53 protein-coding genes (1 of these 53 only partly in view) are annotated in these 57,201 nt (G+C 68.5%); 27 read left to right on the top strand and 26 right to left on the bottom strand.

Annotated features, from left to right (window positions below; all coding sequences use genetic code 11):
- Positions 1-167: 167 nt before the first annotated feature.
- The 5 genes from dxs (at position 168) to AB0L70_RS31890 (ending at position 7,818) form a co-directional block, all read left to right on the top strand.
- On the top strand, positions 168-2,057 hold the full coding sequence (gene dxs, locus AB0L70_RS31870; protein ID WP_363690605.1) for a 1-deoxy-D-xylulose-5-phosphate synthase: 1,890 nt from the start codon (positions 168-170) through the stop codon (positions 2,055-2,057).
- A gap of 31 nt (positions 2,058-2,088) precedes the next feature.
- Positions 2,089-3,438, top strand: a complete 1,350-nt coding sequence (locus AB0L70_RS31875) for a hypothetical protein (RefSeq protein WP_363690480.1) — start codon at positions 2,089-2,091, stop codon at positions 3,436-3,438.
- Between the two features lie 154 nt (positions 3,439-3,592).
- On the top strand, positions 3,593-4,873 hold the full coding sequence (locus tag AB0L70_RS31880; RefSeq protein ID WP_363690481.1) for a hypothetical protein: 1,281 nt from the start codon (positions 3,593-3,595) through the stop codon (positions 4,871-4,873).
- Between the two features lie 117 nt (positions 4,874-4,990).
- Positions 4,991-6,472, top strand: coding sequence for an amino acid permease (locus AB0L70_RS31885; RefSeq protein WP_363690482.1), 1,482 nt, complete (start codon positions 4,991-4,993; stop codon positions 6,470-6,472).
- Between the two features lie 59 nt (positions 6,473-6,531).
- The gene (locus AB0L70_RS31890; protein WP_363690483.1) at positions 6,532-7,818 is read left to right on the top strand and encodes a hypothetical protein; all 1,287 of its coding nucleotides are present in this window, start codon (positions 6,532-6,534) and stop codon (positions 7,816-7,818) included.
- A 25-nt stretch (positions 7,819-7,843) separates the two neighbouring features.
- Here AB0L70_RS31890 and AB0L70_RS31895 read toward each other — a convergent pair whose 3' ends face one another.
- On the bottom strand, positions 7,844-8,374 hold the full coding sequence (locus tag AB0L70_RS31895; protein ID WP_363690484.1) for a cupin domain-containing protein: 531 nt from the start codon (positions 8,372-8,374) through the stop codon (positions 7,844-7,846).
- A gap of 116 nt (positions 8,375-8,490) precedes the next feature.
- On the opposite strand from AB0L70_RS31895, the gene AB0L70_RS31900 reads away from it, so the two are divergent.
- Positions 8,491-9,054 (top strand): TetR/AcrR family transcriptional regulator, encoded by a 564-nt coding sequence (locus tag AB0L70_RS31900; RefSeq protein ID WP_363690485.1) that lies wholly within the window; start codon positions 8,491-8,493, stop codon positions 9,052-9,054.
- A gap of 71 nt (positions 9,055-9,125) precedes the next feature.
- On the opposite strand, the gene AB0L70_RS31905 is transcribed toward AB0L70_RS31900, so the two are convergent.
- A complete protein-coding gene (locus AB0L70_RS31905) occupies positions 9,126-11,237 on the bottom strand; it encodes a 3-hydroxyacyl-CoA dehydrogenase NAD-binding domain-containing protein (RefSeq protein ID WP_363690486.1) in 2,112 nt (703 codons plus the stop codon).
- Positions 11,234-12,436 (bottom strand): acetyl-CoA C-acyltransferase, encoded by a 1,203-nt coding sequence (locus AB0L70_RS31910; protein ID WP_363690487.1) that lies wholly within the window; start codon positions 12,434-12,436, stop codon positions 11,234-11,236. The genes AB0L70_RS31905 and AB0L70_RS31910 overlap by 4 nt, the downstream gene beginning before the upstream one ends.
- Before the next feature lie 184 nt (positions 12,437-12,620).
- Here AB0L70_RS31910 and AB0L70_RS31915 point away from each other — a divergent pair, with 184 nt between their 5' ends.
- The 4 genes from AB0L70_RS31915 (at position 12,621) to AB0L70_RS31930 (ending at position 15,017) form a co-directional block, all read left to right on the top strand.
- The gene (locus AB0L70_RS31915; protein WP_363690488.1) at positions 12,621-13,286 is read left to right on the top strand and encodes a hypothetical protein; all 666 of its coding nucleotides are present in this window, start codon (positions 12,621-12,623) and stop codon (positions 13,284-13,286) included.
- A gap of 21 nt (positions 13,287-13,307) precedes the next feature.
- Complete coding sequence (locus tag AB0L70_RS31920; protein WP_363690489.1) at positions 13,308-13,985, top strand: dienelactone hydrolase family protein; 678 nt, start codon at positions 13,308-13,310, stop codon at positions 13,983-13,985.
- Positions 13,982-14,470 (top strand): glutathione peroxidase, encoded by a 489-nt coding sequence (locus AB0L70_RS31925; RefSeq protein WP_363690490.1) that lies wholly within the window; start codon positions 13,982-13,984, stop codon positions 14,468-14,470. Before AB0L70_RS31920 ends, AB0L70_RS31925 begins: the two co-directional genes overlap by 4 nt.
- Before the next feature lie 64 nt (positions 14,471-14,534).
- Entirely contained in the window at positions 14,535-15,017 is a 483-nt protein-coding gene (locus AB0L70_RS31930; RefSeq protein ID WP_363690491.1) for a VOC family protein, read from the top strand.
- Here AB0L70_RS31930 and AB0L70_RS31935 read toward each other — a convergent pair.
- Positions 15,014-16,279: a ribonuclease D gene (locus tag AB0L70_RS31935; protein ID WP_363690492.1), complete on the bottom strand. Its 1,266-nt coding sequence runs from the start codon at positions 16,277-16,279 to the stop codon at positions 15,014-15,016. The genes AB0L70_RS31930 and AB0L70_RS31935 overlap by 4 nt on opposite strands.
- Positions 16,276-16,878: a DUF3000 domain-containing protein gene (locus tag AB0L70_RS31940; protein ID WP_363690493.1), complete on the bottom strand. Its 603-nt coding sequence runs from the start codon at positions 16,876-16,878 to the stop codon at positions 16,276-16,278. Before AB0L70_RS31940 ends, AB0L70_RS31935 begins: the two co-directional genes overlap by 4 nt.
- Positions 16,879-16,985: 107 nt before the next feature.
- Between AB0L70_RS31940 and hemE the strand changes: the two genes are divergently transcribed.
- From hemE to AB0L70_RS31965, 5 genes are read left to right on the top strand one after another with little or no spacing between them, the layout of a single operon-like run.
- Positions 16,986-18,038: a uroporphyrinogen decarboxylase gene (gene hemE, locus AB0L70_RS31945; protein ID WP_363690494.1), complete on the top strand. Its 1,053-nt coding sequence runs from the start codon at positions 16,986-16,988 to the stop codon at positions 18,036-18,038.
- Positions 18,025-18,531, top strand: coding sequence for a GNAT family N-acetyltransferase (locus AB0L70_RS31950; protein ID WP_363690495.1), 507 nt, complete (start codon positions 18,025-18,027; stop codon positions 18,529-18,531). Before hemE ends, AB0L70_RS31950 begins: the two co-directional genes overlap by 14 nt.
- Positions 18,528-19,937 (top strand): protoporphyrinogen oxidase, encoded by a 1,410-nt coding sequence (gene hemG, locus AB0L70_RS31955; RefSeq protein ID WP_363690496.1) that lies wholly within the window; start codon positions 18,528-18,530, stop codon positions 19,935-19,937. The genes AB0L70_RS31950 and hemG overlap by 4 nt, the downstream gene beginning before the upstream one ends.
- Positions 19,934-20,632, top strand: coding sequence for a hydrogen peroxide-dependent heme synthase (hemQ, locus tag AB0L70_RS31960; protein WP_363690497.1), 699 nt, complete (start codon positions 19,934-19,936; stop codon positions 20,630-20,632). The genes hemG and hemQ overlap by 4 nt, the downstream gene beginning before the upstream one ends.
- Before the next feature lie 4 nt (positions 20,633-20,636).
- Positions 20,637-21,026 carry a VOC family protein gene (locus tag AB0L70_RS31965; RefSeq protein ID WP_363690498.1) on the top strand — a complete coding sequence of 130 codons (390 nt, stop codon included), beginning with the start codon at positions 20,637-20,639 and terminating at the stop codon, positions 21,024-21,026.
- On the opposite strand, the gene AB0L70_RS31970 is transcribed toward AB0L70_RS31965, so the two are convergent.
- From AB0L70_RS31970 to AB0L70_RS31995, 6 genes are all read right to left on the bottom strand, one after another.
- Positions 21,023-23,101 carry an AAA family ATPase gene (locus tag AB0L70_RS31970; RefSeq protein ID WP_363690499.1) on the bottom strand — a complete coding sequence of 693 codons (2,079 nt, stop codon included), beginning with the start codon at positions 23,099-23,101 and terminating at the stop codon, positions 21,023-21,025. The two genes, AB0L70_RS31965 and AB0L70_RS31970, sit on opposite strands and share 4 nt — an antisense overlap.
- 50 nt (positions 23,102-23,151) lie before the next feature.
- Positions 23,152-23,568 carry a peptide-methionine (R)-S-oxide reductase MsrB gene (gene msrB / locus AB0L70_RS31975; RefSeq protein ID WP_363690500.1) on the bottom strand — a complete coding sequence of 139 codons (417 nt, stop codon included), beginning with the start codon at positions 23,566-23,568 and terminating at the stop codon, positions 23,152-23,154.
- A 66-nt stretch (positions 23,569-23,634) separates the two neighbouring features.
- Positions 23,635-26,019 carry a lamin tail domain-containing protein gene (locus AB0L70_RS31980; protein WP_363690501.1) on the bottom strand — a complete coding sequence of 795 codons (2,385 nt, stop codon included), beginning with the start codon at positions 26,017-26,019 and terminating at the stop codon, positions 23,635-23,637.
- Positions 26,020-26,101: 82 nt separating this feature from the next.
- Positions 26,102-27,484 carry an adenylate/guanylate cyclase domain-containing protein gene (locus AB0L70_RS31985; RefSeq protein ID WP_363690502.1) on the bottom strand — a complete coding sequence of 461 codons (1,383 nt, stop codon included), beginning with the start codon at positions 27,482-27,484 and terminating at the stop codon, positions 26,102-26,104.
- On the bottom strand, positions 27,477-29,219 hold the full coding sequence (locus AB0L70_RS31990; protein WP_363690503.1) for an FAD-dependent oxidoreductase: 1,743 nt from the start codon (positions 29,217-29,219) through the stop codon (positions 27,477-27,479). Before AB0L70_RS31990 ends, AB0L70_RS31985 begins: the two co-directional genes overlap by 8 nt.
- 102 nt (positions 29,220-29,321) lie before the next feature.
- The gene (locus AB0L70_RS31995) at positions 29,322-30,917 is read right to left on the bottom strand and encodes a M4 family metallopeptidase (protein WP_363690504.1); all 1,596 of its coding nucleotides are present in this window, start codon (positions 30,915-30,917) and stop codon (positions 29,322-29,324) included.
- Positions 30,918-31,076: 159 nt separating this feature from the next.
- Here AB0L70_RS31995 and AB0L70_RS32000 point away from each other — a divergent pair, with 159 nt between their 5' ends.
- The gene (locus tag AB0L70_RS32000) at positions 31,077-32,168 is read left to right on the top strand and encodes a DNA primase small subunit domain-containing protein (protein ID WP_363690505.1); all 1,092 of its coding nucleotides are present in this window, start codon (positions 31,077-31,079) and stop codon (positions 32,166-32,168) included.
- A 94-nt stretch (positions 32,169-32,262) separates the two neighbouring features.
- Positions 32,263-32,763, top strand: a complete 501-nt coding sequence (locus tag AB0L70_RS32005; RefSeq protein WP_363690506.1) for a carboxymuconolactone decarboxylase family protein — start codon at positions 32,263-32,265, stop codon at positions 32,761-32,763.
- On the opposite strand, the gene AB0L70_RS32010 is transcribed toward AB0L70_RS32005, so the two are convergent.
- From AB0L70_RS32010 to AB0L70_RS32020, 3 genes are all read right to left on the bottom strand, one after another.
- A complete protein-coding gene (locus AB0L70_RS32010) occupies positions 32,760-33,515 on the bottom strand; it encodes an SDR family oxidoreductase (protein WP_363690507.1) in 756 nt (251 codons plus the stop codon). The two genes, AB0L70_RS32005 and AB0L70_RS32010, sit on opposite strands and share 4 nt — an antisense overlap.
- Before the next feature lie 70 nt (positions 33,516-33,585).
- Positions 33,586-35,451 (bottom strand): glycoside hydrolase family 15 protein, encoded by a 1,866-nt coding sequence (locus tag AB0L70_RS32015; protein ID WP_363690508.1) that lies wholly within the window; start codon positions 35,449-35,451, stop codon positions 33,586-33,588.
- The gene (locus AB0L70_RS32020) at positions 35,360-36,157 is read right to left on the bottom strand and encodes an SURF1 family protein (RefSeq protein WP_363690509.1); all 798 of its coding nucleotides are present in this window, start codon (positions 36,155-36,157) and stop codon (positions 35,360-35,362) included. Before AB0L70_RS32020 ends, AB0L70_RS32015 begins: the two co-directional genes overlap by 92 nt.
- A 69-nt stretch (positions 36,158-36,226) precedes the next feature.
- Between AB0L70_RS32020 and moaA the strand changes: the two genes are divergently transcribed.
- Positions 36,227-37,246: a GTP 3',8-cyclase MoaA gene (moaA, locus tag AB0L70_RS32025; protein WP_363690510.1), complete on the top strand. Its 1,020-nt coding sequence runs from the start codon at positions 36,227-36,229 to the stop codon at positions 37,244-37,246.
- 48 nt (positions 37,247-37,294) lie between these two features.
- Here moaA and AB0L70_RS32030 read toward each other — a convergent pair whose 3' ends face one another.
- Both AB0L70_RS32030 and AB0L70_RS32035 read right to left on the bottom strand, forming a co-directional pair.
- Positions 37,295-37,498: a hypothetical protein gene (locus tag AB0L70_RS32030; RefSeq protein WP_363690511.1), complete on the bottom strand. Its 204-nt coding sequence runs from the start codon at positions 37,496-37,498 to the stop codon at positions 37,295-37,297.
- 237 nt (positions 37,499-37,735) lie between these two features.
- Complete coding sequence (locus tag AB0L70_RS32035) at positions 37,736-38,095, bottom strand: DUF3099 domain-containing protein (RefSeq protein WP_363690512.1); 360 nt, start codon at positions 38,093-38,095, stop codon at positions 37,736-37,738.
- 74 nt (positions 38,096-38,169) lie between these two features.
- Here AB0L70_RS32035 and AB0L70_RS32040 point away from each other — a divergent pair, with 74 nt between their 5' ends.
- The 5 genes from AB0L70_RS32040 (at position 38,170) to AB0L70_RS32060 (ending at position 42,556) form a co-directional block, all read left to right on the top strand.
- Positions 38,170-38,382 carry a dodecin gene (locus AB0L70_RS32040; protein ID WP_363690513.1) on the top strand — a complete coding sequence of 71 codons (213 nt, stop codon included), beginning with the start codon at positions 38,170-38,172 and terminating at the stop codon, positions 38,380-38,382.
- Between the two features lie 72 nt (positions 38,383-38,454).
- Complete coding sequence (fabG, locus tag AB0L70_RS32045; protein WP_363690514.1) at positions 38,455-39,159, top strand: 3-oxoacyl-[acyl-carrier-protein] reductase; 705 nt, start codon at positions 38,455-38,457, stop codon at positions 39,157-39,159.
- Between the two features lie 26 nt (positions 39,160-39,185).
- Positions 39,186-39,962, top strand: coding sequence for an enoyl-ACP reductase FabI (fabI, locus tag AB0L70_RS32050; RefSeq protein ID WP_363690515.1), 777 nt, complete (start codon positions 39,186-39,188; stop codon positions 39,960-39,962).
- A gap of 3 nt (positions 39,963-39,965) precedes the next feature.
- A complete protein-coding gene (locus AB0L70_RS32055; RefSeq protein ID WP_363690516.1) occupies positions 39,966-41,651 on the top strand; it encodes a Mur ligase family protein in 1,686 nt (561 codons plus the stop codon).
- A gap of 35 nt (positions 41,652-41,686) precedes the next feature.
- Positions 41,687-42,556: a hypothetical protein gene (locus AB0L70_RS32060; protein ID WP_363690517.1), complete on the top strand. Its 870-nt coding sequence runs from the start codon at positions 41,687-41,689 to the stop codon at positions 42,554-42,556.
- Between the two features lie 9 nt (positions 42,557-42,565).
- On the opposite strand, the gene AB0L70_RS32065 is transcribed toward AB0L70_RS32060, so the two are convergent.
- The 10 genes from AB0L70_RS32065 to AB0L70_RS32110 form a co-directional block, all read right to left on the bottom strand.
- Positions 42,566-43,375: a hypothetical protein gene (locus AB0L70_RS32065; protein WP_363690518.1), complete on the bottom strand. Its 810-nt coding sequence runs from the start codon at positions 43,373-43,375 to the stop codon at positions 42,566-42,568.
- The gene (locus AB0L70_RS32070) at positions 43,372-43,893 is read right to left on the bottom strand and encodes a SigE family RNA polymerase sigma factor (protein WP_363690519.1); all 522 of its coding nucleotides are present in this window, start codon (positions 43,891-43,893) and stop codon (positions 43,372-43,374) included. The genes AB0L70_RS32065 and AB0L70_RS32070 overlap by 4 nt, the downstream gene beginning before the upstream one ends.
- A 66-nt stretch (positions 43,894-43,959) precedes the next feature.
- On the bottom strand, positions 43,960-45,120 hold the full coding sequence (locus AB0L70_RS32075) for a Dyp-type peroxidase (RefSeq protein WP_363690520.1): 1,161 nt from the start codon (positions 45,118-45,120) through the stop codon (positions 43,960-43,962).
- Positions 45,117-45,641, bottom strand: a complete 525-nt coding sequence (locus AB0L70_RS32080) for a copper chaperone PCu(A)C (RefSeq protein WP_363690521.1) — start codon at positions 45,639-45,641, stop codon at positions 45,117-45,119. The genes AB0L70_RS32075 and AB0L70_RS32080 overlap by 4 nt, the downstream gene beginning before the upstream one ends.
- A gap of 30 nt (positions 45,642-45,671) precedes the next feature.
- Positions 45,672-48,470, bottom strand: a complete 2,799-nt coding sequence (gene cphA, locus AB0L70_RS32085) for a cyanophycin synthetase (protein WP_363690522.1) — start codon at positions 48,468-48,470, stop codon at positions 45,672-45,674.
- Positions 48,467-49,537: a cyanophycinase gene (locus AB0L70_RS32090; RefSeq protein ID WP_363690523.1), complete on the bottom strand. Its 1,071-nt coding sequence runs from the start codon at positions 49,535-49,537 to the stop codon at positions 48,467-48,469. Before AB0L70_RS32090 ends, cphA begins: the two co-directional genes overlap by 4 nt.
- Positions 49,538-49,562: 25 nt before the next feature.
- A complete protein-coding gene (locus tag AB0L70_RS32095; RefSeq protein ID WP_363690524.1) occupies positions 49,563-50,936 on the bottom strand; it encodes a glycoside hydrolase family 16 protein in 1,374 nt (457 codons plus the stop codon).
- A gap of 76 nt (positions 50,937-51,012) precedes the next feature.
- Positions 51,013-51,897 (bottom strand): GNAT family N-acetyltransferase, encoded by an 885-nt coding sequence (locus AB0L70_RS32100; RefSeq protein ID WP_363690525.1) that lies wholly within the window; start codon positions 51,895-51,897, stop codon positions 51,013-51,015.
- Between the two features lie 49 nt (positions 51,898-51,946).
- Entirely contained in the window at positions 51,947-53,164 is a 1,218-nt protein-coding gene (gene serB / locus AB0L70_RS32105; RefSeq protein WP_363690526.1) for a phosphoserine phosphatase SerB, read from the bottom strand.
- A gap of 53 nt (positions 53,165-53,217) precedes the next feature.
- Entirely contained in the window at positions 53,218-53,952 is a 735-nt protein-coding gene (locus AB0L70_RS32110; RefSeq protein ID WP_363690527.1) for a hypothetical protein, read from the bottom strand.
- An 87-nt stretch (positions 53,953-54,039) separates the two neighbouring features.
- Here AB0L70_RS32110 and AB0L70_RS32115 point away from each other — a divergent pair, with 87 nt between their 5' ends.
- The 4 genes from AB0L70_RS32115 to AB0L70_RS32130 form a co-directional block, all read left to right on the top strand.
- The gene (locus AB0L70_RS32115; protein ID WP_363690528.1) at positions 54,040-54,822 is read left to right on the top strand and encodes an ABC transporter ATP-binding protein; all 783 of its coding nucleotides are present in this window, start codon (positions 54,040-54,042) and stop codon (positions 54,820-54,822) included.
- A 94-nt stretch (positions 54,823-54,916) separates the two neighbouring features.
- A complete protein-coding gene (locus AB0L70_RS32120) occupies positions 54,917-55,456 on the top strand; it encodes an NfeD family protein (RefSeq protein WP_363690529.1) in 540 nt (179 codons plus the stop codon).
- Between the two features lie 200 nt (positions 55,457-55,656).
- A complete protein-coding gene (locus AB0L70_RS32125; RefSeq protein ID WP_363690530.1) occupies positions 55,657-56,796 on the top strand; it encodes an SPFH domain-containing protein in 1,140 nt (379 codons plus the stop codon).
- Between the two features lie 113 nt (positions 56,797-56,909).
- Positions 56,910-57,201: the 5' end (the start) of a sulfite exporter TauE/SafE family protein gene (locus AB0L70_RS32130; RefSeq protein ID WP_363690531.1), read on the top strand. 455 nt of this gene lie beyond the right edge of the window; the window shows 292 of its 747 coding nt (coding positions 1-292); the start codon lies at positions 56,910-56,912; the stop codon falls past the right edge of the window.

Genomic DNA, 57,201 nt, shown 5'->3' on the forward strand with positions numbered 1-57,201 from the left:
GCCCCGGTCTGGCTCCATACCCCTCACTCTAGAGCCGGTCCCGAACAAATTACGCTCAGTAGGCATCCCAATGTGTGAGATTGCCCTGAGAGCGGTTGCCGGGTTCGGATTCCGGGCGACGGGTGAATAGACTCAAGGCTTCGAGGATGACCTTCGGGAGGAGCTCGATGCGCGTGCTGGAGACGGTCGGAGGGCCGGCGGACCTCAAGAAGCTGACCGGTCAGCAGCTCACCGATCTCGCTGCCGAGATCCGGGACGTGCTGGTCGAGACGGTGTCACGCACCGGCGGCCACCTGGGCCCGAACCTCGGCATGGTCGAGATCACCCTGGCCATGCACCGGGTCTTCGACTCACCACGGGACCGGCTCGTCTTCGACGTCGGCCACCAGGCGTACGTCCACAAGCTCGTCACCGGCCGGGCGCCGAAGTTCGACACGCTCCGTCAGCACGGTGGCCTGTCCGGCTACCCGAGCCAGGCCGAGTCCGAGCACGACATCATCGAGAACAGCCACGCCTCGACGGCCCTCTCGTACGCCGATGGTCTGGCGAAGGCCTACCGGCTACGCGGGGACGACCGGCACGTGGTCGCGCTCATCGGTGACGGCGGCCTGACCGGCGGCATGGCCTGGGAGGCGCTGAACAACATCGCCGCCGCCAAGGACCTCAAGCTGGTCATCATCGTCAACGACAACGGCCGGTCGTACAGCGACACCGTCGGGGGCCTGGCCACCCACCTGACCAGCCTGCGCACCAACCCGCGGTACGAGAAGATCCTCGACCTGATCAAGAAGAACCTCGGCCGTACGCCGTATGTCGGCCCGCCGGCGTACGAGGTCCTGCACGGGGTGAAGAAGGGCCTCAAGGACATGCTCGCCCCCCAGGGCATGTTCGAGGACCTCGGCCTCAAGTACGTAGGTCCCGTCGCCGGTCACGACCGTGAGGCGATGGAGGACGCGCTGCGGAGCGCGAAGGCGTTCGGCGGCCCGGTGATCGTGCACGCGGTGACCCAGAAGGGCTTCGGGTACGCCGCCGCCGAGCAGGACGAGGAGGACAACTTCCACCAGATCCGGCCGGCCAACAAGCCGCGTGGCTGGACGGACGTGTTCGCCGACGAGATGGTGCGGATCGGTGGCGAGCGCCCGGACGTGGTCGCGATCACCGCCGCCATGCTGCACCCGACCGGCCTGGCGCCGTTCGCGGACAAGTTCCCGGACCGGATCTTCGACGTCGGCATCGCCGAGCAGCACGCCGTGACCAGTGCGGCCGGCCTCGCGATGGGCGGTCTGCATCCGGTTGTCTGCCTCTACTCGACGTTCCTGAACCGGGCCTTCGACCAGGTCCTGATGGACGTCGCGCTGCACAAGTGCGGCGTCACGTTCGTGCTCGACCGCGCGGGTGTCACTGGTGAGGACGGCCCGAGCCACAACGGCATGTGGGACATGTCGCTCCTCCAGGTCGTCCCCGGCCTGCGCCTTGCCGCGCCGCGCGACGGGACCCGGTTGGAGGAACTGCTCAACGAAGCGGTCGCGGTGGAGGACGCCCCGACCGTGCTGCGCTTTGCCAAGGGCGAGGTGTTCCCGGACATCGACACGATCGACCGGATCGGCACGATCGACGTGCTGAAGCGCTCGGGCAACGACGTCCTGCTCGTCGGCATCGGTGCGATGGCCGCGACCGCGATGGATGTCGCGCAGCGGCTGGAGGCGCAGGGCTTCGGCGTGACCGTGGTGGACCCGCGCTGGGTCAAGCCGGTCGATCCGAAGCTGGTCGAGCTGGCACCGGACTTCAAGCTTGTGGTGACGATCGAGGACAACGGCCGCGCCGGCGGTTGCGGCTCGATGATCGCGCAGGCCCTCCGGGACGCGGACGTGAGCACGCCGGTTCGCGACTTCGGGATCCCGCAGAAGTTCCTCGAGCACGCCAAGCGTCCCGCCGTACTGCAGGAGATCGGACTGACCGGGCAGGAGCTCGCCCGGGACATCACCGAGCTGATCGCTCGCCGTCAAGGCGACGCGTTCAGCGAGCCGGACCCGGCCGGTGGCCGGGGTAGCGCCTGAGCCGGACCAGGACCGAGCCAGGAGCCGGACCGTGAGTGAGGGTGGGCGCCACTCCGCGCCGCCGCGCAGCCGGCACTCGGCCGCGCGACGGCGTACGCGGATGTGGCCGTTGCTGCTCTCGCTGCTCCTGGTGGCGGGCGCGGTCGGCGGCGGTCTCGCTCTGCACCAGTCCAGTGAACGCGCCGAGGGTGCCGCGACCGCAGGCCCGACCACGCCGGCCATCGACCTGGCCGCCCGGGCCGCGGCGGTGGACAAGGTGCTGAAGCGGCGGGCTCAGGCCGTGCTCGCGGACAACGAGACGGAGTTCCTGGCCGACGTTGACCCGGGCAACAAGAACTTGGTCGCGCGGCAGCGGACCCTGTTCACGAATCTCCGCCAGTTCGGCTTCGCCCGGCTGGCGTACGAGCAGATGTCGCAGCAGTACGACGATGCGATCGCGCAGAAGTACGGCCCGTCGACGTACCTCGTGGCGATCGCGATGAGCTACCAGATCCGGGGCATCGACATGGTCCCGGTCCGGGCGATGCTCGGGTACACGTTCACCGAGAAGGCGCCCGGTGACTGGATGCTGGTCTCCGACACCGACCTGGACAAACGGCTCCCGCGCGGCTCGCACGAGGAGGCCTGGGACACGGGCTCGGTGCTCGTGAAGCGCGCGCCGCGGGTGCTCGTGGTCGTCGAGCAGGGCCAGGTCCAGCTCGCGACGAAGCTGACCAAGATGGCGAGCAGCGCGGTGACGGCGGTGACGAAGAGCTGGCCGGGTGGCTGGAAGGGCGCCGGTGTGGTGATCGCCCTCGACGACAAGATCGTCCGGGGTGCCGACTACACCCAGCCGAAGAACGCCGAGGACGCGCTGGCGATGGCGACGTGGGTCTACCGAACGCTGCCCGGCGAAGCCACCGGCGAGGGGGAGCGGGCCGACTCCTACGTCGTGATCAATCCGCGCAACCGGGACAAGGTCGACGCGCGGACACTGGCGCACGAGTTCACTCACGTTGCGACCGCGCCGTACGGGCCGTATGCGCCGCGGTGGTTGGTCGAGGGCGCGGCGACGTACGTCGAGTTCCTGCCGATGGAGGGCGAGGAGCCGCTGCTGCTCGACCAGTACAAGCTGGACGTGCAGACGAAGTACCTCGCCAAGGCGAAGAGCCTGCCCGTCGACGCGAAGTTCTTCGACCAGGCCGACAGTGCGTACCCGCTGTCCTGGCTCGCCGTCGAGTACCTCTTCAAGCGGTACGGCGGGACCGAGGTCGGCACGCTCTACCAAGAGCTCGCCGCGCTCGGCTCGACCCAGGCCGAACGCGACCGGATCATGGTCGAACACATCAACCTGACCGAAGCCGGACTCTTCCAAGCCCTCAAGACGGCCGCAGCCGCGTAAGGCCACCAGACACGACCAGAGCCGTGTAGGGTAGCCGCTCGACTGACGGGTACTCGGAGGGGAACGGCCCGAAGTGAGTGCGACCATGCCGAGCGCCGGACCGCCGGGTGCTCAGCCCCCGCCTGGAGGACCTCGCCGCTGGCTGGGGTTGCTGGTGGCGGTGGCGCTTGTCTCCGGCGGGGTGGCCTACACCGTTGAAGAGCGGGAACGGGATGCCCGGGACCGTCCGGTCGCGACGCAGACCCCGACCCAGACCGCCACGCCCTCGCGGACCGCCACCGCGGTCGCCGCGCGCCGGGTCGAGGTCGACACGATCCTGCTGCGCCGGGCGCAGGCTGTGCAGACCGGGAACGAGGCGCTGTTCCTCACCGATGTCGACCCGGCGAACAAGAAACTCATCGCCGCGCAGAAGGTGCTGTTCGCGAACCTGGTCGAGATCGGCTTCCAGGAGATCGGCTACAGCCAGGCCGAAGAGCGCTTCAACGCCGCGGTGATGAAGGCCCACGGACGTACGACGTACCTGGTCCGGGTGCTGATGCGCTACCAGATCCCGCAGGTCGACGTCGCGCCCGTGACGACCGAGCTCGGTTACACGTTCATCAATCGGGCCGGTCGCTGGGTGCTGACCGACGACGATGATCTGGACACCGACCTCGGTCCGGGCGCGCACCAGGAGGCCTGGGACCTGGGCCGGATCGAGGTGCTGCGCGGACCGCGCGTCCTGGTCGCCGTTGAGAAGGGCGACACCAAGCGCGGCCGGGCGATCGTGACCGAGGCAACCGAGGGGCTCGCCGAGGTCTCGTCGTACTGGCCGCGCAAGTGGCGTGGTTCGGTGTTCGTGATCGCGCTGGACGAGAGCGAGGTCCGCGATGCCCGGTTCGCCGACGAGGACATCGAGTCGGCCGCGAGTGCGGGCTCGACCTTCTCCTCACTGCCCGGTGCGGACACCGCCGACGGTACGGTCGCCGGCGCGTACATCGTGATCAACCCGAACGAGCGCGACCGGGTCGACGAGATCCTGCTCTCGCACGAGATCACCCACGTGGCCACCGCCGACCTGGGCGGATACGAGCCGCTCTGGCTGGCCGAAGGCGCGGCCGAGTATGTCTCCTGGCGGGGGATCGAGGCGATCAGCGGACCGGGTGAGGTCGGCAAGTGGGAGCAGGAGGTCATCGACGACGCGATGCCGACACTGAGCGCGCTGCCGACCGACGCTGGCTTCTACCAGAACTCCGCCGACGTGTACGGCGTGAGCTGGCTCGCGGTCCGGTACCTGGTCCAGCGGATCGGGCTGGACCACGTCGAGGAGCTGTACGAGGACCTCGCGATGCACGGCACCGACCAGGCGTCGCGGGATCGGATCCTGCTGAGTCGCAGCGGGTTGACCGAGGCAACGTTATGGACATCACTGCAGTCCTATCGGCCGCAACGCTGAGACCCGAAACACGGTTTACGGACCTACTCTGAGTGGCGGATTGACCTCACGTGGTCAGCGAGGCAATCTCGAATGGTTCCGTCCGGTCCTTGAATGGACACAGTCGAGGAGGCGCAGATGAGTCTTGTGCGGAAGAAGACGATCGAGCAGTCGATCGCGGACACCGACGAACCGGAGTACCAGCTCAAGAAACGCCTCACCGCGATCGACCTGACCGTCTTCGGCATCGGCGTCATCATCGGTGCCGGTATCTTCACGCTCACCGGTCGCGCCGCCAAGTTGTACGCCGGGCCTGGTATCGCGTTGTCGTTCGTTTTCGCCGCGATCTGTTGTGCGCTGGCAGCCCTGTGCTACGCCGAGTTCTCGTCCACGGTCCCGGTGTCGGGATCGGCGTACACGTTCTCGTACTTCGGGCTCGGTGAGATCTTTGCCTGGATCATCGGTTGGGACCTGCTGCTCGAGCTGATGCTCGGCGCCAGCGTGGTCTCGCAGGGCTGGTCGACGTACGCCGCTCTGTTCCTCGATCAGATCGGGTTGGGCTGGCCGGAGTCGATAGGCCCGGACAGTCATGTGAACGTGCTGGCGATGCTGCTCGTCCTCGTGCTGGCCACGCTCGCGACGATCGGGATCAAGGAGTCGCTGCGGGTCAACCTGGTGCTGGTCGCGATCAAGCTCTTCGTGGTCCTGTTCGTGATCATCGCCGGCCTGTTCTACATCAAGAGCTCGAACCTGACCCCGTTCATCCCGCCGAGCGTTCCGGCCGAGGGTGGCGGTGTCGAGCTGACCACACCGTTGTTCCAGGCCCTGTTCGGGTTTACCCCGTCGACGTTCGGCGTGATGGGCCTGGTCTCGGGTGCGTCGCTGGTGTTCTTCGCGTTCATCGGGTTCGACGTGGTCGCGACCACGGCCGAAGAGGCGAAGAACCCGCAGCGCGACCTGCCCCGCGGCATCATCGGCTCGCTCGCGATCTGCACGGTGCTCTACGTGCTGGTCTGCATCGTGATCACCGGCATGGTGAAGTACTCCGACATCAACGGTGAGGCCGCGCTGGCCGAGGCGTTCCGGTCGGTCGGCCGTGGTGGGTTCGCGACACTGATCTCGGCGGGTGCCGTGGCAGGCCTGACCACTGTCGTACTGACGCTGATGATCGGTGCCGCGCGGGTGGTGTTCGCGATGAGCCGCGACCACCTGGTGCCGCGTCAACTCGGCAAGACGCACCCGAAGTGGGGTACGCCGTACCGGCTGACCATCGGGATCGGCATCGTGGTCGCGATCGTGGCGGGCGTGACCCCGATCGGGAAGCTCGAGGAGATGGTGAACATCGGCACGCTGGCCGCGTTCACGCTGGTCTCGATCGCCGTACCGGTACTGCGGAAGAGCCGGCCGGACGTCCAGCGCTCGTTCACGGTGCCGGGCAACCCGGTGATCCCGATCCTGGCCGCGGTGATCTGCATCTACCTGATGCTGAACCTGTCGCTGGAGACCTGGCTGCGGTTCGCGATCTGGATGGTGCTGGGCTTCGTCATCTACGCGCTGTACGGCTACCGGCGCAGCCGCGTCGGGATCGAGGAGCGGACAGGCGAGGTCACGAAGGCCTGATCCAGGCTCTCGGGTGGTCGGCTGCCGGGTAGGATCAGCCGACCATCCAAGGGAGACCCATGAACCACCCGAGACGCTTGCTCGCGGCATTGGCCGCGCTGGCGTTGGCCGCTACCGCGGGGGTGGTCGTCATTCGGTCCGAGCGGAGTGGGTCCTCGGGTGCGAGCGCGGTGGCTGCGGCCGCCACGCCCGGGCCGTTGACGGAGGCGGAGAAGGACGCGCGTAAGGCGCAGATCGACGTACTGCTGGCCGGTCGGGCCAACGCCGTACTGAAGGGGGATCTGCGCGGGTTTCTGGCGGCGGTGGATCCGAAGCAGCCGCAGTTGGTGGCTCGGCAGCGAGTGTTGTTCACGAACCTGCGGAAGTTCGGGTTCGCGAAGCTGACGTACTTCGCGGCCGAGGAGCGGCAGGTGCCGGAGCTGACGAAGTACGGCCCGGATACGTTCACGACTCGGGTGATGATGCGGTATCAGCTGGCCGGTCTGGACACGAAGCCGGTGCAGACGGATCTCGGGTACACGTTCGTCCAGCGGGCCGGCATGTGGGTGCTGGTCGAGGACAGCGCGATCGATGCGGAGCTGAGCCGGGACGGGCATCGGCAGCCGTGGGACTACCAGGAGATCGCGGTCGTACGCCGCGGCAAGATCGTCGTCGTGGTCGACAAGCGGGAGGTCGCGCTCGGCGAGAAGATCGCGAAGGTCTCCCAAGGTGCGGTCGATGCGGTACGACGGCATTGGCCGCGACCGTGGAACGGTGCCGTGATGGTCGTCGCGATGGCGGAGCCGCGGGTGATGTCGTTGCTGTGGACATCTGGATCGGGGTCCGGGTGGACGGTCGCGGCGAAGGCGGTCACGCTGTACGACGGTGAGCCGATCGGGCCGAAGACGCGAGCTCCCGTGAGTAGCCGGATCGTGGTGAATCCGGCCGTGCGCAAGGAGCTGACTGAGGATCTACTTGCGCACGAGATGACGCACGTGGCGACGACGCCGGTCGGGAGCTTCACGCCGATCTGGCTGGTCGAGGGGTTGGCCGAGTACGTCCGCTGCGCGTCGATCGAGGACGATCCGCATTGGACGGTTGATCCCTACCGGAAGGTCGTCCGGAGCAAATACCTGCCCGGGATGAAGGTGCTCCCGGGTCCTGCCGAGTTCGACGCCAGCGGGGACAAGGCGTACGGGCAAAGCTGGTGGATCACGTCGTACCTGGAATCCAAGCTGGGGGAGAAGGGCTTGGCGTCCCTCTACACAGACCTGGCCCAGCACCCCTCCACCACAACCATCCTCAAAAACCACACAGGCAAAACCCCCGCAGAACTGGTCGCCGCAGCCAAGAAGTACAAGGGCTGATCCCTCGATCCTCCCGCGCTTGCCCTCAGCAACGATCGGCGCCGACGGCGACCCCGACGATCGTGCAGGGTTCGGTGCCTTGGTTGCGCCACGCGTGCCGGGTGCCGTTCTGGACGACCACGTCGCCTGCCCGCAACACCGTCTGCTCGCCGTCGTCGAGCTCCAGGGTGATCTCGCCGGAGACGACCAGGACGTAGTCGATGCTGTCGGTGGTGTGCATGCCGGGATCGTCCGCCTCCATGGTCGCGATCGCCCCGGGCATCTGCCGCTCCAACTCGACCATCTCGGCGCCCACGTCCAGACCCGGCGGAGCAACCAGTTCGCCCGGCGGGATCAGGTTGATCATGAAGCGCGATCCCGCCGGCGGCGGGTAGTACGCATGCGCGGGCCGTGGCGAACCGTCGTCGGGAAACCTGGGCCGGTCGTCCCGGCCCCACAACCGGTACGCCGCGCAGCCGGGCATGAGCGCGGACCTGATCGGCTCGACGGCGCGATCGTCGACCACCCGGGCCCTCCCGTCGACGTCGTGTCCGGTCACTACTCGGCGTACCTTCATGCGCTCGGCCCGATCCTTCCTCGATGCTGCCGCGTATTGATACGGCACCGTATTGATACGCCACCGTATTCTCGGTCCGCGGGATCGGTCAATACGGTGGCGTATCATTGCCGTCCGTGGCGAACGAGTCGACCCGCCTGACCGCCCGGGACTGGGCGTGGGCCGCGCTGAAGGCGATCGCAGGCGGCGGGCTGGCGGCAGTCGCGGTCGAGCCGCTGGCGCGGACGCTCGGCGTGACCAAAGGCAGTTTCTACGCCCACTATCGCAACCGGGACGAGCTGATCGAGGCGGCCCTCTCGGAATGGGTGCGTACGCACGGCGACGAGGGACTCGCCGAATTCGCCGCGATCGCCGACCCGGAGGCGCGCCTGCGCAACTTGCTCACGGTCGTCGTCCAGGCCGTCCAGCCACTGGCCCCTTCGGCCCACCTGAGCTTGCTTGGTGACCGCAACGACCCCCGGGTCCGAGAGGCCGTCAAGCAGGTGAACCAGGCGCGCCTGAACCTGCTGTCGCACACCTATCGAGAACTCGGTCTCTCCCCGGAACGAGCCGCCTCGCGCGCGCGAGTCGCGTACGCAGCGATCCTAGGGCTGATGCACCTGGCCCAAACCGACCCAGCCACCAGCCCCGACGCCGACGCACTCGCCACCGAAGCGACCAAGGTCTTCCTGACCCCTTGATCAGTCCCGGTGCCGGCCCGTTGCACGCCGCCCGATCCGCTGGGGGCCGGAGCGGCCCCCAGCCGGCAGGCTTAGGCGAGGCTTGCTGCGCCCTTGGGGAGGAAGCGGGAGCTGTTGGTCTTCTCCGAGATGCCGGAGCGGTCCAGGTAGGGGGTGATGCCGCCTAGGTGGAAGGGCCAGCCGGCGCCTAGGAGGAGGCAGAGGTCTATGTCTTGGGCCTCGGCTACTACGCCTTCCTCGAGCATGATGTGGATCTCTTCGGCGAGGGCGCTGAGGACCCGGGTGCGGAGCTCCTCGGGCGTGGACGGCTTGTCGCCGACCGTCACCAGCGCCTCGACCTCCGGGTCCACGACCGGCTTACCCTCGGGCCAGATGTAGAACGAGCTCTTGCCCGCAGCAACAACCTTCGCAAGGTTCTCCGACACCGCGAACCGTTCCGGATACGCCCGGTTCATCGTCTCCGCTACATGCAGCGCAACCGGCAGACCGACCAGCTGCAGCAACACGAACGGCGGCATCGGCAACCCCAAGGCCGACAACGCCTTGTCCGCCTCGGTGATCGGCGTACCCTCGTCCACCGCCGCGCTGACCTCACCCAGGAACCGCGTCAGCAACCGGTTCACCACGAACGCCGGCGCATCCTTCACCAGCACACACGACTTCTTCAACGTCTTGCCGACCGCGAACGCAGTCGCCAGCGAAGGGTCGTCGGTCTTGTCGGCCCGGATGATCTCCAGCAACGGCAGCACCGCAACCGGGTTGAAGAAGTGGAACCCGACCACCCGCTCCGGGTGCGCCAGCTCCGCCGCCATCTCCGTCACCGACAACGACGACGTGTTCGTCGCCAGGATCGCGTCCGGCCGGACGATCTTCTCCAGGTCGGCGAAGATCGTCTTCTTCAGCTGCAGTTCCTCGAACACAGCCTCGATCACGAAGTCCGCATCCGCGAACACCGCACGATCGACCGACCCGGTGACGAGCGCCTTCAGCTGGTTCGCCTTGTCGGAGCGAACGCGGCCCTTCGCGAGCAGCTTGTCGATCTCACCGTGGACATACGAGACCCCACGATCCACGCGCTCCTGATCCAGGTCGGTCAGCACCACCGGAACCTCGAGCCGCCGCGCGAACAACAACGCCAACTGTCCCGCCATCAGACCCGCACCAACAACGCCGACCTTCGTCACCGGACGCGCCAGCGACTTGTCCGGCGCACCGGCCGGACGCTTGGCCCGCTTGTTCACCAGGTCGAAGGCGTACAGCCCGCTGCGCAGCTCCTCGCTCATGATCAGATCCGCGAGCGCCTCGTCCTCCGCCGCGAACCCACGATCGCGATCGTTGTCCTTCGCCGCCGCGATCAGCTCCAGCGCCCGGTACGGCGCCGGCGCCGCCCCGCTCACCTTCACATCGGCAAATCCCTTGCCTCGGGCAACAGCCGCGTCCCACGCGTCGCCGCGGTCGACCTCCGGCCGCTCGACGACGATCTCACCCGTCAGCACCTTCGAAGCCCACAGCAGCGACTGCTCCAGGAAGTCCGCCGAGTCCAGCAGTACGTCGCCGATGCCGAACTGCACGGCCTCCGGCCCACTCAGCATCTTGTTCTGGTTCAGGGCGTTCTCGACCACGACCTTGACGGCCTTGTCGGCACCGATCAGGTTCGGCAGCAGGAAGTTGCCACCCCAGCCCGGGAGCAGACCGAGGAACACCTCGGGCGTCGACAGCATGCCGGCCGCGACCGAGATGGTCCGGTACGTGGCGTGCAGCGCGACCTCGAGGCCACCGCCGAGCGCCACCCCGTTCACGAACGCGAACGACGGCTTGCCGCCGTCGACGAGCTTGCGCATCACACCGTGACCGATCCGGCCCAGGTTCAGCGCCTGCTCACGATCCGTCAGCTTCGGTACGCCGGTCAGGTCCGCACCCGCGGCCAGGATGAACGGCTTCCCGGTCACACCGATCGCCACGATCTCGTCCCGAGCCAGCGCCGCGTCGATCGCCTCATTCAGCGACGCCAGACCCTTGGGTCCGAACGTGTTCGGCTTGGTGTGGTCGTGCCCGTTGTCGAGCGTGATCAGCGCCATCGTGCCGGCCTTACCCGGCAGCACCACGTCCCGGGAGTGGGCAAAAGTCACCAGTTCATCGGTCTCGATGGCGACGGCCTCGGAAATCAGTTCCTGCAAGCTCATGCGGCCGCGTTCCCTTCCCAGTTCGGGTTCTCCCAGATGACCGTGCCGCCCATGCCGAGGCCGACGCACATGGTGGTGAGGCCGTAGCGGACCTCGGGGCGCTGCTCGAACTGCTTGGCCAGCTGGTTCATCAGCCGGATGCCGGACGAGGCCAGCGGGTGGCCGTACGCGATCGCGCCACCGTACGGGTTGACCCGCGGGTCGTCGTCCGCGATGCCGTAGTGCTCCAGGAACGCCAGCACCTGGACGGCGAACGCCTCGTTCACCTCGAAGGCCTGGATGTCGTCGATCGTCAGCCCGGCCAGCTTCAGCGCCTTCTCGGTCGCCGGGACCGGGCCGAAGCCCATCACCTCGGGCTCGACGCCGACGAAGCCGTACGAGACCAGCTTCATCTTAGGCTTCAGGCCGAGCTCCGCGGCGGCCTCGGCCGAGGTGATCAGCGCGGCGGTCGCGCCGTCGTTGATCCCGGCAGAGTTGCCCGCCGTGACCCGGCCGTGCGGGCGGAACGGAGTCTTCAGCTTGGCCAGGTCTTCCATCGTGGTGCCCGGGCGCATCGGCTCGTCGGTGGTGGCGTAGCCCCAGCCCTGTTCGGCCGACCGGGTCGCGATCGGCACCAGGTCCGGCTGGATCAGGTCGTTCGCGTAGGCCTTGGCCGCGCGCTCCTGGGAGGCGACCGCGAACGCGTCGGCGCGCTGCTTGGTGATCGAGGGGTAGCGGTCGTGCAGGTTCTCCGCGGTCGACCCCATCACGAGGGCGGAGGTGTCGACGAGCTTCTCGGAGATGATCCGCGGGTTCGGGTCGACGCCCTCACCCATCGGGTGCCGGCCCATGTGCTCGACCCCGCCGGCAATCACCACGTCTTGTGCGCCGAAGGCGATGCCCGACGCGAGGGTGGTCACGGCCGTCATCGCGCCCGCGCACATCCGGTCGATGGCGTAGCCCGGAGTGGTGTTCGGCAGGCCCGCGAGCAGAGCTGCGGTCCGGCCGATGGTCAGACCCTGGTCGCCGATCTGGGTGGTGGCCGCGATGGCGACCTCCTCCACCTTCTCCGGGGGCAGCGACGGGTTGCGTCGCAGCAGCTCCCGGATGCACTTGATCACCAGGTCGTCGGCACGCGTCTCGGCGTACTGGCCCTTGGCCTTGCCGAACGGGGTGCGAACGCCGTCGACGAACACGACATCGCGGATCTCACGGGGCACGGGGGCGCTCCTCTGGGGTCGGGAAAGCTACCCCTAGGCTACCCGTCGGTAACACAACTCCCCAACCGCCACGCGCTGTGCGGCCGGTCACAAAGCACAGCGAGACCGTCACTCAGGCGTGACCCGTGGCGAACCGCCCCGAATCGGCGCATGCTGGAGCCAGGTAGCTATGGGGAGCCGTTCAATGAACAACTTTGATCTCGCCGTACCGGTCCTGAGCCGGGGCAAGCACCGCAACCCTCGCAAGGGCGCCTGCTTCATGGAGTTCGCCTCGTACCTGGCCGGCGAGCCCTGGTCGGACCATCCGGCCTGCACGCACCCGCTGCTCGCGGGCGTGGCCCGAGACGTCAACGACTGTACGACGGACGCCGGCCGGTCCCGGCTGGCGCCACTCATCCCATCGGTCATCGGGCTGACGCCTGAGGACCCTCACGTCGTACCAAGGGTGACCGCGCGCTGCATCCAGCAGGCGTTGCCCGTGGTCTCGCAGGAGCGGCAGTACATCCTGGCTGTGGCGTTGCTGGTGGGGGAGAAGCACCTGGCCGCGCTGGACGGTCGCCCACTGGACGACGTCGAGCCGGACTCGCTCGCGGTCCTGGAGTCGGTCCCGTCCGCAACAAAGTGGGCCCGTTCCTTCACCGCCCGAGCCCGCAGGGGTACGCCGGACTTCGCGCGCCGGACCGCACCCCGGGCCGTGTCGTGTGCGGTCGAGGGCATCTCGCAGGCCTGCGTACCGAACCCGGACGAGCGGCTGTACAACCTGCTGACCGCGGCCATCGAGGAATCGAAGCTGTGGATGCCCGCGCCCGTGCAGACGCCCACGAGACAAGAGGCCGTGGAAGTTCGCTAGGCGACCAGTAGGCTTCACGATGTGACCTTGGAGATCGATACCGGCTCAGGTTTGATGCCAGTCCACGAGTGGGGCGACGCCGACGGTGACGCCCCCGGATTGCTCCTCCTGCAGGAGATCTTCGGGGTCTCCGACTACATCCAGCAACGTGCCGCGGATCTGGCTGCCCTCGGGTACTACGTGGTCGCGCCGGAGATCTACTGGCGGCTGGACGACAGGTCGCTGGACGAGTCCGACCCGGAGGTGCTGGACCGCGCCATCGGCATCATGCAGCGGGTCGACTGGGACCAGGCCGTCATCGACTCCGTGGCCGCGCTGGAGTATGTCCGCGGCCGCGACAAGGGCGTCGGGATCGTCGGGTTCTGCTTCGGCGGTGGGCTGGGGTTCAACGTCGCCGCGGTCTCGTCGCCGGATGTGCTGGTGAGCTACTACGGTTCCGCGATACCCGGCCTGCTCGAGCTCGCACCGCAGGTGACCGCGACCAGCCTGCACCACTTCGGCGACGCCGACACCTACGTCGATCCCGACACGGTCGTCCCGGCCCTCGGTGATGCCGAGATCCACCGCTATCCCGAGGCCGGTCATGCCTTCGACAACCCCTTGCCGGCCTTCCATCACGCGGACGCCTCCGCGCTCGCGTGGCGGCGTACCGAAGACTTTCTCGCCCGTTACCTTCCAACCTCCCAAGGAACAGCATGAGCCTGTACGACATCCCTTTGACCACCTTGTCCGGTGCGGACACCTCGCTCGGTGAGTACAAAGGCAAGACCATCCTCGTCGTCAACGTGGCGTCCAAGTGTGGTCTGACCCCGCAGTACGAGGGCCTGGAGAAGCTGCAGGAGCGGTACGCATCCCGCGGCTTCACCGTCCTCGGTGCCCCGTGCAACCAGTTCGGCGGCCAGGAGCCGGGCACGGCGGAGGAGATCGAGACGTTCTGCTCGACGACGTACGGCGTGACCTTCCCGATGCTCGACAAGCTCGAGGTGAATGGCGACGGCAGGCACCCGCTGTACGCCGAGCTGACCCTGACGCCGGACGCCGAGGGTGAGGCCGGCGACGTGCAGTGGAACTTCGAGAAGTTCCTGATCACCCCGGAAGGCACGATCGCGGCCCGGTTCCGCCCGCGCACCGAGCCGGAGTCCGACGAGGTCGTCGGCGCGATCGAGACCCAGCTCGCCAAGTAGCGGCCAGAACCCGTCCTGATCTGCTCCTACGGTGGTACCAACCAACCACCAAAGGAGCACGATCATGACCGTCACGCCGATCCCCGAGGGCTATCACTCGGTCACGCCGTGGATCATCGGCCACGACACGGCCGGCCTGATGGACTTCCTCGCTGCCGCGTTCGGTGCCGAGGACCTGGGCGGCCGGGTCGTCGACGACCATGGCCGCATCGGGCACGCCGAGATGCGGATCGGGGACTCGGTGGTGATGATGTTTGACCAGTCGGACTGGCCGCCGACCCCGGCGTTCCTGCGCTTCTACCTGCCGGACGTCGAGACCGCGGTGAAGAACGCGGTCGCGGCCGGCAGCACGGTGGTGACCGAGCCGACGCATCTGTTCTGGGGTGACGTCGTCGCGCGGGTGCACGACCCGTTCGGGAACCTGTACTGGCTGCAGACCCGGATCGAGATCGTGGACGAGGCCGAAATCGGGCGCCGGTTCGGTGACCAGAAGTTCCTCAACGCGATGCAGTACGTGCAGAGCTCGCTGTTCCGGCCGGCTGGTTAGTCCAGGGGTTTGGCGGGGGCCTCGGTTGCCATGGCGTCGGTTAGGGTCTCGGCGGTGAGGGCGATCTGCCAGCCGCGGGCATGGTGCTCGCGCAGGAAGGTCGTCACCACCTCGAGGTCTAACTCCGGCGGTGGGGACCAGGCCAGCCGACGGATCGTGTCGGGGGAGAGCAGGTTCTCGGTCGGTAGCCGGTGCGCCTCGGCGATCTCCGCGACCGCGGTCCGCGCGGCGGACAACCGAGCCGCCGCGTCCGGGTCCCGGTCGGCCCAGGCGCGGGCCGGCGGCGGACCGTCGTACCGGGGGCCTTGCTTCGGGAGCTCGGAGTCGGGGAGCCGGCGCGCGTGGTCGATCGCCTCCCACCAGGTCCGCATGTGGCGGTGCGCGCCGCGGCCCTTGAAGGCGGTCAGCTTCTGCAGCGTGTCCCGGTCGGCCGGCATCGCCGACGCGGCCTCGACGATCGCCGCGTCCGGCAGGATCCGCCCGGGGGAGATGTCCGCGGACTCGGCGATCTGGTCGCGCGCTTCCCACAACGCCCGTACGACGGCCAGACTCCGGCGATTGCGGACCCGGTGCATCCCGGACGTACGGCGCCACGGGTCCGGCCGGGGCTCTTTCGGTGGGGCGTCGAGGATCGCGGCGAACTCCTGCTCGGCCCACTCCCACTTGCCGTCCCGGCGGAGCTCCTGCTCGATCGCATCGCGGAGCTCGATCAGCATCTCGACGTCGAGTGCGGCGTACACGAGCCAGGGTGCGGGCAACGGGCGGGTCGACCAGTCGGCGGCCGAGTGCTCCTTGCGCATCCGGTAGCCGAGGACTTCGCTGACCAGTGAGGCCAGGCCGACCTTCGGGTAACCGAGCAGGCGGCCGGCGAGCTCGGTGTCGAAGACCGAACGCGGCACCATCCCGACCTCGGCCAGGCAGGCCAGGTCCTGGTTGGCGGCGTGGATGATCCACTCCGTGTCGACGATCGCGTCACCGAGTGAGGACAGGTCACCGAACGGGATCGGGTCGATCAAGGCTGATCCGGAGCCCTCGCGGCGCAGCTGGACCAGGTACGCACGGTGTGAGTAGCGGTAGCCGGAGGCGCGCTCGGCGTCGACGGCGACCGGGCCGGTGCCGGAGCGGAACGCATCGACGACCTCGGCCAGTGCCGGGTCGGTGTCGATGACCTCGGAGAGCCCGTCACGGAGCTCGAGCAACGGAAGGTTCGCGGTCGGGTCGTCCGGGACGGGCTGCGGCTGCTGGGTTTCGGCTGGGCTCATCGGCCCCGCTGTCCGCGCCGGGTCGGCATCGCGACGACCCCAGGCGGAACCGGCGGCAATCCGGCCGCTGTGCAGAGCACCTCGCCCCACGCCTCAGCGTGCCGGGTCACATCCACGCTGCCGTCAGCTCCCGGCACCGGGCTCCAGGACGCACGGATCTCGAGTTCCGCCGTCGCGTCGTCGTCGGCCATACCGCCGAAGCTTTCCGATACCACTCTGGTGACGGTACCGCTCGGGGCCAGGAAATCTGCGCCCCGGTCCGCCAGCGCCTCCATCAACCAGGTCCAGCCCACGCCACCGAGCAGCGCGTCGGTCACCATCTCCGGTTCGACGGCGGCGCGCACGTACGCGACACAGCGGAAGGTCGACTGCCAGGCGTCGTTCCCGTCCGGGTCGTAGAGGATGACGAGGCGGCCGGTGGCGACATCGTCACCGTCGACCGTCACGTCGGCGCTGACCGCCGCCGCATGCGGAGCGATCCGCTGCGGCGCGGGCATCTCCTCGACGAAGACCTCGGGCCGGAACCGAGCTCCGCGCAATTGCGTCACGGCCTCGGCGAACTCCGCGGGTGGCGCGTCGACCTGCTTGCGGGCACCCATGCTTCGCAGCCTACGACTGATTACACACCGACGCTGGCGACGACGCGCCGGTAACAGGCCGCGACCGCACGCTCAGACGCGAAAACGCCGCGTGGCATCATCCATGTGTGCCCTCGACGCAAACCTCTGTTGCCCGGTCCGCCTTCCTGCTCGCCGCCCGGGGTGAACCCGGGCCGCACACTCCGGTGTGGTTCATGCGCCAGGCCGGCCGCGCCCTGCCCGAGTACCGCGCGATCCGCGAGGGGATCACGATGCTCGAGTCCTGTATGCGTCCGGACCTCGTTGTCGAGATAACGCTGCAGCCGGTGCGCCGTTACGGCGTCGACGCGGCGGTCTTCTACGCCGACATCGTCCTGCCGCTGAAGGCGGCCGGTATGGACATCGAGATCAAGCCGGGAGTCGGCCCTGTCGTCGCCGACCCGATCCGGGACGCGGCCGGCCTCGCAGCGGTTCGCCCGGTCACGCCGGCCGACGTCCAGTTCACCACCGACGCGGTCAAGCAGCTCGTGACCGAGCTCGGCGAGACCCCGCTGATCGGCTTCGCGGGCGCACCCTTCACGGTGGCGTCGTACCTGGTCGAGGGTGGGCCGAGCAAGGACTTCGCGAAGACGAAGGCGCTCATGTACAGCGACCCGCAGCTCTGGCATGCGCTCGCCGACCGGCTCGCCGACGTGGCGATCGCCTATCTGTCCGTCCAGGTCGAGGCCGGCGCGTCCGCGATCCAGCTGTTCGACTCGTGGGCGGGCGGACTCTCGCCGCGGGACTACGAACGGTTCGTCCAGCCGCACTCGGCGAAGGTGTTCGAGGCGATGGCGTCGTACGGCGTACCGCGGATCCACTTCGGCGTGAACACGGGCGAATTGCTCGGCCTGATGAGCGCGGCCGGCGCCGACGTCGTCGGGGTCGACTGGCGAGTACCCCTGGACGAAGCGGTACGACGCGCGGGTCCGAAGCCCGTCCAGGGCAACCTGGACCCGGCCCTGCTGTTCGCCGGGTGGGACGCGATCGAGCCCGAGATCGACCGGATCCTGCTCGAGGGCAAGGCGGCGCCCGGACACATCTTCAACCTCGGTCACGGTGTCCCGCCGACCGCGGATCCGGAGGTCCTGACCCGCATCGTCCGGTACGTCCACTCGAAGGCGGGCCATGTATCTGCCTGACCACGAGGTCACGCTGGAACTCCTGACCCCGGCGCACGCGGACGCCGTCCTCGCGTTCGAGCTGGAGAACAGGGAGTACTTCGCCCAGTGGATCCTGGATCGCGGTGACGAGTACTTCGCCTCCTTCCCGACCCGGCACGCCGCTCTGCTGACCGAGCAGGCCGCCGGGATCTGCCGGTTCCACGTCCTCGTGGACGCCTCCGGCGCGGTGGTCGGGCGGGTGAACCTGGTGGACCTGGAGAACGGGTCGGCCGAGCTCGGCTACCGGATCGCGGAGAAGGCGGCCGGGCGAGGGCTGGCCACGGCTGGTGTCCGCGCGGTCATCGCGCTCGCCGCCACGGAGTACGGGCTGTCGACGCTGTGGGCGGGCGCGTCGGTGCGGAACGGCGCGTCGCGGGCGGTGCTGACGCGAGTCGGCTTCCGGGTGGTCGGTGACTCGCACACGGAGCTGGGCCCGGGGAACAAGTACGAGCTGATGCTGGAGGACGCTTGAGCCGGGTAGTGGTCGTCGGCGGCGGGATCAGCGGGCTGGCGGCTGCGCACGCGCTGGCGAGCGGACCCAACCCGCCGCAGATCACCGTGCTCGAAGGCTCGCCGCGGCTCGGCGGCAAGCTGGTGGGCGCTGAGCTCGAGGGCGTGCCGGTCGACCTTGGTGCCGAGTCGGTCTTGGCCCGGCGACCGGAGGCCGTCGACCTGATCCGCGCGGTCGGGTTGGCGGACGACATCGTGCATCCGGAGAGCCTGTCTGCCGGGCTGTGGATCGGTGACCAGATCCGGGCGATCCCACCGACCGTGATGGGCGTCCCGATGGACCCGGCCACAACGATCGACGTACTGGGTCCCGAGGCTGCCGAGGCGGTCGCGCACGAGGCCGACCTGCCGGTGCCTGCGCTGACCGAGGACGTCGCGATCGGGCGGTTCGTCGCCGAGCGGATGGGCTCGGCGGTGACGGACAAGCTGATCGACCCGCTGCTCGGCGGGGTGTACGCCGGTAAGGCCGAAGAGATCTCGTTGGCGGCCGCGGTTCCCGACCTCTACGCCAAGCTGCGGACCGCCCCGAGCCTCCTCGCGGCGACGGCCGAACTGCGGGAGGCGGGCAAGAAGCGCGCCGGTCAACCGGTGTTCGCGGGTGTCGTGGGCGGAATCAACCGGATCATCACCGCGCTCGAGCAGGACCTGATCGATCGCGGCGTCGAGATCCGCCGCAATCTCGCCGTACGACGGATCACCCGCACAGCCACCGGGTATTCGCTGGAGGCCGGACCGGTCCCCGCACCGACCCGGCTTGAGGCCGACGCGGTGATTGTCGCCGTACCGGCGTCGCCCGCGGCCCGGATGTTGGCCGAGTTGGTGCCGGCGGCATCGACCGAGCTGGCGGCGATCGAGTACGCGAGCATGGCGATCGTGACGCTGGCGGTCCGGAAGCAGGATTGGCCGGTTGAAGCGACCGGGTCCGGCTTCCTCGTGCCCTCGGTCGAAGGGCGGACGATCAAGGCGTCGACGTACTCGCACAACAAGTGGGCATGGTCGGGTGATGCCGGGGGAGAGCTGGCGGTCCTGCGGGCCTCGGTCGGGCGGATCGGCGAGGAGTACGTGCTGCAGCGGTCCGACGACGAGCTCGTGGCGCTCGCCGTCGCGGACCTGCAGCGTGCGATGGGGTTGCAGGGACCCGTTGTCGGATCACTGGTGACCCGGTGGGGTGGCGGGCTTCCGCAGTACGCCGTGGGTCACTTGGACCGGATCGATCGGGTGGACGCCGCGGTCGGCGCGGAGCCGGGGTTGGCTGTGTGCGGAGCGGCGTACCGGGGTGTCGGAATCGCTGCGTGCGTGGTGTCGGGTGGTCAGGCGGCCACCCGGGTGCAGGCGCACCTGAAGACATTGGAGACAATGGCAACGTGACAGAGAAGCCGAAGGCTCGTGAACTCAACAATGTGATCCGCTACACCATGTGGTCGGTCTTCAAGGTGGAGACCCCGCTGGGTGATGCGGACCGGGACGAGCTGACCGCTGAGCTGTCCGACCTGCTGGCGAAGCTGCTGGCCGACGACGACGTGGTGGTCCGCGGGCTCTACGACGTCGAGGGCTTCCGGGCCGACGCCGACTTCATGGTCTGGTGGCACGCGCCGACCTCGGATGCGTTGCAGAAGGCGTACCACGCGCTGCGCCGGTCGCGGCTCGGGCGGCACCTCGCGCCGATCTGGTCGCAGTTGGCGCTGCACCGGCCGGCCGAGTTCAACAAGAGCCACATCCCCGCCTTCCTGGCCGACGAGGAGGCGCGGGCGTACGTCTGTGTGTACCCGTTCGTCCGGTCGTACGAGTGGTACCTGCTGCCGGACGAGGAGCGGCGGTTCATGCTCGCCGAGCACGGCAAGATGGCCCGCACCTACCCCGACGTCCGGGCGAACACGGTGGCGTCGTTCGCGCTGGGCGACTACGAGTGGATGCTCGCGTTCGAGGCGGACGAGCTGCACCGGATGGTCGACCTGATGCGCGACCTGCGCGCGTCCACGGCCCGGCGGCACGTGCGCGAGGAGGTCCCGTTCTACACCGGCAAGCGGGCCGAACTGGGCGACCTGGTCGCCAACCTGGCCTGACCCGGTGGCCAACTCTGGGCACCGCAAGGCATTCCCGGTCCTGTACGTCGCCGACGTCCGCCGGTCCGTGGACTTCTACGCGCTGCTCGGGTACGAGTCGACGTACCAGTTCCCGCTCGAAGGCGACCCGCACTACGTCGGCCTCGAGCGCGGCGATTCCTCGCTCGGGATCTCTGACGCCAACTGGCCCGAGGCCCAACTCGGCATCACCGTCGGCACGGCGCCCCGCTTCGAGCTCTTCGTGTACGTCGATGACGTCGACGTCGACGTGGAACTCTTCCGCACCGCCGGCCACCCGATCCTGCAGGAGCCGGCCAACATGCCCTGGGGCGAACGCCAGGCCTACCTCGCCGACCCCGAAGGCAACCCAGTAGCCCTGGCAACGCCGATCTAGGTTCCTGGTTTTTGGAACAGGTAGTCTTCGGCGCGCATCGACGTCGGTGGCTTGACGTCCTCCGGGAGCAGTTCGCGCAGATCGCGCTCGGTCAGGGTGTCCGGGTCGCGCTCGGACAGGCGCGTCGCCTGGTTGGAGATGGCTTCCTCGAGCACATTCCGGATGAACCGGCCGTTGCCGAAGTTGTGCGCCCGCGGCGCCGGCGGGATGACCCCGCGGACCACGTCCAGCACGGCGTCGGTGTAGAGCATGCCCTTCTGCCGGGCCTGCAGCTCGAAGATCGCGACGAGCTGCTTGTTGTCGTACTCGCTGAACGACAGAAGCTTCGGGAACCGCGACGCCAGACCGGTATTGGACTCCATGAACCGCTGCATCTCGCGGTGGTACCCGGCCACGATCACGATGCAGTCGTCGCGATGGTCCTCCATCATCTTCAGGATCGTGGTGACGGCCTCCAGGCCGAAGTCGCCCGGGCTGTTGTCGGGAACCAGGGTGTAGGCCTCGTCGACGAACAGCACGCCGCCGAGGGCCTCGCGGAACTTGGCCGCCGTGATCGGCGCCGTCGTACCGACGCTGGAACCGACCAGGTCGGAGCGGTCGACCTCGATCACGTGGCCCTTCTCGAGGACGCCGAGCTGCTTGTAGATCCGGCCGAGCAGACGGGCGATCGTCGTCTTCGCCGTACCGGGCTTGCCGACGAACACCATGTGCCGGGCGCGCTCGTGACTCGGCAGGCCGAGCTCCTGGCGGCGCAGGTTGGTCTTGATCTCGGCCACCATCCGGCGGACGGAGTCCTTGATCGATTCCAGCCCGATCAGGGCGTCCAGCTCGGCGAGCGGGTCGTCGTACGTCTCCGGCGCCGGGATCGACGTGTCCCGCGGGATCGCCCGGACCTCAGCCAACTGGGCGACCTCAGCCAAAGGCTCAGTCCCAGCCTCAGGCTCGGCGGCGGCGGCCCTGACCGCCGGCTTCCGGACGGGTGCTGCCAGGGGCTCGGGCTTCTTCTCGGGTTCGACGTGGGCGTCGACAACCTGCCAGCGCTCCCGGTCCAGCAGGCGGAAGAGCGCACCGAGATCCGGCACCTCAGGCTCAGGCCAAGGCGCGTCCCCGAGTACGCCGGCCAGGTGCACCGACACCCGAGTCGCGGCAGCAGCCCAGGCCCGCGCGACAGCCCGATGGTCATGCCGTACGGCGTGAGCCAGCCAGGCGGTGTTGTTCGCCAGCCAGACGTGCGGGTCGAAACCGGTCCGGAGGTTGCCGAGGGCCTTCTGCACGTCCTCGGTCGCACTGCCCAGGATCTGGGCCACGTTCTGGGGGATACCCCGGAGCCCGGTGGCCAGGATCAGCCCGGCCAGCAGGTCCGCGAAGTCGCCGGCGTACTCGTCCGGGACCACCATCAGCAGCCGGGCGTGCGTGTCACGCATCATCCGCAGCGTGTAGCGCAGGGCTGACGTCGCACCGCTCAGCTCCGGCAGCGCCGCGCGTTCGTCCTCGTGGAGCGCCTCGGCCCGCCAGTACTTCGCGATCGCGTCGTACTCACCGGTGACGTGCAGGTCGGTCGCCTCGCGGTCAGCCAGCACGCGGTCGAACGCCGCGGTCAGGGCTGTCGCGCGGGCTGTCATCGGTGGCGCGTCGATGAACAGGCGCACCGCGTCCCGGGACAGTTGGAGCGCCTGCCGCCGGCCGGGCTCACGGAAGCCGCGCGCACCGGCGATCATCTGCAGCGGCCAGTCGGCCGGTGCGACCCGGATCAGGTGTCCGGCACCGCCCAGCCGGACCGTCGGCCGGTAGAAGTCGCGCGTGATCTCACCGGAGATATCGGCGTACTCGCCATGCAGGACCGGGATCCAGCCGGTCAGCAGCGGGGCGATCTGGTGAGTGAACCAGACCGCCGCCGGTGTGCCTTTGGCGAAGTCAGGGAAGGCGCCCGCCCGCAGCGGCCGCAACACCTGCGGGTCGTCCGCCCAGGCCTTCAGCTGCCTGCGGATCCCCGCCAGCCACGCGTCCGGGACCTCCCACGGCTCGTCGGCCGCCAGAACATCGAGTACGCGCGGTCTCCGAATGTCATCAGGCACTGGCTCACTCTAATCCGTCACCGGGTGACGGACCTGGATCAGGCGCAGGATCAGGCGGGAGTGAGGGTCAGGCTGATGCTGTTGATGCAGTAGCGGAGGTCGGTCGGGGTGCCGTAGCCCTCGCCCTCGAAGACGTGGCCGAGGTGGGAGCCGCAGTTGGCGCAGCGGACCTCGACCCGCTTCATGCCGAGGTCGTGGTCCTCGATGTAGTCGACCCGGTCCTCGGCGAGCGGGGCGAAGAACGACGGCCAGCCGCAGTGCGAGTCGAACTTGGTCTCGCTCCGGAACAGTTCCGCGTCGCAGGCCCGGCACTTGTAGACACCGACCGTCTTGGTGTCGGTGTACTCACCGACGAACGGCCGCTCGGTGCCGGCCTTGCGCAGCACGTGGAACTCGGCGGGGGAGAGCTGCGTCTTCCACTCCGCGTCTGACTTCTGTACGGCGTACTGCTTGGTCTGATCAGTCACATCACAAGTATCGGTGACCGGGCAAGGAAAACCCCGGCCCGGTCACCGCACGTAAGACTCCCGCAATCAGTGCACCCAGGACGGGAGCGGGATCACCCGCACGACCTGGGGGTCGTGGTCGCTGATCTGGTCCGGGAACTCCGCGTTCATGTGCACCACGTCGTACGACGAGGCCGGGCGGAGGTTCTGGGAGATCAGGATCTGGTCGAGGATCTGGCTGTTGCCCTCGAACACGTAGCTGTAGCGCTCCTTCAGCGGCAGCGTCCGGGGCATGTCGATCAGGGCGGTCTTGCCGGATCCCACCAGGATGTCGGCGGTCTCGGACCAGTCGAAGTCGTTCAGGTCGCCGAGCACGACCACGTTCGCGCCCTTGTCCTTCGCGAGGATCTGGTCCACGAACCCGCGGACCGCCTCAGCCTGCTGGTGCCGCTTCGGCGCGGTCACCTGGACCGGCGGCTGCGTCCGGCCCCAGAGCGGGTCGTCGCCACCCTTGGAGCTGAAGTGGTTGACCACCACGAACAGGCTCTGTCCGAGCCAGGTGAACTCGCCGGCCAGCGGGACCCGCGTGGCGGCCCAGGCCGGGTTCGCCGGGTCGACCCGACCGGGCGAGGCGCTCAGGTGCGGCTTGCCGAACCGGTCGGTGGTGATCGTGGTCGCGACCGTCGAGCCGCCGCCTGCCCGGTCGACGAACTTCACCGGCTTGTCGGTGCGGTACATGAACGCGACCCGGATGTTGCCGCCCGGCTCGCCACCCTCGGCGTTGTTGACCGGGTCGATCTGGCGGTAGGTGTACTTCGGTCCGCCCGCCTTCTGGATCGCCGCGACCAGCGTGTCCAGGGTGAGGTTCGCGGCCGTGGTGCCGGAGTTCGTGGCGCCGTCGTTGTCCTGCACTTCCTCGAGACCGAGGATGTCCGGCGAGCGGAGGTTCGTCACCACCGCCTGGGCCAGTCCGTCGAACTTGGCCGGACCGTCGGACGGGTCGAGGTTCTCCACGTTGAACGTGGCCACCGACACCTGCACCGGCGACGAGGCCTTGGTCGTCTCCCGCTTCACACCACCGTCCACCACGGTCGGCGTCACCGTCGGCAGGAACTTGAAGTTGCCGAAGGAGTAATCAAGCACGCCCTTCACTACGCCGGCCAGCTTGTCCCCGGTCTTGGCGTCCGGGATCGGCACCAGCACGTCGTCGAGCAGGACCCGCTCAGGGTTGCTGTCGGCCTTCTGCAGCAGGATGCCGCCGCGGACGGTCCGCACGCCGGCGCCGGCCGGTACGACGGACAGCTCACGGAAGGAGCTGGTCGGGCCGGTGACCTGCGGCTGATTGATGCCCAGCCACATGCCCTCCAGCGACTCCCAGAAGTCGAGTCCGTCCTGGGCCGGGTCGAACGTGCTCGTGGTCTCGACGTCACCGGACGAGTCGTTGTCGATCACGGTCGACGGCGGCACCCGGCCGCCCGGGCCGACGATCGTCGCAGCCGGTACGGCGGCGGTCCCGGTGACCGTGACCGTCGGGTTGGTGATCTCCGTGGTGGTCAGGTTCGTGGTGCCACCCGAACCGCCGGGACGGAACTCGGCGACCATGCCCGCCACCGTCACGGCGTCACCGACGGACACCGTCGGCGCGGAGCTGGTGAAGACGAACACGCCCTCGCTGGTCGCCGGGTTGGTGTCCGGCTGGGTGTCCTGGAACCAGAACCCGTTGGTGGTCTTCGCGGTCACGACACCAGTGACGTTCTGGACCAGCTTGCCGGCGAGCGGCGATCGATGCGCGGCGCCCTGGATGTCGTGGATCTTCGCGTCCACCGGCGGCTCGGTCGGCGTCGAGGTGACCGTGCCCGGTGACGGGTTGCCGGCGGCGAAATCGGTGCTGTTGTTGTCCGTGTCCTTCGTCGCGTCGACGCGCGCGGCCGAGGTGCTGTTCGACAGCCCTGGCGCGGCAGCGGTCTCGAAGTCGGTCGCCGTGCCGTAGCCGACGTAATCCTTCACGGTCGGGTCGGCGTGGCAGGTCGCTCCGCAGGTCAGCGCGGTCTGGCTGGTGACCAGCGCGACCTTGCCGGCGGTGGCCGACATCAGGATGCCGCCGGAGGCGTTCGGGGTCGGCATCGGCTGCCCGTTCCCCGCGCCGGCGCCTTCCTGGACCAGGTACGCCGCACCCGGGGCGATGGTCCCGGTGAGCTGGGTGACCTGCCAGCTGGTGCCGGCTGCGGACGCGTACTGGATCGACCAGCCGCTCACGTCGACCGGTGCGCCGGAGTTGTTCGTCAGCTCGACGAAGTCGTTCGTGTACGGAGCGCCGCTGTTGCCACCGCCGCCGTACACCTCGGTGATCAGTACGTCGGCGGAGGCGGCGTTCGCCGGCTGCGCCACGATCGCGACAGCGCCGGTGAAGGCGAGACTGGAGGTGATCACGAGGGCGCCCAGGCGGCGCCGTGATCGGTTCAGGGCAGACATGTGCCGGATTCTCACACCCGGACCAGTCCGGGCCAAGGTCCAACACGTGAACACCAGGTATGCCCCGCAAAGGCACGGGTGATCATTCGTTAGCGCTCAGTGCCAGCAGTTGATGGACCTCCAACGGCTCGGTCTTGCCCTTCAGCGAGAGCATTCCGAGTGACTCGGTCACGGCGTCCGGGAGCAGGGCCTTGGTGGCCGGACCGATGGCGACGCCACCGCCCGGGGCCTTGCCCTCGATCCGCGACGCCACGTTCACCGTGTCACCGATCACCGTGTGTGTGCGACCGCCCTCCGTGCCGAGCAGGCTGACCGATGCGATCCCGCTGTTGATCCCGACCCGGAACAGCGGCCAGTTCGGGTGTGCCGCGCGTACGGCGGTTGCCGCTTCCTGCAAGGCGAGTCCCGCGGCGGCCGCACGGGCCGCGTGGTCCGGTTGGTTACCGCGCTTGTTGAAGGTGACCATCAGCGCGTCCCCGATGATCCGGTCCACGTCGCCGCCATGCCGCCGTACGACGGGAGGGACGACGACCTCGAAGTACGTGTTGAGCATCGTGGTGACCTCGGCCGGATCGTGCTTCTCGGAGAACGTGGTGAAGCCGGCCAGGTCCGCGAACAGCACGCTCAGCTCGCGCTGCCCGGAGATCGTGTCCTCCAGGTACAGATCCGCGAACCGTTCCTCGTACCACTGGATCCGCACGCCGGCCACGACGAGGACGAACGCCGCGAGCATCAGCACGTGCCACTCCCACCACGACAACGCCCAGTTCCGTGCGAACACCAGCGCGATCATCGCCTCACCGAGCAACACGAACGCGGCGATCATCGACAACACCATCAACGACGGCCGTTCCCACCACGTCTTCAGATACCGCGCGGCCGCAACGGCATACAGCAGCACCGCCGGTACGGCGAGAGTCGTAAGGATGCCGTCGGCAACCTCCGGCACCGCCGTCGCGTGCAACGGCGGCAACCGCAGGACCGAGGCCGCTGCCCACAGCGCCATCAGGACCAGCAACCCGACCCGAAGCCACCGGCCCCAGCGGACCGCGGCCACGGCCCGCTGACCCGTGAGGTTCAAGCTGGACAAGAGCGCGAACACCGACGCCAGCGCCACCCCGACCGGCGTCGCCAACGTGAATCCGGCGTTCGGGGTATCGAGCAACACCTTCGGCGTCGCCAACGCGTGCAGACCAAGGAATCCGGATGCCGACAGGAAGGCGATCGACACGAGCAGCACCCGCGGATCACCTCGCCGGAGAGCGGCCGCACCGGTCACATACGCGAGGACGGCGCTCAAACCGGCCGTCAGCAGGACGAGCCAGAAATGCGACGGGTGATGCTCCCAGTGCACATCGAGCTTGGGGATACGCAGCAACAAAGCCAGACCGGCCAGCGGTACGAGTAACACCAGCGACGTCAGGGCGATCATCGCCGGCGTGTACACGAACCGCCGGTCAGGCATCAGACGAGACCCTCAAATGGGTGTGGATCTGCGACACCACCACGGAGCCCTCGCCGACCGCGGAGGCGACCCGTTTGACCGAACCGCAGCGGACATCGCCGACCGCGAACAGTCCCGGCACCGTCGACTCGTACGGCTGCGGCGGCCGGTCCGTGTCCCAATGTGGATCGGCAGCCGCGTCGGATCCGGTCAGCACGAAACCACGCGCGTCCCGGCCCACGTCCTCCGGCAGCCAGCCCGTTCCAGGGACCGCGCCGATCATCACGAACAGCCCGTCGGCGGCCAGCGTGTCCTCGTCGCCCGTCTCGCGATTGCGCAGCCTGATCTCCTGCAACCGCCCGTCCCCGCCACCACCGACGATCTCGCTCGAGGCCCGCACGGTCACGTTGGGCGCGGCATCGATGGCATCGATCAGGTACTGAGACATGCTCGAGGACAGATCCTTGCCTCGGATCACCAGCGTCACCTGCCGGCAGTACCGGGCCAGGTGCAGCACTGCCTGCCCGGCCGAGTTCCCGCCACCGACGACACAAGCGTCAAGCCCTTGTAAACCATGGGCTTCCGACACACTCGCGCCGTAGTAGACGCCCGTCCCGACCAGCTTCTCCAGCGACGGTACGTCGAGCCGCCGATACGCCACACCCGTGGCCAGTACGACGGCCCGCGCGGTCACCTGACCGACGTCACCGATCTCGGCAACGAACTCGTCACCGCGCCGGGACAGCGACTCCACCGTCCGCATCAGCACGAAGTGCGCACCGAACACCCACGCCTGCTGATACCCCCGCTGCGCCAGTTCCGACCCACGAATCCCACGCGAGAACCCCAGGTAATTGCGGATCAGTGAACTCGTACCGGCCTGCCCACCGATGGACTCCTGCTCAACTACCAACGTCCGCAGGCCCTCGGACGAGGCATAGACAGCGGCCGCCAGCCCACCCGGACCGGCCCCGATCACGAGTACGTCGAACGCCGTGTCCGCACCCTCGACCAGGGTCGTCGAGACACCCCACGCCTCGGCGATCTCCACGTCGGTCGGATCATGCAGTACGGCGCCACCCACGGCCGCCATCCACACCAGCACACCGTCACCGGGATCCGGCTCGCCGATGTACTGCAGCACCTCGTCGGCCATCGGCGTACCGCTGGCCCGGAAGGCACTCGGGATGCCGTTGCGGGCCAGCAGACTGCGGACCGCCTGCGCCCGGACCGAGTGGTCGGAGGCGATCACGACGACCTCGCGCAGGTTCGCCACCTCGTAGCGGGACCACTCCTGCACGAACTCGGCGACGGTCCGGTGGAACAGCTCGTCCTTCGCGATCCACGGTTTGAGGACGTAGTAGTTGATATCGCCGACCGACATCGCGGACAGGATCGCCGATGCCGTCGTACGGTCCGCCCAGGCGCCCCACTCGATCAGCAACGCCCGGCGCGCGTCCGGGTGCAGAGTGCGGGACGCGGCGAAGACCTCGGCGCGTGTCTGGTCGGCGAACGCATGGTCGACCAGGACGACGGCGACCCGTTGTTGCCAGTCGTGCGCTTGCTGTAGGCAATTGATCGCGGCGGCAGCGGTCAGCTCGCCACGGACTCTGAAGTCGACGCCGAAGCCTCGCTCCAGTTCAGTTTCGACACGTTCCAGACGCTCCGGGTCAGCGTCGACGACAAGCAGTAACGGCCGCGCTGCCAACAGCGTGGCCGCAGGCCGTCCGGACTTTCCCCCGGGTTCCCCACCCATGCTGAGACGGTAGGTCCGCCCGTACGGCGCGGGCAATGGCCAAAACGTTTGATCACCGGTCCTGCCCACCCCAGTGGGACAGGACCGGCGAGCTCAAACGGTTCAGTTCACGGCTACGGCCGACCACGCGGCCGCGACGGTCGCGCGCTCGGTGCTGGTTGCGCCGTACAGGTCGGTGGCCGCGTTCAGGGTCGCGGTCCGGGCCTGGGCGTACGTCGTACCGCTGGTCATGTACGTGGTCAAGGCCCGGTACCAGACCTTGCCGAGCTTGTCGTGGCCGATGCCCGTGATCGACGTGCCGTTGCAGGTGGGCGAGTCGTGCGGCAGGCCGCCGATGGACTTGGCTCCGGTGCCCTCGGCGAGCAGGTACGCGAAGTGGTTCGCGATCGCGGAGGAGTAGTGCACGTCGAGGTTGCCGACGCCGGAGGACCAGCAGTCCGGCGAGTTGCCGTCCTTGCTCGGCTTGTCCATGAACCGCAGCGCCGGACGGTCCTTCATGATCCGCTCGCCGATGTAGTAGTCGCCCGGGTCGGCCGCCTTGTTCGAGTAGAACTCGACCAGGGTGCCGAAGATGTCGCTGGTCGCCTCGTTCAGGCCGCCGGACTCACCGGAGTAGGTGAGGTTCGCGGTGTGCTCGGTGACGCCGTGGGACATCTCGTGGCCGGCCACGTCGATCGAGACCAGCGGGCCCGCGACCACGTTGTCGCCGTCGCCGTACGTCATCTGCTTGCCGTCCCAGAACGCGTTCACGTAGTTCGTGCCGTAGTGCACCCGGCTCGGGACGCCCTTGCCGTCGTTGAAGATGCCGTTCCGGCCGTGCACGGTCTTGTAGTAGTCGAACGTGGTCGCGGCGCCGTAGTGCGCGTCGACGGCGGCGGTGGCCCGGTTCGCGTTGGTTCCCGTGCCCCAGTGGTTGTCCGCGTCGGTGAACCGCGTCGGCACCGGGCAGCCGATCTGGAGGAGCTGGCACAGGATCGAGTCGGTCTTGTTGTTCGCGTCTGCGGTGAAGCCGTTGCCGCGGGTCGCGTCGGTCAGCGTGAACCCACCGGTCGCCGCCGTGGTGTCGAGCGGCACGGTCCCGCTGTACAGGCTCTGGCCGTCACCGGTCGCGGTCTCGATGTGCTGCTCGCTGACCAGTTTGGCGCCGGTGATCGCGTCGATGGTGGTGGTGATGCGGCTCGGCGTACCGTCTGCCTGCGTCCCGGCGGTCGTGACCAGGTAGGCCAGCCGTGGCGTGCCCTTGCGGGCCTCGATCACCAGCGCGGGCTTGCCCTCGGCCTTCAGGCCTCGGGTCAGGGCCTTCGACGTGGCCGTCGCGACGCTGACCTTCGGAGTCCGGTTGACGTCGGCGGTACGACCCAGCGTCAGGCTGGCGCCCTTGAAGCTGCCGTCCTTGGCCTGGTGTACGACGACGTCACCCCCGAGGACCTGGAGCCCGCCGATGGTGCGGTCCATCCGGACATGGCTGGAGCCGTCCGGGTCGACGATGACGTCCTTGACCACGAACGCGTCGGCGCCGGTGGCACGCAGTACGGCGAGGTTGTCGCCGATCGCTGCCTTGGCCCGGGCGACGGCGGTGGCGGGACTGGGGACGGGGTCTGCGGTCGGTGCACCGATGGCGGTGGTGGCACTGGACAGACCGAGGGCGGTGGTGGTCGTCACTGCGACGGCAGCGGCGAACAGGGCGGATCTGTTCATCCTCGTGCTCCTTCAGAGGTGTCCCGGGGGCCTCACGCCCCAGGAACGAGGTGCTGGAACGTTACCGCTCGGTCACCTACCGTGGCCAGAGGTTGAGAAAAGTTGCCTTTCCACGTGCGCCCGGCCGGTTTGGTCGGTACGGGGCGATACCGTCACCGCATGGCGAAGAGCACGGCGTTGGTGGTCACCGTGGGAGACCGCGAGGTCAAGGTCTCCAGCCCCGATCGGGTTGTCTACGAGGCGACCGACTGGGCTCCGGAGGTCACGAAGCTGCAGGTCTGCGAGTACTTCATCAAGGTGGCCCCGGCGTTCATGCACGCCTCGGGCGACCGTCCGGTCGCACTGGAACGCTGGCCCGGTGGGTGGCGCGAGGGGATGACACTGTCGGTGGACGCGACCGGTCGTCAGACCGGGGACGGCTTCTACTCGAAGCGCCTCCCGAAGGGCGCGCCCGACTGGCTCGAGACCTGCCGCATCCTGACGCCGAACAACCGCCCGATCGACGAGCTGTGTCTGACCGAGCCCGCCGCCGCCGTGTGGGCCGCGCACATGGGCACGCTGACCTTCCACCCGTGGGCGGTGCGCAGGAGCGATCTCGACCACCCCGACGAGCTGCGCCTCGACCTCGATCCCCAGCCCGGTGCCACCTTCACCGACGCCCGCAGGGTGGCCGGCGTCGCCCGCGAACTGCTCGAAGAGCTGGGCCTGAAGGGCTACCCGAAGACCAGCGGCAACCGGGGCATCCACATCTATGTGCGGATCCGGCCGGAGTGGACCTTCGACGAGGTCCGGCACGCCGCGATCGGCCTCGGTCGCGAGCTCGAGCGCCGCGACGACGGTGTGACGACGGCCTGGTGGAAGGAACAACGCGGCGAGGCGTCGATCTTCCTGGACTTCAACCAGAACCTTCGCGACCGCACGGTGGCAGGCGCCTGGTCGCTGCGACCCCGGCCGGGTGCACCGGTCAGTACGCCGATGACCTGGGACGGGCTCGCCGAGGTCGACGACCCGCGGGCGTTCAACCTGCACACGGTTCCGGACTACCTCGCCGACGGTGATCCGTGGGCCGACATGGACGAGACGGCGTACCCGCTCGAGCCGCTGCTGCGGCTGTGGGAGGAGCTGCCTGGTGGCGAGCTGAACTTCCCACCCGACTACCCGAAGATGCCGGGGGAGCCGCCGCGGGTCCAGCCGAGCAAGAAGGTTGCCGAGCACTGGGACGACCAGGGCAACCGGATCGCGCTGGACTGACACCCGCCGGACTCATATTCGCCGGACTCACACCTCAGCGCGCTGTCTCGTCGGAGTGGTGTCAACAACTGAACCGCTAAGGAGAGACACCACAATGGACGCCCGTTTGGACCTGTTCACCAACCCCGTCGCGACGAAGTTCATCAAGGGCATCAACGCGGCCAGCCTGGCGACGAGGTCGGCCGGGGTGCCGATCGAGACGCTCGAGCTGATGGCGCTGCGGATCAGCCAGATCAACGGCTGCGCGGTCTGCGTCGATATGCACACGAAGGACGCGGTCGAGCGCGGCGAGACCGCCGTACGCCTCAACCTGGTCGTGGCGTGGCGGGAGGCGACGGTCTTCACCGAGGCCGAGCGCGCCGCGATCGCGCTGGCCGAGGAAGGCACCCGGCTCGCCGACTCCGCGTCCGGGGTCAGCGACGACGTGTGGGCCAACGCCGCCAAGCACTACAACGACGAGCAGCTCGCTGCCCTGATCGGCACGATCGCGATCATGAACAGCTGGAACCGCCTCAACATCATCACCCACAGCCGGCCGGCGACTACGTGCCGGGCCAGTGGGGCTGAGGTTCAGCGTGATCTAGAGGAGGTCTAGAGCGAGCGCAAGGCCCCGCCGTCCACCGGGATGATCGTGCCGGTGATGTAGGAGGCGGCGGGGGAGAGGATGAACGCGGCGACCCGGCCGAACTCGTCGGGATCGCCGTAGCGACGCAGGGGGATGGTCTTCTCGGAGGCACGCCTGGCCGCCTCCGGGTCACCACCCTTGCTGTCGAGCTCTTTCAACCGGTCGGTGGCGATCCGGCCCGGCAGCAGACCGTTCACGCGGGTGCCGTTCGGGCCGAGTTCGTCGGCGAGGGTCTTGGCGACCATCGCCAGGCCGGGGCGCAGGCCGTTGGAGATGGCAAGTCCGGCGATCGGGGACTTCACCGAGGACGAGAGTACGAACGCGATCGACGTACCCTCGGCGCCGGCCCGAGCGACCGAGCGGGCGATCCGCAAGCCGCCGAGGAAAACGCTGTCGAACGCTGCGCGCCAGTCCTCCTCGTCGGTGTCGAGCGCCGTGCCGGGCCGGGGACCGCCGACGCTGATCAAGGCTCCGTGCAGCGCGCCCCACTTGGCGATCGCGGTCGCCGCCAGTCGCTCCGCGCTCTCCGGGTCGGCGTTGTCGACCGGGATGCCGACGACGTTCTCGCCGAGCTCGGCCGCGGCGCGCGCGATCGACTCCTCGTTGCGGCTGGAGATCACCAGCCGGGCGCCTTCGGCAGCAAGGGCTTTCGCCGTGGCGAAGCCGAGTCCGGCGCTGGCGCCGGTGACGATGTAGGTGCGATCGCGCAGTCCGAGGTCCACGTGCCCATCCTGCCTCACCACACTCCGTCGCGCACCTCGACGGTTCGTGGCCGTTGGCAAGAACGTGGAACTAGTACGCCGACTTCCGCACCGGCGACTCGGCCGTGGTCAGATGCCAGGCCGTGTTGACCAGGCCGAGATGCGAGAACGCCTGCGGGAAGTTCCCCAGCATCCGGCCCGAGCGCGGGTCGTACTCCTCCGCGAGCAGGCCCACATCGTTGCGCAGGGCAACGAGCTTCTCGTACAGCTCGCGCGCCTCGCCGACCCGGCCGATCATCGCCAGCGCGTCGGCCAGCCAGAACGAGCAGATCAGGAACGCACCCTCGTCGTCGTTCAGCCCGTCGTCGGTGTGCTCGGTCAGGTAGCGCCGGACGAACCCGTCCGCCGCCAGCTCCCGCTGTACGGCGTCGACCGTCCCGACCACCCGCGGATCCGTCGGCGGCAGGAAGCCCACCTGCGGAATCAGCAGTACGGCGGCATCGAGCGCCTTGCTGCCGTACGCCTGGGTGAACGTGTTCCGATCCGGGTCGAACGCCTTCTCGCAGACGTCGCGGTGGATCTGGTCCGCAATCGCCCGCCACTGCTTGGCCGGCCCACCCAGCCCGTACCGATCGACGGCCCGCGCGGCCCGGTCGAACGCGACCCAGGCCATCACCTTCGAGTGGGTGAAGTGCTGGCGCCCGCCCCGGACCTCCCAGATACCTTCGTCCGGCTGGTCCCACACCTCGCTGAGGTGGCGCATCAGCCCGCGCTGCACGGCCCAGGCCTCGTCACTCGCGCCGATCATCTGCGCGTCCCGGGCCAGCGCGAGGACGTCCATCACCTCGCCGAACACGTCGAGCTGCAACTGCTCAGCGGCCGCGTTCCCGATCCGTACGGGCGACGACGCGGCAAACCCGGGGAGCCAGTCGGCCACGAACTCACTGAGCCGCCGCTCGCCGGTCACGCCGTACATGATCTGCAGGTCCTGCGGCGAGCCGGCGATCGCGCGGAGCAGCCAGTTCCGCCAGGCCTGCGCCTCGTCGGTGTACCCGGAACGCAGCATCGCGGCCAGCGTCATCGTTGCGTCGCGCAACCAGCAGAACCGGTAGTCCCAGTTGCGCTCGCCACCCAGCGACTCGGGCAGCGAGGTGGTCGGCGCGGCGACGATGCCGCCGGACGGCCCGTACGTGAGTGCCTTCAGCGTCAGGATCGACCGGGTGACTTCCTCGCCGAACTCGGTCGCGCCTTTGCTCCGCGCGATCCACTCGGTCCAGTACGTCTCGGTCGGCTCCAGCGAGGCGAGTGCGTCGGTCGGCTTCGGCGGCGGGTGGTGGGACGGGTGCCAGGTGAGCACGAACCAGGCCCGGTCCCCGGCCGAGACGCGGAAATCGGCGTACGTCGCGAAGTCGCGCCCGTGCTGATGGACATCGGACCGCAACGAGACGGCATCCGGACCGGCGATCGCGTCGACCTGGCCGTCGATGTTCCGCACCCACGGCACCACCTGCCCGTAGTCGAACCGCAGCCGCAGCTCGGACCGCATCTCCACGGTCCCGCTGATCCCTTCCACGATGCGTACGACGTCCGGTGCCTCGTCGCGCAGTGGCATGAAGTCGATCACCCGGACCGAACCGGACGCCGACGACCACTCGGTCTCGAGGATCAAGGTGTCACCGCGGTAGTGCCGACTGCTGATCGCGTCGGCGTCGCGTGGGGCGATCCGCCAGTGGCCGTTGTCGTCGGTGCCGAGCAGGGCCGCGAAGCAGGCGGGTGAATCGAACCTCGGGAAGCACAGCCAGTCGATCGAGCCCTGCTTGGAGACCAGTGCGGCCGTCTGCAGGTCACCGATCAGCGCATAGTCCTCAATCCGCCGCGCCGGCACGCGCTTCTTCGGGCCGGGACCCGGCGCCGGATTCGGGATCGGACTCTGGGGTGTCTCCTGCTGACCTGTCACCACGGTCCTCCTGTCGGGAGAAGTAGACGAGTCCACCGATCGCCAGCAGGGCGAAGAAGAACCACTGCAGCGCGTAGAAGAAGTGTGGTCCGTCGTCGATCTCGGGCCCGGGGAACGCGCCGAACGCGGCGTCGTTGGCCGGCTCCTGCTTGTCCACGGTCATGTAACCGTCGTACAGGTTCAGCCCGAGAGCCTTGGCGAAGTCCGGCCCGTTGATCAGTCGCGCCGTACCGTCGTCCGGCGTACCGCCGTTGGTGCTGCCGCCGCGCTCGCTGCGCTGCAGGCGGCCGGTGACCGTCACCTGGCCGGTCGGTACGGCGGGGATGCTGAGTGGCGCGAGTTCGGCGCCTTGGCGGGCCAGGAAGCCACGGTCGATCAGGACGGCCTTGCCGTCGGCAAGGACCAGCGGAGTGACGATCTCGAAGCCGGGGCGGTCGTTCACGTTCCGGTAGCGCATGACGATCTGCTTGGACGCGTCGTACTGGCCGGTGACGACCGCGGTGCGCCAGGCGTGCTGGTCGCCGACCACGGCCTGGGGGCCGACGATCTGGTCGAGAGGCGCCGGGGGAGCGGACAGATTCGTCCGGGTCACGTCGTTGCGGGCCTTGCGTTCGTCCAGGCGATGCAGCTGCCAGCGACCGAGCTGGACGCACACTGCGGCAAGCACGAGAACTGCCAGTGCGGCGGCGATCCAGCGGACATTCATCAAGCGACCCACATCTCGAACTTAAGCCATACCCCGAAACCGCCTGCGCCCGGCACGTAGGCTGGGGTCGTGACAGCGACCGAAGAGGTGACTCAGACAGGGCTGGCGGACCGGTACGGCCGGGTCGCGACGGACCTGCGGGTGTCGCTCACGGACCGCTGCAATCTGCGCTGTTCCTACTGCATGCCCGAGGAAGGCCTCGACTGGCTTGCCAAGCCGGAGCTGCTCACCGACGACGAAGTCGTCCGCCTGGTCTCGATCGCCGTCACCCATCTCGGCGTCCGGGAGATCCGCTTCACCGGCGGCGAGCCGCTGCTCCGTCGCGGCCTGGTCGACATCGTCACGCGTACGACGGCACTGTCGCTACGGCCCGAGGTCTCACTGACCACCAACGGGATCGGCCTGGCCCGGCAGGCGCAGGCCCTCAAGGATGCCGGTCTGGGCCGGGTGAATGTGAGCCTGGACACTATTCGACCGGACACTTTTGTCCAGTTGGCCCGGCGGGATCGATTGAAAGATGTGCTCGCCGGTCTCGAGGCCGCACAGGCGGCCGGACTCACGCCGGTGAAGGTGAACGCCGTACTGATGCGTGGCGTGAATGAACTGCAGGCCGGTGAGTTGCTCGAATACTGCCTGGATCGCAGCTATGAATTGCGGTTCATCGAGCAGATGCCATTGGACGCGCAGCACGGCTGGAGCCGCGACACGATGGTGACCGCGGACGAGATCCTCGAGCAGTTGGTAGACCAGTTCGGCCTGGTACCGGCCGATGCGTCGACCCGGGGGAGTGCGCCGGCGGAGTCGTTCCTGGTGCACGGCGGGCCGCAAACCGTCGGCATCATCGCGTCGGTGACGCGGCCGTTCTGCGGTGACTGCGACCGGGTAAGGCTGACCGCCGACGGCCAGGTCCGCGACTGCCTGTTCGCCCGTACCGAGTCGGACCTGCGGACTGCTTTGCGCGGCGGTGCCGACGACGACGAACTGGCCGATCGCTGGCGGCGCGCACAGGCGAAGAAACTACCCGGCCACGGCATCAACGATCCGAGCTTCCTGCAACCCACCCGGCCCATGTCCGCGATCGGCGGCTGACGTCCATACCGGCCCAATCCGGAAATGTGCTTTTTCGCTACTGGTCTTTCACACCGTGAATGGTTCGATCTCGCGCAGGAATGATCTGCGGCCCAGGAAGTCGGACAGACTCTCCTTGTGTTCGTCGCAGGCGAGCCATGTCTTACGCCGGTCCGGGGTATGGATCTTCGGGTTGTTCCAGAGCAGCGCCCAGGTGGCCGGCTGCCCGCATCCCCTGGCTGAGCAGGTCGACGGGAGAGTCTCTTCAGTCATCGGATGACGTCCCTTTCAATGCCTTCGCCCGCCCCGCTGCCCCGGTCTTTCCTCTACCGCAAGCAATTGTTCCTGACCACTCAATTATCAATAGAGTGGGGAAAATGAAGCGACGTCGGACAGCCACGGGGGGAGCCGTCCGACGCCGCATCAAGTCCCTGAATTTCAGTGATGAACTTCAAGGCACGCGGGAGATTCTGACACGAATCAGTCCAAATTTTCCAGTCCCGGCACAGATCACTTTTCGGTGTCGGTCCGGCGGTCTGGATTTGGGTCCTGATCCGACGGTACGACGAGTGTCGGAGCCGGTCCGATCGCGGTCCGATCGGGCGCCACATACGCGTCCGCACCGGGGGTGCTGGAGGACCGGTGGGCGTTGGCGAGGACGACCGCGAAGTACGGCAACGCGATCGCACCGAAGACGAACGCCCAGCGCCACGGCGAGGGCGTGATCACCGCGAGCACGAAGCAGACGATGCGGATCGACATCATCCACGCGTACCGAACGATCCGGTTGTCCAGATCCTCGGATCGACCCGGTTGTGCGGTCGTCACAGAGATCACCGGCTCACCGGTCCGCTCAGAGCGTTTCGACATCTATCCTCCTCACCAAGAACAACGGTACGCCGCGCTCGTCGCCCAGGCGCAGCCAGGATGGAGAGGTACGTCTCATGACCGATCGCACCTACCGCGTGACCGAGATCGTCGGGACCTCGAAAGAAGGCATCGACCAGGCGATCACCAACGCGATCAGCCGGGCCGGCGAGACCCTGCGGCACCTGGACTGGTTCGAGGTGACCCAGATCCGCGGCCATGTCGTCGACAACCAGATCGACCACTACCAGGTCGGTCTGAAGGTCGGCTTCCGGCTCGAGGACTCCTGACCGCCCCTCGGGGTGGTGGCCGGGCCGATCCGCGATAGCGTTCCTCCGACTGGCGACGTGTGAGGAGGGCTTGTGAGCAGGTCTGTGTTGGTGACCGGTGGCAGCCGCGGTATCGGGCTGGCGATCGCGACCGCGTTCAAGGAGGCCGGTGACCAGGTCGCCGTCACGTACAACAGCAGCCCGCCCCCCGAGGGCTTCTTCGGGGTCAAGTGCGACATCACCGTCCAGGAACAGGTCGACGCCGCCTTCGAGGCGATCCAGGAGGAACAGGGGCCGGTCGAGGTGCTGGTGGCCAACGCCGGCATCACCCGCGACACCCTGCTGCTGCGGATGTCCGACGAGGACTGGGACGCGGTCCTGGACACCAACCTGACCGGCTCGTTCCGGGTCGCCCGCCGGGCCGCGAAAGGGATGCTGCGGCTGCGCAAGGGCCGGATCGTGTTCATCTCGTCGGTAGTGGGCATGCTCGGCTCACCCGGCCAAGTGAACTACGCCGCCAGCAAGTCCGGCCTGATCGGCATGTCCCGCTCGATCGCCCGGGAGCTCGGCAGCCGCGGGATCACCGCGAACGTCGTCGCCCCCGGGTTCGTCGAGACCGATATGACCGCGGTCCTGCCGGAGGAGACCCAGAAGCAGTACCTGAGCCAGATCCCGCTCGGCCGGTTCGGCCTGACCGAGGAGATCGCGAACGCGGTCCGCTGGCTCGCCTCCGCGGAGGCCGGGTACATCACCGGCGCGGTGATCCCGGTCGACGGCGGCATCGGCATGGGCAACTAACCCCTCTTACTCCATCTAGAAAGGGCATGCCGGTGGGCATCCTCGACGGCAAACGCATCCTGGTGGCGGGCGTGACGCTCGACTCCTCGATCGGTTTCGCGACCGCGAAGGTGGCGCAGGAACAAGGCGCCACCGTGCTGATCTCGAACTTCGGCCGGGCGCTCGGCATCACCAAACGGATCGCGAAACGCCTGCCGGTCGAACCGCCCGTCCTGGAGCTGGACGTCACGAACGCCGAGCACCTCGCGGCCCTGCCGGACGCCGTTCGCGAGCACGTCGACGGCCTGGACGGCGTCGTGCACTCGATCGCGTACGGGAACCCGGAGACCATCCTGGGTGGGAAGTTCCTGGAGGGGCCGTGGGACGACGTGGCCCAGGCGGTGCACGTCTCGGCGTACTCGTTGAAGGCGCTGGCCGTGACCTGTGCGCCGTTGATGAGCCGTGGCGGAAGCGTGGTCGGGATGACCTTCGACGCGACCGTCGCCTGGCCCGGGTACGACTGGATGGGTGTGGCCAAGGCCGCGCTCGAGTCCACGAGCCGGTACCTGGCTCGTGATCTCGGTGCCCAGGGCATCCGCTGCAACCTGGTCTCGGCCGGCCCGCTGAAGACGCTGGCCGCGAAGGCGATCCCGGGCTTCGAGAAGTTCGAGGGGCCGTGGCTGGATCGTGCCCCGCTGGGCTGGGATCCGTCCGATCTGGAGCCCACCGGCCGGACGATCGTCGGCCTGTTGAGTGACTTCTTCCCCGCGACCACCGGCGAGATCGTGCACGTCGATGGCGGCTTTCACGCGATGGGAGCGTAGAGATTGGCCACATCGCTGGTTGAGCTGCGCGTTCTGGACGGCGCCAACCTCTACTTCAGCCGTGCCGCCGTCAAGCTCACGCTCGACGTCTCGGCACTCGTCGACGCCCCGGCGCCGGCCGCCAAGGCCTACGGACAGGCGATCGGCCTCGGTGCCACCCGGCCCGGCCGGATCGGGTCCGGGTTCCGGCAGCGGTTCGCGATCCGGGTCGTCGGTCACGTCGTCCGACGGATCGCCCGGGAGGCCGGGATCGGCCGGATCGGTGTTCGGGTTCGCCCGGAGTCCGACGTACGGCGTCTGGTCGTAGCGTTCCCGTGGGCACACGAAGGTCGCGCGCGGGCGCTCGGTGCGGCAATTGCCGAGGTGCTGGATGCGTTCGGCACGGACGATCTGACCGACCTGATCGCGACCGTGGGCGACCGGGTCCGGGCCGAGCCCCCCGGGAACCCGCCGCCGACGCTGCGGCCGAAGGTGCCGCTGGTCGCGGTGACCGGTACGAACGGCAAGACGACGACCTCACGGATGATCGCGCACATCGGTCGCGCGGCCGGTCTGCATGTCGGTTGGTCCAGCACCGACGGCGTGTACTTCGACGGCGAGCTGGTGAAGTACGGCGACTACTCAGGCCCGAGTGGTGCCGCTCAGGTGCTGTCCCAGCCGGGGATCCAGCTCGCGGTCACGGAGACCGCCCGTGGCGGCATCCTCCGCCGCGGTGTCGGCGTGGTCTCGAATGATGTCTCGGTGGTCACCAACGTCACCGCGGACCACCTCGGACTCGGCGGCATCGACACGGTCGATCAGCTGGCCGAGGTGAAGGCAGTCATCACCCACATCACCCGCCCGCGGGGCTGGTGCGTGGTGAACGGCGACGATCCGCGGACGTTCGCGATGCGGCTCGGATCGCCGGCCAAGAGCTGGGTGTTCTCACGGGACGTCGATTCGCCGTCGATCCGGACCGTGCTGGACGAGGGCGGCCGGGCGACGACCGTACTCGACGGATTCATCACGGTGCTCGACCAGGCCGCGGACCCGGAGCCGTTGCTGAAGGTCGTCGACGTACCGATGACGCTGTCCGGGCTCTCGCACTACAACGTCGAGAACGCGCTGGCCGCCGCGTCGGCCGCGCTCGGGCTCGGGTTGCCGCGGGCGGCGGTGATCGAAGGGCTGAGCACCTTCGCGCCGAACGAGAACAACCCCGGCCGGATGAACATGTACTCGCTGCGCGACTTCACCGTGGTGATCGACCTCGCCCACAACGAGGCCGGCCTCGAGGCGTTGCTCGAGATCATGAACGGCGTCCGGGTCGAGGGTGGGCGGCTGATGCTGGCCCTCGGTTCGCCGGGTGACCGGGCCGACGAGATGGTCGCCGCGCTGGGTGCGATCGGGGCGCGCGGGGCCGATCGGGTGGCGATCGGCCACAAGACCGAGTACCTGCGTGGACGGCCGCCGGCGGAGCTCGAAGAGGTGTTCCGGGCGGGTGCCGCATCGGTGGGCGTGGACGACGTACCGGCGTACTCGACCGAGCTGGAAGCGGCGCAGGCGCTGGTCGCGGAGGCGAAGCCGGGCGATGTGGTCGCCGTGATGTCTCTGCAGGATCGGGCGAGTCTTGACGGCTGGTTGCGGTCCGAGGGAGCTACGGTCGACACAACGGAGACTTTGAAGGCCAAGGTCGAGAAGGCCCAGCACTAGCCCTGTCCGCCGAGGTTAGGGCGGAACGGGGTGTCATGCGGTACTTGTGGTCGATTCCGTCCGCGGTGCTCGCCTGGTTCGTGGGCGGGTTCGCGCCGACGTACCTGAAGGGGTTGCCGGACGGCGCGACGCTGTTCGTGCCGGCGCGGATCGACCTGCTGGTGCTGGGCGGATTCACCGGGGGAGTGCTGGCCGGGCTGCTGATCGCCCGGGTGCGGATCGCCGTACCGGTCGTCCTGATGGTTGCCGCGGGCATGTGGTGGCTGACCGGCAACGGCTGGTCGGACCGGTCGATGGTGATCACGTTGCTGGTGGCAAGCGCCGTCGGTGCGTTCTTCGGTGCCCTGGGCACCAGAAGCTCGGTGATCGCCGCGTTCGCGCTCGCGTTGCCGGTCGCCTGGTGTGCGCTGCGACCCGCCGGCGAGGTGGGGGACTGGCGCTGGCTGTGGCAGCTCAACGGCCTGCTCATCGGCGCCGGGCTCGCGCTGCTCCTGTACGTCGCCTGCTGGCGGCGCGGTTGGCGCTCGGTGGCCTCGTGGATCCCGCTGAGCGCCGTCTATCTGACGTCCTTCGGGGTCGTGGCCGCGATCAACCTGATCAGCAGCTCGACCGGCAAGCCGATGGACGCCGTCGGCGACGCCGCTACCGATGCCTTCTTCCAGTCGTACGAGCCTTTGCTTCGCGAGTACTGGCCATGGTTCGTCCTGGCCGTTCTCCTCGCCATCCCGATGGTCGTGCTCAAGCTGCGCGCCCTCCCGCCGGCGCCGCCTCCGCCCGACCCCTATTCGGAGAAGTCGAACGACGCGGTCCTGTCCGACGATCTCGACTGGATCGACCAGATCGAACCGCGCCGCCGACTCCTCCCTCGCAGGCAGCCCGAAGGCGCATCGGAGAACGCCCTCTGACCCGAGCCCCTACCTCGGCGCGGCTGCCAGCTTTCCGGCGGCGTTGACGGGGGTCACCGAGGCGACCTTGGCGTCCTTGGCCGGGATCAGGTACGAGAAGAAGCGCAGCTTGTCCGTGGCGGGCGTGCCGACGGCGTCGGCGACGTACGTCTTGCCGCCGGACTTGATCCGCACCTTCCGGGCGTCGGCCGAGGTCGCGCCGACCACCAGGGTGAAGTCGAGCAGCTTCTCGCTCTTCTCCTTGGCGCGCGCCGGTGCGACGTAGAAGGCGCTGTGCTGACCGGGCTTCCAGTCGTCGAAGCACACGTAGATCCGGCCGAAGCTGGTCGCCGGGCCCTCGTCGGTGACGATGCAGCCCTGACGGGAGAACGCGAGTACGCCGTACTCCTCGGTCGGGATACTGCCCTTGGCGATGTAGTAGGCCTTGGGCCGGTAGGCGTTGGCGTCCGGCAGCTTCGTGAACACCTCGGCCGACCACGGCGGCGGCATGACCGTTTTCGAGTCACCTTCAGCCGTGGACGGACCTATCACGACTGGAGATGGGACGGGAGAGCCCGGACTCGGCGCGACCGACGGGACTGTTACGACCGGCGGCGCGAAGCCGGCCACGCCTGGCTCACCGCCGGCCGAATGGAGTGAACCCAGCAGCGGTCCGACCGCGACAGCGGCGGCGGTCACGGTGGCGGCGCCCACCACGATCAGGCCGCCGCGGCGGCGTCGGCGGCGCTGGATCCGGAGCCGGATCGGAGCTGCCGGGTCGATCGGCTCCGGCCGGTCCTCGGTCAGTACGGCGAGTTTGGTGTTCAGGTCGTCGGTCATGCGATCCCCCTCCCGGCCAGTTCGGCCAGTTCGTCAGGTGTGGTGAACGTGGTATCGGTGCGGAGTGCTTCCAGACCGCGGCGGGTGTGCGACTTGACCGCGCTGATGGAGCAGCCGAGAAGCTCTGCGACAGTGCGTTCGGACAGATCCTCGGCGTACCGGAGATAGACGGCGGCGCGTTGCCGCGGGCTGAGCCGGGCCATCGCCTGCCGGAGCGCGAGTCGCTCCTCGACCTGTGCGGTGGCCGGGCCGACGGCGGTGTCCGGCGGAATCTCCGTCGGACGTTCGCCGATCCAGCGGCGGCGCCGGCCGGACAGGAACGTCGTGGTGACGATCTTGCGCAGATAGGCTTCCGGGCTCCCACCGCTCAGCTTGCGCCAGTGGAACCACAGCTTGGTGAACGCTTCCTGGGCCAGGTCCTCCGCCTGCTGATGGTCCAGGGTCAGCGCGTACGCGAGCCGCGCGGTCGCAGTCCAGCGAGCCCGCACGAAGTCGTCGAAGTCGTCGGCATCTCTCATCGGCATCCTTCCTCCACCCCCTGAACGCCTTGGCCAGCGTTGCAGGGTGACAGGTCAGCCGAGAATTCAGCCCAGGAGCTTCTGGGCGAGCCAACTGCCGGGCTGGAAGCCCGGGGGGAGGGCGAAGACGGCTGAGCCGATGGTGGTGGTCCATTCGTTCAGGGCGTCGACGGCGTCCAGGCGGGCGAGCAGCGGGAGGAACTGGCCGGCGACGTCGGCCTGGTGGCTGAGGAAGATCAGGCCGGACTCGCGGGTCGCGCCGGTGTCGTGGACGTAGTTGAGGCCCTTGCGGAAGATCCGGCGGCCGTCGTTCTCGGTGTGGTGGGAGAGGCGGGCGTGTGCGTTCTCCGCGATCACCAGGCGGCCGTTCGCGTCCCGGGCTTCGAGATCGAGTTCGTCGTGCTCGGCGGTGCCGGTGAGGGGTGCGCCGGTGGAGAGGTTGCGGCCGACGGCGCGTTCCTGTTCGGACCGGGTCAGCTCGTCCCACGTGTCGAGGTTCATCCGGATCCGGCGTACGACGAGTGTCGTACCGCCACGGAACCACTCGGGACCGTCGGTCGACCAGACCGTGCTGTCGAACTCCGGCGTACCCACGGCCGGGTTGCCGGTGCCGTCGACCTGGCCGAACAGGTTCCGACCGGTGACGGGCTGCCCGTCGGATCCCGTGTTGTTCCAGAATCCGGTCTGCCGCCAGGCGGGTGTGGCGAACGGCTTGGCGTCCGCCACCAGCCGTCGTACGGCGTGCACCACGCTGACCGGATCGTCCGCGCCGACCAGCACCAAAAGATCTCCACCCGACCAGGCAGCGTCCAGCCGGTCATGCTTCATCACCGGCAGGTCGTCCAGCCCTGGCGGCTTGTTCCCGGTCAGCTCGAACACACGCGGCCCGAACCCGACCGTCACCGTCAACGCGACATTCCCGATCGCCAACTCCGGCGCGGTGTCACCCGGCGCCGGTCGGCCGGAGGCCAGCGCGACGATGTCGTTGGTCCACAACCGCATCAACCGCCCGAGCCCGGCCTTGTCTGTCGCCAGCCGAAACGCCACCAACTCGGCGTGCCGAGGCGAGGCGGCATTGATCCCCACCTGATGCTCGCCGTACGGTTCAATCGCCCGCACGGGAGGCATCTCAAGATCGTTGTGCAGGGCAACCACGGCACCACCCGTGGCGGCAGCACCCGCGGCAGCAGCGCCGGCGTACCCGAAGAACTGTCGTCTCGTGGTCACTGCGGCGTGGGGTGGTAGTGCTCTTCTTCCTCGGTGAACGCCTTCACGGGAACCTTCAGGTCATGGGTGGTGCCGTCGGAGAACTTCAGCGTGAGGGGAAGCTCATCGCCTGGCTTCAAAGGGGTTTTGAGCGACATCAGCATGATGTGGTCGCCGCCGGGGGAGAGGTGGCTGTGCGAGCCGGCCGGGACGGTGATGCCGCCGGCCTTCTCCTGCATCACCATCTTCCCGTCCTTCATCGCCATCTCGTGCAGCTGGACCACGCCGGCCACCGGAGAGGTTGCCGAGGTCAACTTGACGTCCGCGTCCTTGGGGTTGGTCAGCGACATGAACGCGGCCGTCATCGTGGTGTCCTTCGCCCCGACCGTCGACCGCACCCACGCGTCCTCGACCAGCACGCCCGGCGTACTCACCGCGGCCTCCCTGGTCGCGGGCTTCGGGTCCGCGGATCCACAGGACGACACCAACAGCGGGAGTACGACGACCAGCGCGGCCGTCAGCAACTTCGTCTTCACGCCCACCCAACGACGCTTGCCCCAGGCAAGTTCCCGCTACTCGACCGGAACCTCCTCGTCCGGCTGGACGAAGTCCGGATCGCCACCCTCGTCACCCGAACGGGCGCCGGCCTGGGCCAGATGCGACACCGACTCGAGCTCGGCGAGCACGGTCTGGTGCTGGTCGACGCACAGTACGACGAGGTCGCCGCGGTTGGACCGGGACAGCGCATGCCGGACCGCGGTCAGCTCGTCGAGCACGGTGTCGACCTGCCGACAGCGAGCGCCCTTCTCCATGGCGCCGCGGACACCGGCCTCGATCAGCGTCGCCAGCTCACCCCGCTTCCGCCCACGCAGCCGGGCGTCCTCACGGATGATGACCACGTCGAAGTGTTGCGCCGCGACCTCACCCAGCTCACGGATGTCGTCGTCTCGCCGGTCGCCCGCGGTCGCCACCACTCCGATCCGCGACGGCCGCCCGAGCTCCGACGACGCACTCAGGCTCTCGCCGAGCTTGTCCACGAAGTCACCGAGCATCCGCATCGCCGGTGCATTGTGGCAGTAGTCGACGATCACCGTCCGTCCGTCGACGTCGATCTCGTTCAACCGCCCCGGCGACAGGTAGTACGACGTACTGAACGTCCGCAGCCCCTGCCGGATGTCGTGCAACGGCGCACCCGCCGCGAACGCCGCCGCGGCCGCCGCCATCGCGTTCTGCACGTTCATCATCGCCCGCCCACCGAACGTTGCCGGCAGCAAGTGAGTCCACGCCAGCTGCATCGACCGCCGGCCGTGCTTCACCACGATCATGTCGCCGAGGTCCGACCGCTCCAGCACGACCGCCCGGCCACCGCGCCGGCAGTGCCCCTCGATGTAGTCGCGCACCTCGCTGCCCGGCTCGGCCACGGTGAACCACACGACCTGGCCTGAGCACTTCCGCCGCATCTTCCGGACCAACGGGTCGTCGGCGTTCAGTACGGCGTACCCCGTCCGCGGCACCGCCTCGACCAGGACCGCCTTGACGTCGGCGAGTTGCTCGAGGGTGTCGATCCCGCGCAGACCGAGGTGGTCCGGCTGGACGTTGAGTACGACGGCGACGTCGTTGCGCTCGTACCCGAGTCCCTCCCGCAGGATCCCGCCGCGGGCCACCTCGAAGACCGCGAAGTCGACGCGCGGGTTCTGGAGCACCATCCGGGCGGACTTCGGCCCGGACGCGTCGGCCCGGATCACCAGCCGCTCGTCGATCACGATGCCGTCGGTCGACGTCATCCCGACCTTGCGGCCGAGGCCCTTGAAGACATGGCTGATCATCCGCGACGTGGTGGTCTTCCCGTTCGTCCCGGTCACCGCGATGATCGGGATCCGGCTGGTCGCACCGGGCGGGAACAGCATGTCGACGACCGGCTTGGCGATGTACTGCGGTTCGCCGATGGTCGGGTTCGTGTGCATCCGGAACCCGGGTGCCGCGTTCACCTCGCAGATCGCGCCGCCGGTCTCACGCACCGGCTGGGTGATGTCCGGGCAGATGAAGTCGATCCCGGCGATGTCGAGCCCGATCATCCGGGCCGCCTCCTCGGCGATCTCGACGTTCTCCGGGTGCGCCTCGAAGGTGCGGTCGATCGAGATGCCACCGGTGGACATGTTGCCGGTGAGCGTCAGCTTCACCATCACGTCCTCGGGTGGTACGTCGTCCAGCTCGAAACCCTGGCTGCGAACAAGCCCGCGGGCCGCGGCGTTGATCGTGATCCGGGTCAGGATCTTCTCGTGGCCGACACCGCGCCGGGGATCGGCGTTGGTGATGTCGACCAGCTCGGCGATGGTGTGGATGCCGTCGCCGACCACGTGCGCGGGCACGCGCTCGGCGATCGCCTCCATCCGACCGTTGATGATCAGGCAGCGATAGTCCTTGCCGGTGACGAAGTTCTCCACGATCACCGAGCCGCGCCGGGACTGCTCGGCCGCGATCGGGAAGGCCTCGCGGAGCTCCTCGGCATTCCGCAGGTTCAGGCAGACGCCACGGCCGTGGTTGCCGTCGAGCGGCTTGCACACCACCGGGTAGCCGATCTTGCCTGCGACGATCACTGCTTCATCGACCGTGCGTACCGATTCCGACCGCGGCACCGGGAGACCGGCCGACGCCAGCAGGCGGGTGGTCAGGTCCTTGTCGCTGGCCACGTCGACCGCGATCGATCCGGTCTCGGACGTCATCGTGGCGCGGATCCGCTTGGCGTGCACACCCTGACCGAGCTGCACGAGACTGGCCTTGTTCAGCCGGATCCAGGGGATGTCGCGGGACACCGCCTCGTCCACGATCGCCTGGGTCGACGGGCCGAACGCGCTCCGCTCGGCCTGCTTGATGAACTTCTCCAGCTCGGTGGTGAAGTCGAAATCGGCGGTCGGCTGGACCAGGTAGTTCACGAACCGGACCGCCAACTCACCGGCGGCCAGACCGACACCCTCGTCGGCGTACGAGTAGACGACGTTGTAGCGGCCGGGCACGCCCTTGACCTGGCGGGTCTTGCCGCGGCGCATGTCGTGGCCGGCCTCCTGCTGGAGCTGCAGCGCGACGTGCTCGGCGATGTGGCCGAGCCAGGTGCCTTCCTGCAGGCGCTCGATGAAGCCACCCCGGCGGCCGCGCGAGCAGTGGTGCTGGTCCAGTCGCGGCAGGTACTCGAGCAGCTTCTCGGTGAAGCCCGGGATCGTGTTCGACGGGAAGTGCTCCAGCGATCCCAGGTCGACGGTCAGATGGATCGCGGGGTCGTAGCTCCACACGTTCGGCCCACGGTAGACCCGGGTCTCGATGATCTTCAGGTCCGGAGCGGGAGCGCCAACGGTCGGTACTTCGGTGTCGGTCATGTGGATCCACTGTCTGCTTGCGGGCTGTCGGGGTGGCTGAGCTCGGCGCCGGCCGTGATCGGCTCGGTCGCCTCCGGTCTGGACTCCCCGGCGGCCGCGGACTTCTTCGTCGTACGGCGTCCCGCCCGCCGCTTGCGCTCCGCGTAGTACTTGGGTGACACCCCCTCGGCCGCGATCTCCTTGGCCAGCTTGCGCAGATCCGCCTCGGCGGCCTCCATCTCCGCGATCTCCGCGGCCGGCGGCTGCTTGCCGTAGGACAGTAGGACCCGCGCCTGCAGGTCGAAGGTCGAGGTCGACGGCAACACATGCAGTACGACGCCGGACGCCAGGATGGGCTCGGCCCGGCCGGCGTAGTGGGCGTTCGACGTGAGCCGGCTGCCGTCGAAGATCGTCACCGCACCGCGGCCGACGACCTCCAGGTGGTTCCCGCGGAACACGGCCGCGGTGTCCTCGTCGATGCCGATGCCGAGCAGGCCGGGGGACTGGGCGACCAGGGACAGCAGCCGGCCGTAGCGGTTCCGCTGGGCGAAGTGCTGGTCGACGATCGCACCCTGCACCAGGCCGAGGCCGCCGGCGAGCTGACTCATCCGCTGCCGCGGGGTCGCACCGGACCGGCCGAACGCGATCATGTGCTCGGCCAGGATGCTCGCGCCGGCCGACGTGCCGCCGACCGCGGCGCCGCGGGCGTGGGCAGCGGTGACGGCCCGGCCGAACGCCGTACCGGTGACGACACCGGCCAGCTTGAGCTGGTTGCCGCCGGTCATGAAGATCCCGGTGGCGTCGCTCAGCGGCTCGAGGAACGCCGGATCGTCGGCGTCCTCCCGATTCTCCGGGCGAACGCCGACGACGGTAGCGGCACCGAGGGCCGCGAAGAGGGCGCGGTACACGTCGATGACATCGGGTCCGAGCGCGGACGCGGTCGGCACGACCACGATCCGCGCCTTCGGCCCACCAGCGGCCTCGACGAACTCCTGCAGCACCGTCCGTTTCTTCAGCTTGTCCTCGGCACCACCAATGGCGAACAGAGCCCCGGGTCCCGTGCTCGGCCCACCTTGCAGATCAGACATAGCCGAAGAATAGGTGCTGCCTGCCTCAGTGACCGAACGTGAACCAATTGACGTTCACGAAGTCGGCCGGCTGACCGCTCGTGAAGGTGAGATAGACGTCATGTACGCCGGTCACCGCGCTGATGTTCGCCGGTACCGACCGCCACGATTGCCAGCCACCGGTGTTGGCGATCGCGAAGCTGCCGATGGGCGCGTTCGACCGGCTGTCCAGCCGCACCTCGACCAGACCGCTCACCCCGCCGGCCGCTCCGGAGGCGACCCGGGCGACGAACTGGTGCGCTGCGGAGCTGCCGAAGTCGATACCGGAGTAGCGGGCCCAGTCGCCGTTGCCGACCTGCATCAGGTTCTGGCCGCCGCCGGTGTCCGACGTGGTCTCGACGCCCGTACCGGACTGCTGCTGGGACGACTCGGCCTGGATGGCGCTGTACGCGCTGCCGCCGCCACCCGGAGGGGGAGTGGTGGGCGGCGGGGTGGTTGTCCCACCACCCTTCGACGTCACGGCCACGTAGTCCACGACCATCGGCCGATCCGGCACGGTCTCGGCGCGCGGGGTCGGGCCGTTCAGCGCATCCGGGAACGCACCGCCGATGGCGACGTTCAGCAGGACGAAGTACCCGGCGTGCGAGGCCATGTTCGCCCATGTGTCGGCCGGTAGCTGGCCCTGACTCACGGAGTGGAACTGCTGTCCGTCGACGTACCAGCGGAACTGGTTCGGCGACACGCTGGTGTCCCACTCGAACCGGTAAGTGTGGAACGCGGACTGGCAGGACGAGCCCGGGCACGCGCGGCTGGTGCCGAGGCCGGTGGTCTCGTTGCACGGGCCGCCGGGGTTCACGCCGCAGTGCAGCACGCCCCAGACGGAGTTGATCCCGTTGACGTTCTCCATGATGTCGAACTCGCCGATACCGGGCCAGTTCCAGTAGTTACCGCGGTACGGCGCGCCCAATGCCCAGAACGCCGGCCAGTATCCGAGGGCCGCGTTGCCGGTGACGTTGGGCATCTGGATCCGGCTCTCGATCGCCAGTACGCCGCCGGCCGGCGGCTTGAAGTCACTGCGTTGACTCTCGACCCGGCCCGACGTCCAGTTGCCGGCGCCGTCGCGGCGTGGGGTGATCAGCAGGTTGCCGGAGCCGTCGAGGGCGAGGTTGCTGGTGCTGTTCGTGTAGTTCTGGATCTCTCCGGTACCCCAGTTACCCGGACCGCCCGGGTAGCCGTGGCCGGTGTCGATGATCCAGTTGGCGCCGGACGGGAGCGCGCCGTTCGGCCCGTTGAAATCGTCACTCCAGACAGTGCTCCAGCCGGCCGGGGGAGTCGGGACACTGGCCTGCGCCGCGACGGCCAGGGCACCGGTGACCAGGAGTGGGGCGAGCAATGCGGCAATGAGGGGGCGGGTTCGCATAGCGACCTCCAGGGATGTGGTGGCTCAATGAGAGCGCTCTCACATCAACGTGTCAACAGCTCGTCACACCCCGGAATCAGAGATACAGGCGGTAGACCGTCGTACTGCGTCGTACGCGTAGGCCGAGGCGCTCGTACATGGCCAGCGCGCCGGTGCCGGAGTGCGTCCAGAGGATCAGGCCGCGCAGCCCGCGCTGGAGGAATGCGGCGGAGGTCTGATCAAGCATCGCCCGCGCAAGGCCCTTGTTCCGCTGGTCGGATCGGACGGCGACCTGCTCGACATACCCCTCGTCGCTGCCGGGGAGATCGAGGGCAAGGACCGCGCCGACGAGTTCGTCACCGGCGTACGCGAGCGTCGTCGCGTCGGGCAGGAAGGTGTCGCGCTCGACGGTCAGCTCGACCCATTCGTCGTACGGCTTCCGGCGCGGCTGGAAGGCGGAGAAGGCGTCCTCGATCAGCTCATGGACGTCATGCGACCGCGCCGGATCGTAGGTGCCGAACCGGATGCCGTCAGGCAGTTCCCCCGGCTCTACCGCGACGAGCGGTCGCTCGAGCAGCCAGTTGGTCGCGAGTACGTCGGCCCCGCGAGAGAGCAGCAGATCCGTCCCGGCCTTGTCCGCGTCGTCCACGGCCTGGCCGATCCAATCCGTACCAACCTCGCGGGCCCGGGCCACGGCCCAGTCGAGCAGCCGCGTCCCGATCCCTTGTCCGCGGTACGACGGGTGCACCTCGATCTGGACGCGCTTGCCCAGATGCACCCACACCCATCCGGCCAGGTCGCCGTTCGGTGCGAGCACGAGGAGGGTGTCGCGGGCGAGGTCGAGTTCGGGCCGGCGCAGATCCGCCGCGACCTGGTCCGGGACCGTTTCGGCCTGTCCGTGCCAGCCGAGCTCCGCGGTCTCGATCAGTCGGTACATCGCCTCGGCGTCGGCGCTGGTCGCCGCTCGGGTCGAGAACTCCATGACCTGATAGTGACGTACAACCACGCGATCCAGCCGGATTGCGGGCGGCTCAGGCGGGATTGTCGGCGTCCGCGGCTTCGACTTCCTCCCGGCTGATGCCGAGCAGATAGAGGATCGTGTCGAGGTAGGGGACGCTCAGGTGGGTGTCCGCCGCGGCCCGGACGACCGGCTTGGCGTTGAACGCGACGCCGAGCCCGGCGGCCGCGAGCATGTCGAGGTCGTTGGCGCCGTCGCCGATCGCGACGGTCTGGGTCAGCGGCGTACCGGAACGCTTGGCGAACTCGCGCAGGGCGGTCGCCTTGCCGGGCCGGTCGACGATCTCACCGATGACCCGGCCGGTGAGCCTGCCGTCGGCGATCTCGAGCTCGTTCGCCTTGGCGTAGTCGATGCCGAGCTCGGCGGCCAGCTTGTCGGTGATCTGGCTGAAACCACCACTGACGATGGCGAACTTGTACCCGAGCCGCTTCAGCGTCCGCACCAGGGTGCGTGCTCCGGGTGCCAGCTGGATCGCGTCGTACACCTCGTCCAGGGCCGACACCGGCAGGCCCTCGAGCCGGGCGACGCGGTGCCGCAGCGACTCGGCGAAGTCGAGCTCGCCGCGCATCGCCTGTTCGGTGACCGCGGCAACCTCCTCCAGCCGGCCGGCGTGCAGGGCGAGCATCTCGATCACCTCGCCCTGGATCAGGGTCGAGTCGACGTCCATCACGATCAGCCGCTTGGCCCGGCGGTAGAGACCACCGTCTTGTACGGCGACGTCGAGCCCTTGCCGAACGCCTTCCAGCGCGAGCACGGTCCGCAGCGCTTCCGGGTCGGCGCCGGAGACGGCGATCTCCATCGCGGTGACCGGGTAGCGCGCCATCCGGCTGATCCGGTCGATGTTGGCGCCGGTGTCGGCGATCCGGCCGGCGACCGCGGCCAGCCCCGCGGCGGTCAACGGGTGACCGATCACGGTCACCTGGCTGCGGCCTTTCCGCCGTGGTTCGTTGTCGCCGACACCTTTCTTCACCGAGATGTCGACGTCCAGAACGTCGGCCAGCGCCTTCAGCTCTTCCTTCAGCCGCTTGTGATCGCGCGGCGCGGACAGCAGTACGCCGAGCACCAGCCGGCCCCGGAGGACGACCTGTTCGGCGTCGATCACCTCGAGCCCGCGGGTGGCGATCGTCGAGAGCACAGCGGAAGTCAGGCCCGGTCGGTCGGTTCCGGTCAACGTGACCAGCACCGTCGGGCGATCGGGCGAGTGCGTCTCGAGCTCAGCCTGTTCATTCATGGCAGCACAGACGCTACCTACATCGGCTGTCTGTCCGCTGTCCGGTCCACATCTCAATCGTTGACAGGTGGTGCACAGGCCGCGACCAGGGCCCGGCGTGCGGCCGCCGCGAGGTCCAGCAGCGTACGGCGGCGTGCGTCAGCCTCAGCGCCCGTGACCGCGGCGCCGTCGTCCTCGAGGGCCGCATCGGCGATCGCGAGACAGCGCCGGGCGGTCGCTGCCGCCTTCACTGCCCGTGGTTGATAGCCGGGGGCAAGGTCGTCGTTCCGGCCGCTGCCGATCTTCCGGATGTCGATCAGCGCATCCGCGACCTCCGGCTTCCATCGCGCGACGTCGAGTGCTGCCAGCGATTCGGCCGCGTCGATCAACGCGAGCCGCAGACCGCGATCCGCCTCGCCGAGGTCGGCCGGCAGCGGACTCGAGGCCGGCAACACGGTCCACTGCACAGCAGGACCGACGTACGCCGGAACGAGTCCGAGCTCGGTGCCCGTGAGTACGACGGCCTCGCCCGTTTCCAATGCGGCCTCGTTGAACGACGGGGGACCGGCCAGCCCGATCGGATCGCCCGGGACCGGCAGCGCGAGGTGGGCCTGGGTGGCGCCCGCGGCGCGCAGGAGGTTCAGTGCGACCGGCAACGTGGCCGGCTCGGGATGCCCGGCCAGACCGGCCACGTGGTGACCGACGTCGTCGCCGAGGATCTTCAGTGCGGCGGTGTCGGGGTCGCAGGCGCCGGTCAGCATCGCGTTCGTCCAGACCGTGAACCGGACGGAGGCGGAGGTGGTCAACACGCCCGACAGTCTCCCATCACCGTCCTGGTCGAACGACTCGGGCAGGGTGGCCACGCAGCGCGCGAAGGCACCCCGTAGGTTTTGAGCATGACTGGTGTGGTGGAGCTGGCCGGGGTGTCGATCGTCCGGGGTGGGGCGCTACTGCTCGACGGGATCGACTGGACTGTGGACGAGGCCGATCGGTGGGTTGTGATCGGACCGAACGGTGCCGGCAAGACGACCCTGCTGCAGATCCTGGCCGCCCAGATCCACCCGACCACCGGTGTGGTCGGACTGCTCGGTGAGGTCCTCGGCGCGATCGACGTCTTCGAGCTGCGGCCGCGGATCGGACTCACCAGTGCCGCATTGGCCGACCGGCTGCCGAAGAGCGAGCGCGTCGCGGATGTCGTCGTCTCCGCGTCGTACGCCGTACTCGGCCGGTGGCGCGAGGAGTACGACGAACTGGACCACCAGCGGGCCAAGGAACTCCTGGCCGAGCTGGGGATCGCGCACCTCGCGGACCGGACCTTCGGCACCTTGTCCGAGGGTGAGCGGAAACGGGTCCAGATCGCCCGCGCGTTGATGACCGACCCCGAATTGATGCTGATGGACGAGCCCGCGGCCGGTCTGGACCTTACGGGTCGCGAACAGTTGGTCCGGTCGCTCAGCTCGATCGCGACCGCCGTCGGTGCACCGGCGATGGTCCTCGTCACCCATCACGTCGAGGAGATCCCGCCCGGCTTCACCCACGCGCTTCTGCTCAAGCAGGGACGCGTCGTTGCGGCCGGTCCGATGGACCAGGCCCTCACCGCCGAGACCCTGAGCGACACCTTCGACCTGGCCCTCTCGCTGAAGCAGGAGGACGGCCGGTACGCCGCTCGCGCGCTCTGACGGCACTGATTGACTGCGCCTCCGCGCGGATCCCGTGACCAACCAGACGCGTCCAACCTCCACGTGAGTCCCCGAACGTGGATAGAGTTGGGAAATGATGGATTGGCTGCGGGACAACATGTGGGCTGCCTGGCTCGTGATCGCCGCTGCCCTGGGTCTGGCGGAGCTGGCGTCGCTCGACTTCACCCTGCTCATGCTGGCGGCCGGCGCGCTCACCGCTGCTGGGGTTTCAGCCATCTTCCCTGGTCTGCTCTGGCTGCAGATCGTCGTCGGCCTGGTAACGGCTGCCGCGATGCTGGCCGCGATCCGTCCGTTGCTCGTCCGCAAGATGCATCACGGCGGTGAGCTCAAGACCGGATCGGCCCACGTGATCGGCCGGACCGGCACCGTCGTCAAAGAGATCCACCCCGACGGCGGCGGCTCGATCCGGCTGAACGGTGAGCTCTGGACCGCACGCCCGTACGACGAGGTCTCGACGATCGAGCCCGGGACGCGCGTCGAGGTGATGTCGATCGACGGCGCGACGGCCGTCGTCTACCCGGTCGGCGACCCGTTGCACCACCAGCTGAACAGCCCCGAGCCGCAGCAGAATCCGGGCCAGGACCCGAAGCCGACGGACCCGCCGCAAAGCTGATCCAGGCCTGAGCCGGAGTTGAGCCGGAGCTGATCCCGGGTTGAGTTCGAACCGCCCCTCACGCGGAGTACTGTCGGAAGTGGGGACGGCGGAATTTACCTGTGTGATCAGGCAGCCGACGCGCCGGGAACCGGCTCGTCGCGTGGACCGTCGATAGGAAAGACTGTCCGTCCAGAGGCATAGGTCTAGTGGAGGCTGCAGTGGCGTTCCTCATAGTGCTGGCGTTGGTCGCCTTGTTGGTGATCGTGACGCTGATCAAGTCTGTCCGGGTGGTGCAGCAGCAGACCGTCGGGATCGTCGAGCGGTTCGGCAAGTTCAAGACCGGGCTGCAGCCGGGCCTGAACCTGCTGACCCCGTTCATCGACAAGGTCCGCTACACCATCGACATGCGCGAGCAGGTGGTCGCGTTCCCGCCCCAAGGTGTCATCACCGAGGACAACCTGATGGTGTCGATCGACTCCGTCATCTACTTCCAGGTGAACGACCCGGTCCGGGCGACGTACGAGATCTCCAACTACATCCAGGCGATCGAGCAGCTGACCATGACGACGCTGCGAAACATCATCGGTGGCATGGATCTGGAGCAGACGCTGACCAGCCGTGAGGAGATCAACGAGAAGCTCCGCTACGTGCTGGACGAGGCGACCGGCAAGTGGGGGATCCGGGTCAACCGGGTCGAGCTCCGCTCGATCGACCCGCCGCCGTCGATCCAGGACTCGATGGAGAAGCAGATGCGCGCGGACCGCGACAAGCGCGCCGCGATCCTCACCGCAGAAGGTATGCGGCAGTCGGCGGTTCTGTCCGCCGAGGGCCAGAAGCAGTCCGCGATCCTCACGGCCGAAGGTGACAAGCAGTCCCGGATCCTGCGGGCCGAGGCCGAGCGGCAGGCGCGGATCCTGAAGGCCCAGGGTGAGGCGCAGGCCATCACCACGGTCTTCAACGCGATCCACGCCGGCAAGCCGGACCAGGGTCTGCTCGCCTACCAGTACCTGCAGATGCTGCCGTCGATCGCTCAGGGCGACGCGAACAAGCTCTGGATCGTGCCGAGCGAGATCGGCGACGCACTCAAGGGTCTGGGCAGCGCGGTCGGCCAGGTGGCCGGTATCGCGCAGAAGGCCGAGGGCGACTGGCACGCGCCGGAGCTGTCGAACGGCGAGGTGGCCGAGCTCGACACGGCCGCGGCACCGGCCGCGGTGGCCGAGGCCGACAATGCGGTGCGCGAAGCGATCGCCGCCGCCGAGAACGCAGCGGTCGGCAACCGGGGCCAGATCCCGACCACGCCAACCACGGCGCCGGCTCCCGGCCAGGAGCCCCCGGCCGTGGAACCGCCGCAGCGCTGACAAGCCGAGCACGACACAAAGCCTTCCTGGGTTCGCCCAGGAAGGCTTTCTGTTTGTTCAACGGACGGACCGGTGCGCGCGGAAGGCTGACAGGTGCGTAAAGTCTGGCATCGATGACATGGTTCGAGGCGCTGTTCGTCCTGGTGGCGGGGATAGGCGCAGGCACGATCAACGCTGTGGTGGGGTCGGGCACGCTGCTGACGTTCCCCGCCTTGCTTGCCGTCGGCATTCCACCGGTGCTCGCCAATGTCAGCAACACCATCGGCCTCGCGCCCGGCACGGCCGCCGGCGCAATCGGCTACCGGCGTGAGCTGGAAGGCCAGCGCGGCCGGATGATCCGGCTGATCCCGGCGTCACTGCTCGGCGGCATCGTCGGTGCGGTCCTCTTGCTCACCCTGCCCGACT

It is taken from the genome of Kribbella sp. NPDC051952 (assembly GCF_040680855.1).
In the GTDB taxonomy this organism is placed as follows: Bacteria; Actinomycetota; Actinomycetes; order Propionibacteriales; family Kribbellaceae; genus Kribbella.

Excerpts from the sequence above, each read along its gene's own strand:
- dxs (WP_363690605.1), top strand. The coding sequence starts at position 168 with ATGCGCGTGCTGGAGACGGTCGGAGGGCCGGCGGACCTCAAGAAGCTG.
- AB0L70_RS31885 (WP_363690482.1), top strand. The coding sequence starts at position 4,991 with ATGAGTCTTGTGCGGAAGAAGACGATCGAGCAGTCGATCGCGGACACC.
- AB0L70_RS31890 (WP_363690483.1), top strand. The coding sequence starts at position 6,532 with ATGAACCACCCGAGACGCTTGCTCGCGGCATTGGCCGCGCTGGCGTTG.
- AB0L70_RS31895 (WP_363690484.1), bottom strand. The coding sequence starts at position 8,374 with ATGAAGGTACGCCGAGTAGTGACCGGACACGACGTCGACGGGAGGGCC.
- AB0L70_RS31905 (WP_363690486.1), bottom strand. The coding sequence starts at position 11,237 with ATGAGCTTGCAGGAACTGATTTCCGAGGCCGTCGCCATCGAGACCGAT.
- AB0L70_RS31915 (WP_363690488.1), top strand. The coding sequence starts at position 12,621 with ATGAACAACTTTGATCTCGCCGTACCGGTCCTGAGCCGGGGCAAGCAC.
- AB0L70_RS31925 (WP_363690490.1), top strand. The coding sequence starts at position 13,982 with ATGAGCCTGTACGACATCCCTTTGACCACCTTGTCCGGTGCGGACACC.
- AB0L70_RS31930 (WP_363690491.1), top strand. The coding sequence starts at position 14,535 with ATGACCGTCACGCCGATCCCCGAGGGCTATCACTCGGTCACGCCGTGG.
- AB0L70_RS31935 (WP_363690492.1), bottom strand. The coding sequence starts at position 16,279 with ATGAGCCCAGCCGAAACCCAGCAGCCGCAGCCCGTCCCGGACGACCCG.
- AB0L70_RS31940 (WP_363690493.1), bottom strand. The coding sequence starts at position 16,878 with ATGGGTGCCCGCAAGCAGGTCGACGCGCCACCCGCGGAGTTCGCCGAG.
- AB0L70_RS31950 (WP_363690495.1), top strand. The coding sequence starts at position 18,025 with ATGTATCTGCCTGACCACGAGGTCACGCTGGAACTCCTGACCCCGGCG.
- AB0L70_RS31980 (WP_363690501.1), bottom strand. The coding sequence starts at position 26,019 with ATGTCTGCCCTGAACCGATCACGGCGCCGCCTGGGCGCCCTCGTGATC.
- AB0L70_RS31985 (WP_363690502.1), bottom strand. The coding sequence starts at position 27,484 with ATGCCTGACCGGCGGTTCGTGTACACGCCGGCGATGATCGCCCTGACG.
- AB0L70_RS31990 (WP_363690503.1), bottom strand. The coding sequence starts at position 29,219 with ATGGGTGGGGAACCCGGGGGAAAGTCCGGACGGCCTGCGGCCACGCTG.
- AB0L70_RS31995 (WP_363690504.1), bottom strand. The coding sequence starts at position 30,917 with ATGAACAGATCCGCCCTGTTCGCCGCTGCCGTCGCAGTGACGACCACC.
- AB0L70_RS32000 (WP_363690505.1), top strand. The coding sequence starts at position 31,077 with ATGGCGAAGAGCACGGCGTTGGTGGTCACCGTGGGAGACCGCGAGGTC.
- AB0L70_RS32005 (WP_363690506.1), top strand. The coding sequence starts at position 32,263 with ATGGACGCCCGTTTGGACCTGTTCACCAACCCCGTCGCGACGAAGTTC.
- AB0L70_RS32020 (WP_363690509.1), bottom strand. The coding sequence starts at position 36,157 with ATGAATGTCCGCTGGATCGCCGCCGCACTGGCAGTTCTCGTGCTTGCC.
- AB0L70_RS32030 (WP_363690511.1), bottom strand. The coding sequence starts at position 37,498 with ATGACTGAAGAGACTCTCCCGTCGACCTGCTCAGCCAGGGGATGCGGG.
- AB0L70_RS32035 (WP_363690512.1), bottom strand. The coding sequence starts at position 38,095 with ATGTCGAAACGCTCTGAGCGGACCGGTGAGCCGGTGATCTCTGTGACG.
- AB0L70_RS32040 (WP_363690513.1), top strand. The coding sequence starts at position 38,170 with ATGACCGATCGCACCTACCGCGTGACCGAGATCGTCGGGACCTCGAAA.
- fabI (WP_363690515.1), top strand. The coding sequence starts at position 39,186 with ATGCCGGTGGGCATCCTCGACGGCAAACGCATCCTGGTGGCGGGCGTG.
- AB0L70_RS32060 (WP_363690517.1), top strand. The coding sequence starts at position 41,687 with ATGCGGTACTTGTGGTCGATTCCGTCCGCGGTGCTCGCCTGGTTCGTG.
- AB0L70_RS32065 (WP_363690518.1), bottom strand. The coding sequence starts at position 43,375 with ATGACCGACGACCTGAACACCAAACTCGCCGTACTGACCGAGGACCGG.
- AB0L70_RS32070 (WP_363690519.1), bottom strand. The coding sequence starts at position 43,893 with ATGAGAGATGCCGACGACTTCGACGACTTCGTGCGGGCTCGCTGGACT.
- cphA (WP_363690522.1), bottom strand. The coding sequence starts at position 48,470 with ATGACCGACACCGAAGTACCGACCGTTGGCGCTCCCGCTCCGGACCTG.
- AB0L70_RS32090 (WP_363690523.1), bottom strand. The coding sequence starts at position 49,537 with ATGTCTGATCTGCAAGGTGGGCCGAGCACGGGACCCGGGGCTCTGTTC.
- AB0L70_RS32095 (WP_363690524.1), bottom strand. The coding sequence starts at position 50,936 with ATGCGAACCCGCCCCCTCATTGCCGCATTGCTCGCCCCACTCCTGGTC.
- AB0L70_RS32100 (WP_363690525.1), bottom strand. The coding sequence starts at position 51,897 with ATGGAGTTCTCGACCCGAGCGGCGACCAGCGCCGACGCCGAGGCGATG.
- serB (WP_363690526.1), bottom strand. The coding sequence starts at position 53,164 with ATGAATGAACAGGCTGAGCTCGAGACGCACTCGCCCGATCGCCCGACG.
- AB0L70_RS32115 (WP_363690528.1), top strand. The coding sequence starts at position 54,040 with ATGACTGGTGTGGTGGAGCTGGCCGGGGTGTCGATCGTCCGGGGTGGG.
- AB0L70_RS32120 (WP_363690529.1), top strand. The coding sequence starts at position 54,917 with ATGATGGATTGGCTGCGGGACAACATGTGGGCTGCCTGGCTCGTGATC.